Source organism: Streptococcus sp. DAT741 (assembly GCF_009866825.1).
In the GTDB taxonomy this organism is placed as follows: domain Bacteria; phylum Bacillota; class Bacilli; order Lactobacillales; family Streptococcaceae; genus Streptococcus; species Streptococcus ruminantium.
The window spans coordinates 1,325,422-1,383,092 of sequence record NZ_CP019557.1; the positions used below are offsets into that span (position 1 = coordinate 1,325,422).

The 57,671-nt window shown below is 39.5% G+C and carries 52 protein-coding genes, 1 tRNA gene and 2 pseudogenes (2 of these 55 only partly in view); 16 read left to right on the top strand and 39 right to left on the bottom strand.

All coding sequences use genetic code 11. From position 1 onward, the window contains the following. Positions 1-684, top strand: the 3' portion of a protein-coding gene (gene gatD, locus BZG42_RS06255; RefSeq protein WP_120171886.1) for a lipid II isoglutaminyl synthase subunit GatD. The gene continues 102 nt to the left of window position 1, outside the view; the window shows 684 of its 786 coding nt (coding positions 103-786); its start codon lies off the left edge, out of view; it ends in the stop codon at positions 682-684. A gap of 427 nt (positions 685-1,111) precedes the next feature. After that, entirely contained in the window at positions 1,112-3,745 is a 2,634-nt protein-coding gene (locus BZG42_RS06260; RefSeq protein WP_155995962.1) for a pneumococcal-type histidine triad protein, read from the top strand. A 169-nt stretch (positions 3,746-3,914) separates the two neighbouring features. Here BZG42_RS06260 and BZG42_RS06265 read toward each other — a convergent pair whose 3' ends face one another. The 10 genes from BZG42_RS06265 to trpX form a co-directional block, all read right to left on the bottom strand. After that, positions 3,915-4,763: a putative RNA methyltransferase gene (locus tag BZG42_RS06265; RefSeq protein WP_155963266.1), complete on the bottom strand. Its 849-nt coding sequence runs from the start codon at positions 4,761-4,763 to the stop codon at positions 3,915-3,917. Positions 4,764-4,786: 23 nt separating this feature from the next. Further along, positions 4,787-5,092, bottom strand: coding sequence for a hypothetical protein (locus BZG42_RS06270; RefSeq protein ID WP_120171889.1), 306 nt, complete (start codon positions 5,090-5,092; stop codon positions 4,787-4,789). A 4-nt stretch (positions 5,093-5,096) separates the two neighbouring features. Then, the gene (locus BZG42_RS06275; protein WP_155995964.1) at positions 5,097-6,986 is read right to left on the bottom strand and encodes an ABC-F family ATP-binding cassette domain-containing protein; all 1,890 of its coding nucleotides are present in this window, start codon (positions 6,984-6,986) and stop codon (positions 5,097-5,099) included. A gap of 100 nt (positions 6,987-7,086) precedes the next feature. Continuing rightward, complete coding sequence (locus BZG42_RS06280; RefSeq protein WP_024531926.1) at positions 7,087-7,443, bottom strand: hypothetical protein; 357 nt, start codon at positions 7,441-7,443, stop codon at positions 7,087-7,089. 160 nt (positions 7,444-7,603) lie between these two features. Next, on the bottom strand, positions 7,604-8,380 hold the full coding sequence (locus tag BZG42_RS06285; RefSeq protein WP_155964823.1) for an alpha/beta hydrolase: 777 nt from the start codon (positions 8,378-8,380) through the stop codon (positions 7,604-7,606). A 106-nt stretch (positions 8,381-8,486) separates the two neighbouring features. Then, complete coding sequence (locus BZG42_RS06290) at positions 8,487-10,148, bottom strand: ribonuclease J (RefSeq protein ID WP_155995966.1); 1,662 nt, start codon at positions 10,146-10,148, stop codon at positions 8,487-8,489. 233 nt (positions 10,149-10,381) lie between these two features. Further along, a complete protein-coding gene (locus BZG42_RS06295) occupies positions 10,382-10,864 on the bottom strand; it encodes a prolyl-tRNA synthetase associated domain-containing protein (RefSeq protein ID WP_024531923.1) in 483 nt (160 codons plus the stop codon). A 91-nt stretch (positions 10,865-10,955) separates the two neighbouring features. Then, positions 10,956-11,714 (bottom strand): ABC transporter ATP-binding protein, encoded by a 759-nt coding sequence (locus tag BZG42_RS06300; protein WP_155963269.1) that lies wholly within the window; start codon positions 11,712-11,714, stop codon positions 10,956-10,958. Beyond that, positions 11,711-12,577, bottom strand: a complete 867-nt coding sequence (locus BZG42_RS06305) for an ABC transporter permease (protein WP_155995968.1) — start codon at positions 12,575-12,577, stop codon at positions 11,711-11,713. Before BZG42_RS06305 ends, BZG42_RS06300 begins: the two co-directional genes overlap by 4 nt. A 13-nt stretch (positions 12,578-12,590) precedes the next feature. Further along, a complete protein-coding gene (trpX, locus tag BZG42_RS06310) occupies positions 12,591-13,589 on the bottom strand; it encodes a tryptophan ABC transporter substrate-binding protein (protein WP_165437313.1) in 999 nt (332 codons plus the stop codon). A gap of 710 nt (positions 13,590-14,299) precedes the next feature. Between trpX and BZG42_RS06315 the strand changes: the two genes are divergently transcribed. Next, entirely contained in the window at positions 14,300-15,958 is a 1,659-nt protein-coding gene (locus BZG42_RS06315) for an Rqc2 family fibronectin-binding protein (RefSeq protein ID WP_155995972.1), read from the top strand. Positions 15,959-16,119: 161 nt separating this feature from the next. On the opposite strand, the gene budA is transcribed toward BZG42_RS06315, so the two are convergent. The 3 genes from budA to BZG42_RS06330 are packed head-to-tail and all read right to left on the bottom strand — an operon-like array spanning position 16,120 to position 19,225. After that, on the bottom strand, positions 16,120-16,836 hold the full coding sequence (budA, locus tag BZG42_RS06320; RefSeq protein WP_155972495.1) for an acetolactate decarboxylase: 717 nt from the start codon (positions 16,834-16,836) through the stop codon (positions 16,120-16,122). 3 nt (positions 16,837-16,839) lie between these two features. Beyond that, positions 16,840-18,069, bottom strand: a complete 1,230-nt coding sequence (locus tag BZG42_RS06325) for a tetratricopeptide repeat protein (RefSeq protein ID WP_155963273.1) — start codon at positions 18,067-18,069, stop codon at positions 16,840-16,842. Further along, on the bottom strand, positions 18,059-19,225 hold the full coding sequence (locus BZG42_RS06330; protein ID WP_120171898.1) for an AI-2E family transporter: 1,167 nt from the start codon (positions 19,223-19,225) through the stop codon (positions 18,059-18,061). Before BZG42_RS06330 ends, BZG42_RS06325 begins: the two co-directional genes overlap by 11 nt. Before the next feature lie 733 nt (positions 19,226-19,958). On the opposite strand from BZG42_RS06330, the gene BZG42_RS06335 reads away from it, so the two are divergent. Together BZG42_RS06335 and BZG42_RS06340 are read left to right on the top strand one after the other, a co-directional pair. Beyond that, positions 19,959-20,963, top strand: a complete 1,005-nt coding sequence (locus BZG42_RS06335) for a lactonase family protein (protein ID WP_120171899.1) — start codon at positions 19,959-19,961, stop codon at positions 20,961-20,963. A 63-nt stretch (positions 20,964-21,026) separates the two neighbouring features. Beyond that, on the top strand, positions 21,027-21,212 hold the full coding sequence (locus BZG42_RS06340; RefSeq protein WP_024531915.1) for a hypothetical protein: 186 nt from the start codon (positions 21,027-21,029) through the stop codon (positions 21,210-21,212). A 127-nt stretch (positions 21,213-21,339) separates the two neighbouring features. Here the strand turns inward: BZG42_RS06340 and BZG42_RS06345 are convergent, their stop codons facing one another. The 3 genes and pseudogenes from BZG42_RS06345 to eno all read right to left on the bottom strand — a co-directional run bounded on the left by BZG42_RS06345 (position 21,340) and on the right by eno (position 23,803). Continuing rightward, entirely contained in the window at positions 21,340-22,005 is a 666-nt protein-coding gene (locus BZG42_RS06345; RefSeq protein WP_024531914.1) for an HAD family hydrolase, read from the bottom strand. Position 22,006: 1 nt separating this feature from the next. Further along, positions 22,007-22,341: pseudogene (locus BZG42_RS10115) on the bottom strand (TfoX/Sxy family protein). A 154-nt stretch (positions 22,342-22,495) separates the two neighbouring features. Continuing rightward, complete coding sequence (gene eno, locus BZG42_RS06355; RefSeq protein ID WP_002935704.1) at positions 22,496-23,803, bottom strand: surface-displayed alpha-enolase; 1,308 nt, start codon at positions 23,801-23,803, stop codon at positions 22,496-22,498. A gap of 150 nt (positions 23,804-23,953) precedes the next feature. On the opposite strand from eno, the gene BZG42_RS06360 reads away from it, so the two are divergent. Next, positions 23,954-24,403, top strand: coding sequence for a DUF1694 domain-containing protein (locus tag BZG42_RS06360; protein ID WP_024531912.1), 450 nt, complete (start codon positions 23,954-23,956; stop codon positions 24,401-24,403). A gap of 41 nt (positions 24,404-24,444) precedes the next feature. Here the strand turns inward: BZG42_RS06360 and BZG42_RS06365 are convergent, their stop codons facing one another. After that, positions 24,445-25,566, bottom strand: a complete 1,122-nt coding sequence (locus BZG42_RS06365; RefSeq protein WP_120171901.1) for a glycerate kinase family protein — start codon at positions 25,564-25,566, stop codon at positions 24,445-24,447. A gap of 374 nt (positions 25,567-25,940) precedes the next feature. Here BZG42_RS06365 and BZG42_RS06370 point away from each other — a divergent pair, with 374 nt between their 5' ends. Beyond that, complete coding sequence (locus BZG42_RS06370) at positions 25,941-26,585, top strand: HAD family hydrolase (protein ID WP_024532659.1); 645 nt, start codon at positions 25,941-25,943, stop codon at positions 26,583-26,585. Positions 26,586-26,676: 91 nt separating this feature from the next. On the opposite strand, the gene serB is transcribed toward BZG42_RS06370, so the two are convergent. From serB to BZG42_RS06410, 8 genes are all read right to left on the bottom strand, one after another. Next, a complete protein-coding gene (gene serB, locus BZG42_RS06375) occupies positions 26,677-27,333 on the bottom strand; it encodes a phosphoserine phosphatase SerB (RefSeq protein WP_120171902.1) in 657 nt (218 codons plus the stop codon). A gap of 498 nt (positions 27,334-27,831) precedes the next feature. Beyond that, positions 27,832-29,556: a septation ring formation regulator EzrA gene (ezrA, locus tag BZG42_RS06380; protein WP_024532657.1), complete on the bottom strand. Its 1,725-nt coding sequence runs from the start codon at positions 29,554-29,556 to the stop codon at positions 27,832-27,834. A gap of 88 nt (positions 29,557-29,644) precedes the next feature. After that, complete coding sequence (gyrB, locus tag BZG42_RS06385) at positions 29,645-31,597, bottom strand: DNA topoisomerase (ATP-hydrolyzing) subunit B (protein ID WP_024532656.1); 1,953 nt, start codon at positions 31,595-31,597, stop codon at positions 29,645-29,647. 541 nt (positions 31,598-32,138) lie between these two features. Further along, the gene (locus BZG42_RS06390) at positions 32,139-32,684 is read right to left on the bottom strand and encodes a DJ-1 family glyoxalase III (RefSeq protein WP_120171904.1); all 546 of its coding nucleotides are present in this window, start codon (positions 32,682-32,684) and stop codon (positions 32,139-32,141) included. A gap of 13 nt (positions 32,685-32,697) precedes the next feature. Next, positions 32,698-33,927: an FtsW/RodA/SpoVE family cell cycle protein gene (locus BZG42_RS06395; protein ID WP_079276145.1), complete on the bottom strand. Its 1,230-nt coding sequence runs from the start codon at positions 33,925-33,927 to the stop codon at positions 32,698-32,700. Positions 33,928-34,204: 277 nt separating this feature from the next. Beyond that, positions 34,205-34,447, bottom strand: coding sequence for a type B 50S ribosomal protein L31 (locus BZG42_RS06400; RefSeq protein ID WP_024532653.1), 243 nt, complete (start codon positions 34,445-34,447; stop codon positions 34,205-34,207). A 123-nt stretch (positions 34,448-34,570) separates the two neighbouring features. After that, on the bottom strand, positions 34,571-35,599 hold the full coding sequence (locus tag BZG42_RS06405; protein ID WP_155995974.1) for an FAD:protein FMN transferase: 1,029 nt from the start codon (positions 35,597-35,599) through the stop codon (positions 34,571-34,573). Beyond that, a complete protein-coding gene (locus BZG42_RS06410; protein ID WP_024532651.1) occupies positions 35,586-36,530 on the bottom strand; it encodes a DHH family phosphoesterase in 945 nt (314 codons plus the stop codon). The genes BZG42_RS06405 and BZG42_RS06410 overlap by 14 nt, the downstream gene beginning before the upstream one ends. A gap of 94 nt (positions 36,531-36,624) precedes the next feature. On the opposite strand from BZG42_RS06410, the gene BZG42_RS06415 reads away from it, so the two are divergent. The 4 genes from BZG42_RS06415 to BZG42_RS06430 all read left to right on the top strand — a co-directional run bounded on the left by BZG42_RS06415 (position 36,625) and on the right by BZG42_RS06430 (position 39,252). Then, positions 36,625-37,086, top strand: a complete 462-nt coding sequence (locus tag BZG42_RS06415) for a flavodoxin (RefSeq protein WP_024532650.1) — start codon at positions 36,625-36,627, stop codon at positions 37,084-37,086. A gap of 362 nt (positions 37,087-37,448) precedes the next feature. Then, positions 37,449-37,718 carry a 30S ribosomal protein S14 gene (gene rpsN, locus BZG42_RS06420; RefSeq protein WP_155995976.1) on the top strand — a complete coding sequence of 90 codons (270 nt, stop codon included), beginning with the start codon at positions 37,449-37,451 and terminating at the stop codon, positions 37,716-37,718. 81 nt (positions 37,719-37,799) lie between these two features. Beyond that, positions 37,800-38,078 (top strand): chorismate mutase, encoded by a 279-nt coding sequence (locus tag BZG42_RS06425; protein ID WP_024532648.1) that lies wholly within the window; start codon positions 37,800-37,802, stop codon positions 38,076-38,078. After that, positions 38,068-39,252: a chloride channel protein gene (locus BZG42_RS06430; RefSeq protein WP_155995978.1), complete on the top strand. Its 1,185-nt coding sequence runs from the start codon at positions 38,068-38,070 to the stop codon at positions 39,250-39,252. The genes BZG42_RS06425 and BZG42_RS06430 overlap by 11 nt, the downstream gene beginning before the upstream one ends. A gap of 205 nt (positions 39,253-39,457) precedes the next feature. Here the strand turns inward: BZG42_RS06430 and BZG42_RS06435 are convergent, their stop codons facing one another. The 14 genes and pseudogenes from BZG42_RS06435 to BZG42_RS06500 all read right to left on the bottom strand — a co-directional run bounded on the left by BZG42_RS06435 (position 39,458) and on the right by BZG42_RS06500 (position 52,496). Beyond that, positions 39,458-40,135, bottom strand: a complete 678-nt coding sequence (locus tag BZG42_RS06435) for a hypothetical protein (protein WP_024532646.1) — start codon at positions 40,133-40,135, stop codon at positions 39,458-39,460. Positions 40,136-40,543: 408 nt separating this feature from the next. Next, a tRNA-Arg gene (locus BZG42_RS06440) sits at positions 40,544-40,615 on the bottom strand. 55 nt (positions 40,616-40,670) lie between these two features. Beyond that, positions 40,671-41,345, bottom strand: a complete 675-nt coding sequence (locus tag BZG42_RS06445) for a hydrolase (protein ID WP_024532644.1) — start codon at positions 41,343-41,345, stop codon at positions 40,671-40,673. Between the two features lie 351 nt (positions 41,346-41,696). After that, positions 41,697-42,044: a 50S ribosomal protein L19 gene (gene rplS, locus BZG42_RS06450; RefSeq protein ID WP_011921928.1), complete on the bottom strand. Its 348-nt coding sequence runs from the start codon at positions 42,042-42,044 to the stop codon at positions 41,697-41,699. Positions 42,045-42,202: 158 nt separating this feature from the next. Continuing rightward, positions 42,203-44,236, bottom strand: a complete 2,034-nt coding sequence (locus BZG42_RS06455) for a surface-anchored 5'-nucleotidase (protein WP_155995980.1) — start codon at positions 44,234-44,236, stop codon at positions 42,203-42,205. 263 nt (positions 44,237-44,499) lie between these two features. Further along, entirely contained in the window at positions 44,500-44,664 is a 165-nt protein-coding gene (locus BZG42_RS06460) for a transposon-encoded TnpW family protein (RefSeq protein ID WP_006627244.1), read from the bottom strand. 126 nt (positions 44,665-44,790) lie between these two features. Continuing rightward, positions 44,791-45,414, bottom strand: coding sequence for a helix-turn-helix domain-containing protein (locus BZG42_RS06465; RefSeq protein ID WP_155995982.1), 624 nt, complete (start codon positions 45,412-45,414; stop codon positions 44,791-44,793). A gap of 245 nt (positions 45,415-45,659) precedes the next feature. Beyond that, a pseudogene (locus BZG42_RS10255) lies at positions 45,660-45,850 on the bottom strand (recombinase family protein); the annotation flags it as partial. 191 nt (positions 45,851-46,041) lie between these two features. Then, the gene (gene sodA, locus BZG42_RS06475) at positions 46,042-46,653 is read right to left on the bottom strand and encodes a superoxide dismutase SodA (protein WP_024532641.1); all 612 of its coding nucleotides are present in this window, start codon (positions 46,651-46,653) and stop codon (positions 46,042-46,044) included. A 96-nt stretch (positions 46,654-46,749) separates the two neighbouring features. After that, positions 46,750-47,781, bottom strand: coding sequence for a DNA polymerase III subunit delta (gene holA / locus BZG42_RS06480; protein WP_120172488.1), 1,032 nt, complete (start codon positions 47,779-47,781; stop codon positions 46,750-46,752). 255 nt (positions 47,782-48,036) lie between these two features. Continuing rightward, entirely contained in the window at positions 48,037-48,648 is a 612-nt protein-coding gene (locus tag BZG42_RS06485; protein ID WP_155995984.1) for a hypothetical protein, read from the bottom strand. 145 nt (positions 48,649-48,793) lie between these two features. Further along, the gene (locus BZG42_RS06490) at positions 48,794-51,028 is read right to left on the bottom strand and encodes a DNA internalization-related competence protein ComEC/Rec2 (protein WP_155995986.1); all 2,235 of its coding nucleotides are present in this window, start codon (positions 51,026-51,028) and stop codon (positions 48,794-48,796) included. Continuing rightward, on the bottom strand, positions 51,012-51,668 hold the full coding sequence (locus tag BZG42_RS06495) for a helix-hairpin-helix domain-containing protein (protein WP_024532637.1): 657 nt from the start codon (positions 51,666-51,668) through the stop codon (positions 51,012-51,014). Before BZG42_RS06495 ends, BZG42_RS06490 begins: the two co-directional genes overlap by 17 nt. An 84-nt stretch (positions 51,669-51,752) precedes the next feature. Next, on the bottom strand, positions 51,753-52,496 hold the full coding sequence (locus tag BZG42_RS06500; RefSeq protein ID WP_024532636.1) for a lysophospholipid acyltransferase family protein: 744 nt from the start codon (positions 52,494-52,496) through the stop codon (positions 51,753-51,755). 189 nt (positions 52,497-52,685) lie between these two features. Here BZG42_RS06500 and BZG42_RS06505 point away from each other — a divergent pair, with 189 nt between their 5' ends. From BZG42_RS06505 to BZG42_RS06525, 5 genes are all read left to right on the top strand, one after another. Then, complete coding sequence (locus tag BZG42_RS06505; RefSeq protein ID WP_155995988.1) at positions 52,686-54,131, top strand: UDP-N-acetylmuramoyl-L-alanyl-D-glutamate--L-lysine ligase; 1,446 nt, start codon at positions 52,686-52,688, stop codon at positions 54,129-54,131. 358 nt (positions 54,132-54,489) lie between these two features. Then, the gene (locus tag BZG42_RS06510; protein WP_155995990.1) at positions 54,490-55,278 is read left to right on the top strand and encodes an ABC transporter ATP-binding protein; all 789 of its coding nucleotides are present in this window, start codon (positions 54,490-54,492) and stop codon (positions 55,276-55,278) included. Between the two features lie 9 nt (positions 55,279-55,287). Next, positions 55,288-56,217, top strand: coding sequence for an ABC transporter substrate-binding protein (locus BZG42_RS06515; protein WP_120171917.1), 930 nt, complete (start codon positions 55,288-55,290; stop codon positions 56,215-56,217). 14 nt (positions 56,218-56,231) lie between these two features. Continuing rightward, positions 56,232-57,257 carry a FecCD family ABC transporter permease gene (locus tag BZG42_RS06520; protein ID WP_155995992.1) on the top strand — a complete coding sequence of 342 codons (1,026 nt, stop codon included), beginning with the start codon at positions 56,232-56,234 and terminating at the stop codon, positions 57,255-57,257. Continuing rightward, positions 57,254-57,671, top strand: partial view of a FecCD family ABC transporter permease gene (locus tag BZG42_RS06525; RefSeq protein WP_155995994.1) — the beginning only. The gene runs 593 nt beyond the window's last position; the window shows 418 of its 1,011 coding nt (coding positions 1-418); it begins with the start codon at positions 57,254-57,256; the stop codon falls past the right edge of the window. The genes BZG42_RS06520 and BZG42_RS06525 overlap by 4 nt, the downstream gene beginning before the upstream one ends.

Genomic DNA, 57,671 nt, shown 5'->3' on the forward strand with positions numbered 1-57,671 from the left:
AATATCCTTATGCTCAAATATGTAGCAGAAAAGCTAGGAGCTCGTGTTCAGGTTGACATCGTCTCTCTGAAAGATGGCTTTGATAAAGAATTCTATGATATTGTCTTTTTCGGTGGTGGTCAAGACTATGAGCAATCTGTTCTAGCCAAGGATTTACCAACCAAGAAAGAAAGTCTAGCAGATTTCATCGAAAACGAAGGCGTTATGTTAGCTATCTGCGGTGGTTTCCAATTACTCGGACAATACTATATCGAGGCTAGTGGACGTAAAATTGAGGGCTTGGGAATTTTGGGACACTACACTCTCAATCAGACTAATAATCGCTATATTGGCGACATCAAAATCCATAATGATGAATTTGATGAAACCTACTATGGATTTGAAAACCATCAAGGGCGCACTTTTCTAGCGGATGACCAAAAACCACTGGGTAGGGTTATCTATGGAAATGGTAATAATAAGGAAGATGGCGGCGAAGGAATGCACTACAAAAACACCTTTGGCAGCTATTTTCACGGTCCCATACTCTCACGTAATGCCAATCTAGCTTATCGCTTGGTCACAACAGCCCTTCGGAAAAAATACGGACAAGCTATTCCACTTGCAAACTACGTAGACATTCTCAGTAAAGAAGTTGCAGAAGAATATAGCGATGTGAAGAGCAAGGCAGAGTTTGAGAGATGAGGTTTCAGGAAAAACAAACTCATGCTTTGCGCAAATTAAACAGTTCTTGTAGATCTTTTCAATCTGTCATTTGACAACTAGAGATGACCAAGCACCACAACTAGTTTCCGAAACATGGATCATCTATCTTTTAAGATTGTTACTTGATGAGGAAACATTCCCAAAAACGTCTAAAGTTTAAACTTTGGACGTTTTTTCAATAAATACTTGCACAGTAAACCAGATTGATTCTACACCTACCTACTAACACCATACCTATGCCTTGCACTACGACAAGCTCACCCCATTTGACAACTCAGAAAAATAAAGAACAGTTAGAAGGAACACCTTCTGTTAAAAATTTGATACACAGTTACTCATATGGCTTGCAGGAATATCTAAAATGATATATAATTAACTAGTTAAGTATAATATCAAGGAGTAAAGAATGACAAAAAAGACTAGACTCTTGGCCTTAGCAGGAACAGGAATTGTTTTAGCAGGAGGTCTATATTTTGCCGTACACCAATCACCTAAACAATCTATGGGAAAAACAGATAAAATTGAGCAAAAAATAAAAGAACCACGCTCTACATCTGTAAAAAAAGAAACAGATACTCGCAAAAAAGTTGCAGGAATCGATTTTCCAACCGATGATGGCTTCCTCTTAGAAAATGAATCACAAATCCAAGCTAGAACAGATACAGGAATTGTGGTCGCTCATGGTGGACACTCGCATTTTCTTTTTTATTCAGATTTGAAAGGGACAAAATGGTCTTACCTAATTCCTCAGGAAGCTAGAATGGTCTCACCTACTAGTCCGCTAGACTCAAGTGCTGCGCATCAAGGAACATCTTCGGCTCAAGGACATCACTATGTGTTCAATCCGGCAGATATTGTCGCTGAAGATGCCAACGGATATACAGTAAGACATGGTGACCATTATCATTATATTTTGAAATCAAGTTTATCAACGGATCTCAGAGCCAGTGCTCATCAACAGTTTCAGCGCTTGCAAAATCAAGCAGGACCTAGTACAGAACGTACAGAAGCAGGTATAGCAGGAATTCATTTTCCAACCAGCGATGGCTTTCTCTTTGATGGAACTGGTATTGTCGGCAGAACAACTTATGGTTTGCGTGTCTCTCACGGAGAACACACTCATCTAGTCACTTATGACAGCTTAAAAGGGACGACTTGGGAAAATCTTATCCCTTCACCATCACCACAGATTGATGAAAAACCGCTACCATCAGTCCCTAAAAATACTGAAAAATCGGTACCTCAGACACGTGATCTATCAGCAGAGATAGCTGCTAAACGAGAACATTTAGCTAAGTCATTGGGAATATCGGTTGAGGCTGTGAAAGTAGATAAAACTGAGGATGGTTCAGTAGTTCTCAATTACCCTCACGGTGATCATAGCCACTCAATAGGTTTATCAGAAATTGACGTGAATAAACCATTTACGAATCCAGATGAGCCGATTAAGCAGATTGAGGGGGAAACCATTGAGGAACGTAAAGAGCGCCTTATCAAAGAATACATGGAGCGTTTTAAAGTTCCTCGCGAAAATATTACCGTTGATGGTAATTATATGTCTGTTAAGCATGGAGATCATGCACATATCTATAAGATTGATCCTAATTTACCAGACGACCCTGAGCGTGATGTAAAAACAGAAACAACGAATCTTGAAGTTGAAGAACAATTAGTTCATGGACCTTTTTATACAGAAGGACTTATGGAGAATTTAACACGCAATGGTGTCTATCAAAAATACAAGCCAAGCGGTATTAAAAATATTAAAAACTTTATCTTATTAACATTTAGCACAAATAGCGAATATGGTGACTTAGTCGTTAATGGTAAAAAGAATAAAAGAGTTTACTACTTGATCCGTAAGGACTTAAATTGGGAAGACTTACACATTCAACGTCCAGACGCTGTCAAACATGAAGGCAGTACCTTTAAAGGGTGGAATGCTGAACTGCCATCGCGTGGAAAAATGCCTAGAGAGCACCAGTACTTCCACGTAAAATTTACTAAAGTAAAAGAAAAACCAACCAAGAATATCTATACTCCAGCTGATGATGTATCTAATATTGATTTATCCAACTATGTTTCTGTCAAATATACTACAATATTTAATGGCCGACTTAAATTAAACGATCGCATCCAAGGAGGATTTACCTATTTCGTAAAATCAGATTTGACTTGGAAACAAGCTAAGGAACAAGGATTGATTGCTCCGGAACCTGTCCCAAATAATGGGTATGAATTTATTGAATTTAGAAATGTTATTACCGGTGGAAAAGGGGAGAATGACCCCGTTAGCTTAACAATTAGCTTGGCTGCCTTTGGTTCAACAGCACCTCATTTAGGACCTTATATTGCAGCTAATCCCGAAAATCCAACAGATATAAATGACCCAAGCAGACATCCTAACTATTATTGGCATGATCCCAAGCACTATGTCGCAGTTGCCTTTAAAGCCACAGAGGGTGGGCAATTGCAAACACGTCTAGGAACCAGTAAAACAGTTGTCTACCTAGTCAGAAAAGGGTTAACACTGGAACAAGCTGGGATTTTTCCACCTGTTTTAAAACCAGAAAACGGCTATAGAAGAGACTATAGCAAACCTATTATTCCAGATTCTGCATGGGATACTCCTGCCTTAGCAGATACCACCTATAATATTGATTTTGATAAGAAAAATAGTCCTCAGAAAGAGCCAAACCACATAGAGGCACCGAAAGAGTCAGGACCTTCTGTTTCTAAAGATTCAAACAAGCCTGATAAAACAGGGGACAAACAAGATGCCGTAGTTCATCCAAACAACCAATCCAATGGAGAAACTACTATTCCTGACATAGCCAAAAGTGAGTCTGAAACACCGTCTCCTTCATCACCACAGGATCAACATACCCCTAATACTTCTCATACAGTTGATAATTCTGCCCAGAATGGACATAAAGATATTTCTCGGACAATCAATGATCTTGTAAAGGAGGAACCTAAGTCTGATACTTCTCATACAATTGATGGCTCTATTTCTGATTGGTTGAAAGCATTCGTATAGAATAAACAATCTATTATCAGAGTTTTATTTTCAATCAGTGTAACTGCTTAATAAAGAGGCAGCCAGAAAAGCTGGGCTGAAGGTTTATTTACTACAATCTTATCATTCAAGAAAAACATTACCCAAAAACGTCCAAAGTTTAACCAGCTTTGGACGTTTTTCAATATACCTAGTTATTAGAACTCAATGTCTCTATTTTTCCCACTAAGAGCAAGCCTTCAATGGTAATTTCCTTCAACTGGCTGAGATCTAGCTGGGACTGATCCACCTGAAAAAAGAGTGGCGTCATATCTGCCAACACTTGAGCATGGGCTTGACTGATTGGCAACGTGCGACTGACTAAAATCTCCTCAATCTGCCCCATGTATGACTTGAAATGATCCACAATCTCACGGTTGTCATAAGACTCCTTGCGTAACTGTTTTTGGGCTAAATGGCGAAGCTCCTTGAGATGGTTTGGACCCGGAACCAGTTTGAAAACAGTTCCACCTTCTTTGAGCACTCTGGTAAATTCCTGATAATTGGCGGGAGAAAAAATATCCAAAATCCCATCAATAGTCTTATCTTGTATAGGTAACTTGGTCAAATCCCCGACAAACCATTTGACTGCCTTTGTACTATCTGTGCGTGCTGCCAACAAGACGGAATCCTTAGAAATATCAAAAGCAAGAATATCCAAGTTCATTTTCTGAGCCAACTTACGAGAATAAAATCCTTCCCCACAGCCGATGTCTAAGACTGATTGTAAGCGCAACTCAGCTATTTTCCCTTCAAGAACCTGATAGAGATGATCATAATATCCTTGTTCCAAAAAAGATTGGCGGTTTTCAAAGCTAGATTTATGATAATTAGCAGACTGTTTAACCTGAGGTGCTAGGTTGACATACCCCTGTTTGGCAATATCAAAGGTATGTCGATTTGAACAGCGTAGGCTATTTTGATCAAGACCAAGAACCTGCCTACAGTATGGGCAGGCAAAAAATTGATCGCTATTTGTAAAACGTTGGTGTTTCGTCATAGAGTTCCACTTTCATTTGCATCTTATCCGAAATAAACATCAAGAATAAATTCTGAGTTTATTGTATCAACATTTTCTAAGTCAATCTCATACCCATAGGACCATTTAGAAATAGCTTTATTTGCACTTTCTATCCAAAATAATTTATCAAAATCAGCATCAATGCCGAACAGAACTTTTCTGTAAGTCTCTTTTCTGTCAAAGCAAACTAATTTGCACTTAACAGCAGTCGGGTTTTCTTCAGCATACCGAGCCAATTTTTGACGAATAACCTTACTGATACTATCCCAGCGTAATTTAGGATCCGGCTCTTTACTGTTAATTATCATACATCTACTCCACTAGGACTGCCCATTCTTCCATAAGATTTTCTTGTTGATGAGTCAGTTGGTCGATTTCCTTTTGGTAATCGGTCAACTGACCAAGGTCATTGGTTTCTAACATAGCTTGATTGAGCTCATTCAAGCGGTTTTCGATGGCATCAATTTCCGTCTCGATTTGTTCTACACGGCGTACCAATTTACGTTGTTCTTTCTGATTTTCCTTTTGAGCTTGGTAGTCCATAGCTCCGACAGATTGGCTAGTCGTTTCTATCTGTACAGACTGATTTTCTGCTTCTAGCTCTGCCTTTTTCTCCAGGTAATAATCATAGTCGCCCAAGTAGAGCATAGAGCCTGTTTCTGAAATCTCCAAGACTTTGGTGGCAATGCGGTTGATAAAATAACGATCATGGCTGACAAAGAGTAGTGTACCATCGAACTCAATGAGGGCATTCTCCAAGGCTTCTTTACTGTCGATGTCTAAATGGTTCGTTGGTTCATCCAGAACGAGAAAATTATTATTTTCCATAGAAAGTTTGGCAAGGAGTAACCGAGCTTTTTCACCACCAGAAAGCATGGAAACCGACTTTTGGACATCATCCCCTGAAAAGAGGAAAGCACCAAGACGATTACGAATATCCACTTCCGGCAAGGTCGGAAAGGCTGACCAAAGCTCTTCGAGGATCGTGTTAGATGGCGTTAGAGCAGCCTGTGTTTGGTCATAGTAGCCCAACTCAACATTAGCACCAAGCTTAGCATCTCCTTTTATGAACGGAATGGATCCCACAATAGATTTGAGTAAGGTTGTTTTACCTATACCATTTGGCCCAACAATAGCAATGGCATCTAGTTTGCGTTGATCAATAGAGATTGGTTGGGAAAGGACAACTCCATCATAGCCCACTGCTGCCTCCTCAACTGTCAAGACAATGTTACCCGAAGGCTTATCCGATTGAAAGGTCATGGTAGCAGATTTCCTGCCTAGCATTGGCTTATCCAAGCGATCCATCTTTTCCAACTGCTTGCGTCTGGCTTGGGCACGCTTGGTAGTTGAAGCACGGACGATATTTTTTTGGACAAAATCTTCTAGCTTTGCAATCTCCTTTTGCTGCTTTTCGTAGTTTTGTAGCTCTGTCTGTAATTTTTGTTCTTTTAATTCGACAAACTGTGAGTAATTGCCCACATAACGATCTAAAGAATGGTTCGTTAAATCAAGAGTAATCGTTGCTACTTTATCCAAAAAATAGCGGTCATGGCTAACAATGATCATTGCTCCCTTATAGTGAAGCAAATAATTTTCTAGCCAAGCAATGGTTTCAATATCCAGATGGTTGGTCGGCTCATCCAATACCAAGAGTTCCGGACTCTCCAAGAGCATTTTCGCCAAAGCTAACCGAGTGTTTTGACCACCAGACAACTCAGAAATTTTCATGTTCCACATGGCTTGGTCGAACTTGAATCCATTCAAAATAGCACGAATATCAGCCTCATAGTTGAAACCGCCAGCCAGACGAAATTCCTCAGACAAGCTATCGTAAGTCTTCATGAGCTGGTCTAAGTCACTATCAGATAGGCTCCCCATTTGTTCTTCCATGTCACGCAGGCGTTTTTCAATCATCCGCACATCATCAAAAACGTGGAGCATCTCATCATAGATTGTATTTTCCGACTCAAAGCGACTATCCTGTGCCAGATATGAAAGAGAAAGATCACGCTTGGTCGAAATCTCACCACTAGTCGCTGCTTCTTCTCCCACAAGAATTTTCAATAGGGTAGACTTTCCCGCACCATTTTTACCAACAAGAGCAATCCGGTCCCTTTCATCCACTTGAATATTGATATTATTAAATAAAACTTCACCCGCAAAGGAGCGTTCGATCTTGTTTCCACTTAGAATAATCATAGAGATATTGTACCATAATTTTGTGAGGTATTGGTATTCCTTTTTCAATTCACAAAAAAACAGTAACTTTTTAGCTACTGTCTTCATCCATTTTGTCTCATCAACTTAAACCGCTAAGCAGCTCCTTGTTTTGCCAAAGTAAATAGAGACCCCCTCCTATGATAATCAGCATGAGGATAAACTTTATTACACCTTTGACAAAGCGGATAAGCACCAATAAAATCATTGATACAATCAACCAGCCCCAAGCTGAAGAATGTAAGAGTGATTCCATTCCAGCAAGACTGCTACCTGCTAAGAAACGGATAGGAGATGGAATTTTTTCTAACCAGTCCGCTGAAACACCAAGTTGGTCTATAATAGACTGGCCACTTGTTTTGAGCCAAGTAAAAATTCCTGCATTGTAGACGAAAAGCAGAACCTGCTCAGGATAACGTTTAATCAAATTAAGAATCATTTAATGGTGTAATTCCCTTCTGTAATAATCATAAAAGATAAGGCAGGCCTTGGCAACATATAGACAATCGAAATAGAGCGTAGAATATTTGCCTTACACTAATATCTCTACAATAGAAATAAATGTCAGTATAGGCCCATTTGAACTCTTCCTTAAAGTTCTAGGATAACCTTTCTTCCAGTTCAAAGTCAATAGGTAACCAGGCTAAAACTTTCTCTATCTGCTGGTTCCAGTAGTACCATTCATGTTTACCAGGTCCGATACTTGCTTCAATATGCAAGCCCAGATCTTTCAACTGACGAACGGCTTTTTCATGACCTTCAAAAAGAAAGTCTTCCTCTCCACACCAGGCATAAAATTTTGTCTTTTTGTCTGATTGCTTGGCAATTTCCAGCAGATTATTCGGATTTTTGATATCTGAAATATCACCAAATACACCACTCCAGTAATTGAAACTACCGAGTTCTTCTGCCGCTGGATTATCAAAATCAAAATACAGAGCACCAGAAAAGGAGGCTGCGTAAGAAAAACGATTGGTAGACATGGCTATCTTGAAAGCTCCATAGCCTCCCATAGATAGACCGGCAATAAAATTTTTCTCTCGCTTATCCGACATATTAGGGAAGAAACGCTTGAGGATTTGCGGTAGTTCTACTGCAATAGCATCAAAGTAGTCCATTCCGTAGGTCGTGTTGGTATACCAGCCCTTGTCCGTATTTACCATAACGACAATAAGATTGGTATAGCGCACCAACCGCTCAATGGTCGAACGATTGAGCCAGGAATCATGATTGCCACCCATCCCATGCAAAAGATAGAGGACTGGAATATCTGTATCATCAGGATTTTCCACCCGATTGCGATCCGGGTAGAGAACATTGACCTGTCTGGACATGTCTAGTACCTCTGAATGATACTCAAGTTTCATAATAGCCATGATCAATTCTCCTATTCTAAAGAGCCCGAGTTTCCTCTGGCTCTTATACAATTTTGTACCTATAGTCGATAAAAACTAAGTGCTTTTCAAAGAAAATAGAACTTTTTTACTTAACTTCCATAATCACTGGTAGGATGGCAGGGCGACGTTTAGTTTGGTCAAAAAGGAACTTCAAGAGACTATCACGAACAGCACTCTTTAACTCTGTCCAATCAAAACTATCCTTCGTAAAATAATTTTCTACCGTTGCATTAACTAATTCTGAAGCTTCTCGCAGAATGTCCTTACTCTTTTTGACGTAGACAAAACCACGTGTATTGACCTTGGCTTTAGAAATAATTTTCTTTTCACGGCGGTTAACGGTAATGGCAACAATGAAAATACCGTCTTCAGAGAGGATTTTCCGGTCACGAAGGACAATATTTCCAACATCACCCATGGCATTTCCATCAATCATGACATCACCAGCAGGAACCGCTCCGCTATGGACAAAATCACCCGCTTCAAAGGACATAACATCACCACGTTTAACAATGATAATATTCTCTGGGAACATGCCAATCTCTAGTGCAGCCTTGGCATGAGCATCAAGTTGACGGTACTCTCCCTGAACCGGGAAGAGATACTTAGGTTTCATAATGTTGAGCATCAATTGCAAATCACGCGCATTTCCATGTCCAGATACATGGAGGTTTTTGGTAATAGATTTGACCGTTCCGCCAGCCTTGTAAATCAGGTTTTCCACACGAGCAACTACTGCTTCTTTTGAAATACTTGGTGTTGTAACAATGTAGACTAAATCACCATCTTTGATTTCAACATAGCGGTGCCTACCAATAGCCATCTTACGTAAACCATTCAATGGTTCACCCATGCGACCTGTTTCTAGAATAATCAGTTCATGTTCTTCATACTTGCCCATATCCTTAGGCTTAACTAAGAGATGTTCACTAACGAGACGAAGTTTTTTCAACTGAATAGCTGTACGAACAATGTTTTCTACGTCATATCCCGTCAAAACAACACGACGCCCAGTTGCCTCAGCCGCATCAAAAATCTGTTGGATGCGAACAATATTGCTGGCTACAGCTGCAACAATCACACGACCATCACAGTCTGCAATGGTATTAAGAATTTCTTCGCCTGCTTCGTGCATGCTAGCTAATTGAATACTGCTGTCTGCATTGGCTGAGTCGGATAAGAGGGCTAGAACTCCTTCATTTCCGATTTCAGCTAAACGACCAAAATCGGTTCGATAAAACTCGTCTGCTGCTTGGTCAAACTTGAAATCTCCTGTATAGACGATATTTCCTTCGTTAGTTTTGACAACAATTCCTAAACTCTCTGGAATAGAGTGAGTCGTTTGGAAGAAGGAAACGACTGAATCACCGAAATCAATTTCTGTCTCTGCATTGATAATATGAAAATCGTTAAATTTCTTTGTTGCATTGTTACTTTTGACCAACAATTTAGCCAATTCAATAGTCAAATGTGAACCAAATACTGGAACCTTCACTTTTTCCAAAAGATAAGGAAGTGCTCCGATGGCATCTGCGTGTCCATGTGTCAGAAAGACTCCTGCCACACGATGTTTATTTTCTTCCAGATAGTCAAAATTTGGGACAACTACATCGACACCCAATTGTTCATTTTCAGGATACTTTGCTCCGGCATCTAGAATAAAAATATGTTCATTCACCTCGGCAATATAGAGGTTTTTTCCATTCTCACGTACACCACCGAGGGCCATGATTTTTATGGTAGTCATGTTTACTCCTTTGTGGACATCTTACAGATGTCTCATTATTTTTTTACTAACGGTCCTTGGAAGGTCTCCCAAGTCGAATTACAGTCTGCTAAATAGCTATCACTATCATTATACATTTTTTCAGGAAAATTTACAAAAAACTCTGCTGAAAATCAACAGAGTTTCCCCTTATCTCTAACCGTAATCTTTCTTCAGACAGGAACTTCCTCACTTTCACACCAGTATCATCATCCTCATAGTTCAATGATATGGGCTGTAAAACCGATTTCTTCTACGAATCGTAATACATCTTCTGTCTTTATAAAAATAGTCTTAGTATTGACATTAGGATGGAAGGTCAAGATAGGATCCGATAGAATTTCCTTATCAAAATAAACTTGAATATCTCTTTCAGGATTATTCAGCAAACCAAATACAGATACAACGCCAACAGGCAGCTGCATTTTTTCCATCAGGCTATCGCTTGATGCCATCCGAATACGATTAGCTCCAACCAACTCACGAAACAAGTCCATATCCAACTGTTTTTGGTCATCCATAATCAGTAAATAATAGGCTGTTTTCTTCTTATTTGTCAGAAACATGGACTTAGTACGGACTCCTTCTAGTCCTTCAATATAACGATCCGCATCTTGCGTTGTCAGAGCTGCAGGATGCTCTACGATTTCATAATTCATTCCCAGTTGTGCTAACCGTTCAAAAACAAGATTTTCCATAATGAGGCTCCATCTAGATGTTAGTTAAATTATACCTTATTTCGCGATAAAACCAAAGGATAATGTAAAAAGTCTGGATTATCCCAGACCTTTAATCAAATAATTTATAATAATCTTCCAGTTTCATTTGAGATTTCTCTTCTGTGGTCTGATCTTGAATAATCCGGCCATTCTTCATGACAATCAGACGATTCCCATGAGCAAGGGCATCTTCCATTCGATGGGTTACCATGAGGGCAGTCATCTCTTTGTTTTCAATCCACTCACTAGTTAATTGCATTAGCGACTGACTAGTCTTAGGGTCCAAAGCTGCTGTATGCTCATCTAGTAACAAGAGGTCTGGTTGCTTCAAACTAGCCATTAAAAGACTAAGTGCCTGACGCTGCCCCCCAGATAGAAGACCCGCTGGCGTATCCAAGTGTTTCTCAAGACCATTTCCCACTTTTGGCAGGAGTTGCTCAAACTCTTCTATATGCTGGGACAATCTGCGTGGAATCAAGTTCCGCCCTTCTCCACGATGTTTGGCAATGAGCAGATTTTCAGCCACTGTCATTCGCGGTGCTGTTCCCATTTTTGGATCTTGAAAGACACGTGCTAGGTATTTGGCACGCTTTTCTGCTGACCAGTTGGTTACATCCTCACCTAAGATATGCACTGTGCCACTAGTCAAAGCTAAAGTTCCTGCAATAACATTAAAAAGGGTTGATTTACCAGCTCCATTTCCACCCAAAATAGTGATAAAATCACCTTGGTAAATGGTTAAATTAACATTGTCTAAAATGACCCGTTCCTCATCAAAACCACTGGTCACCACCTTGGTAGCATTTTTTAATTCAACAATTGCTCTCATTGTGATAAGTTTGCTCCCTTCATGATTTTTTTCTTGAACTCAGGTACCATAAGACAGACCGCCAAAATCATGGCTGAGAAGATACGGAGATAGCTAGTATTGATGCCCAGGGAAATCACCAGCAGAATCAGAAACTGATAAAAAATGGCACCTACCACGATAGCTAAAAACCTCTCTAGCATAGTCAGATTTCCATAAATAACTTCTCCTATAATCAGACTAGCCATCCCTACCACGATAACCCCAATACCACGAGAGACATCCGCGTAACCCTCTTGCTGTGCAATCAAAGCTCCAGCAAGAGCAATGATACCGTTTGACAGGATAAGCCCCATTAATTCCATTCGACTGGTGTTGATACCAAAACTACGAGCCATCTCTGGGTTATCTCCTGTAGCGATAAATGCCTGCCCAAGTTGAGTATATAGGAAGAACATCAGACTAGTAATCACAAAAACTATACTTGATAATCCTAGGAGCAATTCATTGACCTGGTTAGAGAAGGGGAGAAGATTTTGGAGTCTACCAGCATGGAGCAAACCTAAATTTGCCCGCCCCATAATGAAGAGAATGACGGAATGACAAGAAGACATAACCAAGATTCCAGCCAAGAGAGTCGGAATTTTACCCTTAGTATATAATAAGCCTGTGACCAAACCAGCCAAGCAACCAGCCATCACTGCTGCCAGCGTTGCCAAGATAGGATGTACTCCTTGAGTTAGCAGAGTAACAGCCACAGCTCCTCCTAAAGGAAAAGACCCCTCTGTCGTCATATCGGGGAAATTCAAAATCCGAAAGGTGATAAATATTCCCAAACCGAGTATGCCCCACAAGAGGGCCTGTGATATAGTTGATACAATCATATTTTTCCTTTTCTTATTCGATAACTTTACTTGCCTTATTGAGGACATCTTTGGACAAGACAATGCCCAACTCTTTTGCAGCTTTCTGGTTCACTACAACACTTCCTTGATGAAAAATCTGAACAGGGGTATGGGCTGGATTAGCACCATCCAATACCTTAGCAGCCATCTTACCAGTTGCCACGCCCAGATCATATTGGTCAAGTGTTACAGAAGCAATACCTCCACCTGCCACCATATCTTCTACACTAGTGAAAATAGGAGTTTTTGACTTATTGGCAACAGAGACTACTGTCGAAAAGGCAGAAGCCACTGTATTGTCAACCGGTGTGAAGAGTACATCTGCCTTTCCACTTGCCACTTCGACTGTTGAAGCTATTTCATTACTAGAGGCTACAGCGTATTCCAGGACTGTATAACCTGCCTTTTCAGCAGCTTTCTTAAACTCTGCCACTTGAATTTTGGAATTATCCTCGTTGGAGGAATAAAGAACACCGATTGTTTTAGCATCTGGTGTGATTTGTCTGATAAGAGAAACAGTATCTGCTACTGGGGTTTGATCAGAAACACCGGTGATATTACCCGCAGGATTTTTCAAATCTGTCACCAAATTGGCACCAATTGGATCTGTCACAGCTCCCATGATAATCGGTAATTCCTTTGTAGCATTCGCCAATCCCTGAGCTGCAGGTGTCGCAATACCAATCAATAGCTGGTTGTCATTTGCCACTAACTTTTTGCTCATAGTCTGAACTTGTGACTGATCCCCTTCAGCATTCATAAAGTCAATGACAAGATTATCCGCTGTTGCATAGCCTCCATCTTTCAGACCAGCCTTAATTCCTTTATAAATTTCATCAAGGGAATCATGGGTCACAAACTGGAGGACCCCAATTTTCACTTTTTCAGTTGTTGCTGCCTGTCTACTCCTTTCTTGTTGTGTCATAAAGAGGGCAGCAATTACCATTGCCGTTAAGGCAAGTATCGTAGTCAATAATTTTTTATTTTTTATCATAATCTTATCTCCTTTTAGCACTAATCATTCATGTCACCAAATCACTATTCCACCATCGCCATCGTTTCATCAGCATTACCTCATTCTATTACTAAGTTATTGTCAAATTTAGATTACTTTTAGGGGAAAAATGAAGAGTGGGGCTATCATAGCACAACATAAAAGTAACTGAATAAGACAATGAAAAAACCTCGCAGGAAAATATCCTGCGAGGGCGTCAATGACACGGTGCCACCTCACTTATGGGAATTTGTCTAAAATCCTCCCATATCTCTTCTCCTCTAACAAGGAGTCGCACTGTAAGGTGTGCAAACCGAACTGTCATTGTTTTCAGTTCATTTTCGTTGATTGTTTTAACCTATGACTGCACTAGCTCTCTTGCTATACCACTAGTATATTAGCTACATCAACCCATCTTATCCTAGGTTGAAGATTCTGGCACAAAACAATCTCATCAGCCCATTTCATAAAACTCCGCCACCTGTTCACAGCTACCACAGGCTCCCTGAAGACTTCTGCCTTACTACTTCTTCTGATTACGTTTGATTATACGGTATCCGAAAATCTTTGTCAAGACTTTTGATTAAATTTTCTGAAAACTTTTTTTACAAATGAACCTTAACTCATGGACTATTACCCAAATCTATAAATCTGTAAAATATGATATACTAGACAGAGCTAGATTTCAGGAGAGAAAGAGGGAAAGCATGTCTTTTGACGGATTTTTTTTACATCATATAACAAAGGAACTCAAAGCTAATTTGGAAGGTGGGCGGATTCAGAAAATCAATCAGCCTTTTGAACAGGAAATTGTTCTCGCTATTCGTAGCAACCGCCAAAGTCACAAATTGCTTCTATCTGCCCATCCCATGTTCGGAAGGGTACAGTTGACCCAGACCGAGTTTTCCAATCCAAAAGTGCCAAATACCTTCACGATGATTCTGCGAAAGTATTTACAGGGAGCTGTTATCGAAGAAATTCGTCAGTTGGAAAATGACCGTATTTTGGAGTTTTCTGTGTCCAATAAAGATGAGATTGGCGATCATATTCAAGCAACTTTAATTGTCGAAATCATGGGCAAACATAGCAATATTATTCTAGTTGATAAATCAGAACATCGGATTATTGAAGCGATTAAGCATGTTGGTTTTTCACAAAATTCTTACCGAACACTTTTACCGGGTTCAACCTATATTTACCCACCGAAAACCAATTCACTCAATCCTTACACAGTGTCTGACGAAAAACTATTTGAAATTTTGTCTACTCAAGAGCTCAGTGCCAAGCATCTCCAACAACTTTTTCAAGGACTAGGACGAGATACAGCAGACGAGTTAGCTGGCCATCTGACTAGCAATCGTCTAAAGAACTTCCGAGCCTTCTTTAACCAGCCAACACAAGCGAGTCTGACAGATAAATCCTATGCTGCTCTGCCATTTGCCAATAGTCCTGAAAATGAACCAGCTTTTAAAAGTCTAGGAGATCTGCTAGACTTCTATTACCAAGATAAGGCCGAACGTGATCGCGTTTCCCAGCAGGCCAATGAATTGATTAAGCGAGTGACTAGTGAGCTTGAAAAAAATCGTAAAAAGTTAGTGAAACAGGAACAAGAGTTGAGGGATACCGAAACAGCGGAATTGGTACGGCAAAAAGGAGAGCTGTTAACAACCTATCTTCATCAGGTTCCTAATAACCAAGCGAGTGTAATCTTAGACAATTACTATACAGGTGAGGAACTTGAAATTGAATTGAATGTAGCCTTAACACCTAGCCAGAATGCCCAGCGTTATTTTAAGAAATACCAGAAACTCAAAGAAGCTGTCAAACATCTGACTTCCTTGATTGAGGAAACCAAGGCAACCATCACCTATCTGGAGTCTGTGGATACTATGCTAGAGCAAGCAAATTTGTCAGAGATTGATGAAATTCGTGAGGAGCTAATTGAGACAGGCTACCTCAAACGCCGTCACCGTGAAAAAATTCATAGACGCCAGAAACCAGAACGCTACTTGGCAACGGATGGAAAAACTATTATTCTAGTTGGAAAAAATAATTTACAAAATGATGAGTTGACCTTCAAAATAGCTAAAAAAGGGGAACTTTGGTTCCACGCTAAAGATATTCCTGGTAGCCATGTGATTATTACAGGGAATTTGGATCCTAGTGATGAGGTTAAGACCGATGCAGCAGAACTTGCAGCCTACTTCTCCAAAGCTAGACATTCTAATCTTGTCCAAGTTGATATGATTGAAGCCAAGAAACTTCACAAACCAACTGGCGGGAAACCGGGCTTTGTGACCTATCGTGGACAAAAAACGCTCCGTGTCACTCCAACAGCAGACAAAATAAAATCCATGAAAGTCTGATTCATGGATTTTTTTACTTGTTCATTAAGAATGTCATTCGATTGATTAACTGTTGGAGGTTCTTCTTGATAAAAGCTAAAGCATACATATCTTGATTTACTTGACTAGTTTGACCGCCTGTTTCAGTCATTTTTTACTTCAAATTTTCACAGTTTTCTGAACTACTCAGCCCTATCTATATCCTTTTTGACTTCCTCAGCATCAACTGTTGCAAAGAGGTACTGGCGGTCTTGGACAGGAAAGCGTTGATCTAGTTGATCTACCGGTCCGATTTCGACATTCCCTTCAGCGATAACGTAGTCTATCACATGGCCCCCAAACGTTCGATCATCCGAAATAAAATGCAAATGGTAACCGGCTACACTAATACCATGGAAGATTTCTGGTGTCCAAATTCCAACAATCGTCCCCGAAATATTCTCTACGGTATATTCTGGTTGTCGGCTAGCGACTTCTGCAAATCGAACTTCTGAAGTTGATTTGGGAATCATGCGCACATGCATCTGTGAAAACGTTCCCCTTATTTTGAGAGAACGGAAAAGATTTTCCCCATCATAGTAAGACTCTATACGCTGATGCAACTCATCACTGGTCATCTCAAAGCGTTGCCTAAAAATAACTTCTGCCTCATGAAAAATAACAGCTGCATAAGGAATCTTTCTATCCGCAGGAACTTCCACTACTTCTGCTCTGTTGCCTTCGCTTTTTGCTTGATAGGCTTTTCCATCCAAAATGATCAACTCACCATCAATGGAATCCAAAGTTCCTAGTCCCAAGTCTCCATGTTCTAGCAGTTCACCAACTGTCAAAGAACCAGTATACAAACCCGCCATCAAAGCTCCTAATGTATTGTATTGAAATAATCGCTTTACCTGCATGCTCTACCCTTGATTTAAAAACTCTTGCATCGCCAAATCATCTGGAACCAATTGGATATAGCGACTAGCCTGCATTCTCGCCTCTTCCAATCGACCAAGTTGACGTAAAACTTCCACATAATCAGCCAAAAATTCTGGGTTATCTGCCAAGTCCACAACCAATTCATCATAAAGAGCGAGGGCACGCTCACTTTCTTCCAAAGCCTGATAAGCTTTAGCCACATTCCAACGAGCTAAAACATTGTCCAAATCCTCACTAAACAGAGCTACAACCTCTTCAAATCTTCCTTGTTCAAGGTAGAGATTCGTCAAACGCAAAAGCAATTCATTGTTATCATCTACTAGTTCTTTCGCTTTGAGCAAGTAATTTTCAGCAGCTTCTTTATCATGTAACTCATAAGCATATTGTGAAGCCTGAAGCAAGAGATTGGCATCAAAACCATTCCTAGATAGCCCCTTTTCTGTCATCTCCAAAGCTTCTTCCAACTTATGCTCTGCATGTAAAGACTGAGCATAGACATACTCGTACCCCTCAAAATCAGGATTGATTGTATCAAGCTGTTTAAAATAGAGATTGGCCTTTTGATACTCTTCTTTTTCAAATAGCAGAGCAGCCAACTCAAAAAGCGTCTGATCATCATATTCCAACTCAACAGCTTTTTCCAAAAATTCAATCGCTGCCTCAAATTTTCCCAGACTAGCATAAGCAAGCCCAATTCGCTGGTAGGTCGAAATCCCCGTCAGTTCATAAATTTCACGATTATCCAGTTGAGCGTAGTAAGAAATAGCTTCCTTGAAATACTCTAATTCCATATCCAATTCAGCCAAACCAAATAGAATAATGGGTTCGTCCGATATTCGACTTGCCTCCAACATCTTCTCACGCGCCACATCTGCCAAGCCTTCTGCCTGATACAAGTCTGCCTTGACCAATAAAGCTTCTACATAAACCAAACTCTCTTCTGGAATCTCTTCCAAATAACCAAAAGCCTCTTCTACCAACCCATCTTCAAAAGCAATCTGGGCTAAGTTGATTGCCACCTCCGGAAATTCATCCTTGATTTGAGTATAGATTTGACCTGCCTGAGGAAAAAAACCAATACCTTGCAGATAAGCAGCTAAAGATAAGAGTGTCCCTGGATCATCCTCAATCAAGGCTCGGTTAAAATACTTATTAGCCTTTCCCAGATCCTGCTGTTCCAGACAAACCATCATTTTTTCACTATTGTTCATTCACAACCTCATCTTTTTCATTTTCATACAAATCACTATGCGTTTTATACCATTCAAATATTGCCTTAACCAACACCTTGATAGATGCATAGATTGGGATACCTAGCAGCACTCCCAAGATACCAGATATTTGACCCGCAGTTAGTAAAACAAACAAGATGGTAATCGGATGAATGTTGAGTGAGTTACCGATAATCAGCGGAGTCACGAAGCGTCCTTCAATCGTTTGCTCAATCATAAAGACTACTAAAACCTTGATAAGCATGATCGGTCCGGCAATCAAGCCTAAAATCACTGCTGGAATCATAGCCAAGAAAGAGCCCATAAAAGGAATAAGATTTAAAAAGCCTGCCAATACCCCTAAAGTGACCGGATAACTCAGTCCGATAACAGAAAACATCAAAGAAAACATTAGTGCTACAATAATGGCCACAGTCACCTGACCACGGACATAATTAGAGAGCTGCCCATTCACATCTGTTAAAACAGTTCCAATCGGTTCTCTCCACTTGGTTGGCAAATACTGTGTGATATAGTTGTTCAACTCTTTCCCATCCCTCAATAGATAGAAAAGAATGAACGGCATAATCATAATCGCAACAATAATCTGTGAAGTTGTTGAAATAATATTACTAGCCCAGTTAACTGCACTTGAAGAGAATTTCTGAACATGAGTCACAATTTGATCATTTACCTTATTGACCATCTCTAGAGCAGTTGGCCTAAACTGCTCAAAACGATCATCTTGAAGAAGACTAGTTACCTCGCCTTCAATTCTCTGAATATTTGAGGGCAAACTTCTCGCAAAAGAAGTCACCTGTTCTTGGATACTTGGAATAGCCACAGCCAATCCCCAAACAATTAAAAGACTAATTAAAACAAAAAGAATGGAAATACCGACCGTACGAGGGATTTTATGCTTTTCCATCCAATCCACCATTGGATTCAGCAGATAATATAGTAATCCTGTCAAAATCATAGGCAAGAGTATAATTTCTAAAAAACTTCCCACAGGTTTTAACAAAAAACTAATCTTACTAAAAACAAATATGGTAAGAAAGGCTAGCAACATCACCAATAAAAACGTGACCGCCTGACTGTTTAAGAACAAACGGAAAAACCAAGTCCAGCCAAATTTTTGATTCTTATCGTCCATCTAACATACTCCTCTTCTTTTTATCTATTGTAACATGATTCAACATAAAACTATCTCAAAACATCTGTTTGAATTTTCAGATTTTTATTGACATTAAGCAATACACTATACCATTTAATAACTAATAGTCTATCATATCATTTACGTAAAAATAAACAGGTAATAATGAGATTAAAATATACTTTCATCATAACAACTTTACTTTTTTTCTATTGCTCTAACACCATCTTACTCATGCCAAAACTGGTAAAAACCAGCACACAGTTTCCACCAATTTGCTTGGATGAATCTAAGACATAACGACTGACCATAACCACGATTCATATCTCCATTATCTATCACCTAGAAGCAATGAAACCTAATCGTACACCCCTTCTGAAAGACTTCCACCCCAAAGAATAGAACGATAACCAGATGGTCACTACTGTGCCTATTGTTCAGGCTAAATTGGTGATACTTACTAAAATAAATCTACTCCTATCACATATTCTTACTCTTTTAAATAAATTATAACGAACTTCTCCATCCAAACAACTACATGATAATGGTGAGAGGTGTATTTTAGTTTTTTATTTTAAATAGTCGCAATTTTACTCCTCTGACTGAGTTAGGGTACTATATTGATGATTGCTGATTCTACTTAAAATTTATCTTATAATCATCATTTTATCTAAATATTCTTGGAGCAGATTATGGTATAATATTTTGTGACAAAAAATTAACGAGGTACGCTATGACAATCTATTTCGGTACATATACAAAACGAGAATCCAAAGGAATTTACAAAGCACAATTTGACTCTGAAAAAGGAAAATTAAGCCACTTAGAATTAGTTGCTGAAGAACCAAATCCTACCTATCTCTCCTTTGATAAATCAGGGTACCTTTACTCTGTTGGAGCAGAAAATGGTCTAGGAGGCATCGCTGCTTTCAGGACTGACTTTACTCCACTCAACCATGTGGTATCCGAGGGCGCTCCACACTGCTATGTTGCTGTGGATGAAGAACGCAACTTAGTCTACGCCTCCAACTACCATAAGGGACAAGTCCTAGTGTACAAACAACTGACAGACGGATCACTAGAACTAGCCGACCTTGTACAACACCAAGGTTCTGGACCGCATGAAAATCAAGTCTCCGCCCATGTTCATTTTTCTAATTTGACACCGGATAAATTCTTAGTAACCTGCGATTTGGGCTGTGACCAAGTGGTTACTTATAGGGTATCGGATCAGGGAGAACTCGAAAAATTAGCTACTTACCAAGCCACTTCAGGTAGTGGCCCACGCCATATTGTTTTTCATCCCGTAGCCAAAATTGCCTACCTAATCTGCGAACTTAATTCTACTATTGAAGTTCTTATCTATGACGGTTGGGGACAATTCGAGCTGATGCAAACTATTTCCACTCTCCCTAAAGAGCATACTGGCTTCAATGGCACTGCTGCTATTCGTATCACAAGAGACGGAAAATTTGTCTACGGTTCTAATCGTGGGAATGATTCTATTGCAGTTTACAAAACACTCGGCGATGCCAGCTTAGAACTAGTAGAAATTGTCCCAACAGGCGGAACAACCCCACGGGATTTCACCCTCAGCCCTGATGAAAAACATGTAATTGTTGTCCATCAAGATTCTGACAATGCGACTGTTTTTGCAAGGGACTCAAAGACTGGACAATTAACTGAGCTTTCTCACGACTTCTATGTTCCTGAGGCTGTTTGTGTTACATTCTCATAAGATAAACTCCTTGTAAAATCAATTAAATTTTGGTTTAATAACTTTATAGGAGGTGATTCCAACATGAATCCAGTAGAACTTTTTAACAAGGTCAAAGAACTAGTTGAAAACAAAGACTTTGACGGTGCAAAACAATTTATCGAAGAAAACAAAGACCAACTCGGAGAATACCTAGAACAAGCTAAAAACTTGTTATCTGGCTCTGAGGGTGTGAACGGTCTTTTGGACAAGGTTAAAGGCTTGTTCTAACAATATCAAAAACTAGGCTGAACAATCAGTCTAGTTTTCTTTTTTCCGTACCACTAGAAATTATTCTTACTCTGTTAAAAACTTTTACGCAGATTTGTTCCACCTATATCTACTATATAACATTCCTTTACAAGGAACAGTTCATTTCAAACGATTGTCGCTGACTATCAATCATAGCGACCAGTTCTAGAAGCGAGTCAATCTGCCAATCACTTTTCCACTTCCCATCCTCTACTCCCAATCTCCCCAGTCCAGTCATCACTCGAACTGCTCGCATTCCAAGAGATTTTGCAGGCAAAATATCATTATCATATCGATCGCCGACATAAATGGTTTTATCTGCCGAAGTAGCTGCCTTTTCCAAAGCAAGTTTGAAAATAGTCGGATCTGGCTTAGTGAACCCAATCTCTTCAGACAAGATAATTAACTGAAAGTAGGATAGCACTCCCCAGTCCTCCAGTAAGGCCCTGACTCCACCAGATTGATTCGCAATAATCCCCAACTGATAGTTACTAGATAGCTTTTCAAGAACTTCTTTTACTACCGGATAGAGTCTGACCCCCTCATTTGTCCACAAAGGACGTTTTTCATTTGGAGCAAAATAGTTCCACGTCTCCTTAATCGGGTCTCCTCCACCACGAGCAAACTCCTCCATTTTCTTACAATAAAAATTGAAAGAACCATCTCTTCCAAGAAACTGCAACCTTTTCACACACTCTTTCACGTAATGACTATACGCTTCCTCTTCGTCTAAAAGAGTTGAGCCTAAATCAAAGAATATCCACTCCATCATATCACTCCGCACTTTCTACCTTTTTTCTTCTCCTCGGTGTCAATACTTCAGCAATCATCATTTGAAAAAGACCTGTCAAGAAAATCTCATCATCTACATCATCTACTAAAACATAGGTTTGACTCCCTGATATGGAACTTCTAAATTTGGATTGGAAACATATGACAGCACCGATGAAACAACTTTAACCAGTAAACGATTATCATATAATCCACCAATGACTTTCCCTTGATAATAAAGAATATATTCCCCCATCATGGCGCGATAACGAATACCTCCTAAAATTGATAACCGTTCTAAAATAAACTCTAGGTACTCTTTACCAGCCCTCCCAATCAATTGGATACACCTCTTTCAGATTCTTCTCGGATAGATAAATTTCCCCTTGACCCATCCTTATTCACTTACAGTATATCACTTTGACTTAATTGTTACTAAACCAAACAAAAACTCCCTAGAAAACTAGAGAGTTTTAAAATTGCTATACAGCTTATTTTTTCAAGTTGTAGAATGAGTTCAAGCCTTTGTAGACTGCAACTTCACCCAATTGATCTTCGATACGAAGCAATTGGTTGTATTTAGCAATACGGTCTGTACGTGACAATGAACCTGTCTTTATTTGACCAGCATTAGTTGCAACTGCAATGTCAGCAATTGTTGAATCTTCTGTTTCACCTGAACGGTGGGACACAACCGCAGTGTAACCAGCTTCTTTAGCCATTTCGATAGCTTCAAATGTTTCAGTAAGGGTACCGATTTGGTTAACCTTGATAAGAATGGAGTTAGCAGCACCTTCCTTGATACCACGTGCAAGGTAGTCAGTATTTGTTACAAAGAAGTCATCACCAACCAATTGAACGCGTTTACCAAGACGCTCAGTAAGAGCTTTCCAGCCATCCCAGTCGTTCTCATCCATACCATCCTCAATCGTGATGATTGGGTATTTGTTAACCAACTCTTCAAGGTAGTCAATTTGCTCTGCAGACGTACGAACAGCAGCTCCTTCACCTTCAAATTTAGTGTAGTCATAAACTTTGCGTTCTTTGTCATAGAACTCAGATGACGCACAGTCAAAACCAATCATAATACCATTTTCACCAGCTTCATAACCAGCTGCTTCAATAGCTTCGATAATTGTTTCAACACCGTCCTCAGTTCCTTCAAACTTAGGAGCGAAACCACCCTCGTCACCAACTGCAGTTACCAAACCACGAGCTTTCAAGATTTTTTTCAAAGCGTGGAATACTTCAGCACCCCAACGAAGACCTTCTTTAAATGAAGGAGCACCAACTGGCAAAATCATAAATTCTTGGAAAGCAATTGGAGCATCAGAGTGAGAACCACCGTTGATGATGTTCATCATTGGAGTTGGTAATACTTTGGTATTGAATCCGCCTAGGTAAGTGTAAAGTGGCACTTCAAGGTAGTCAGCAGCTGCACGCGCAACAGCAATAGAAACACCAAGAATAGCATTTGCACCCAATTTACCTTTGTTAGGAGTACCGTCAAGAGCAATCATAGCGCGGTCGATAGCTTGTTGATCACGAACGTCAAAACCAATGATAGCATCAGCAATCACGTTATTCACGTTGTCAACAGCTTTTTGAGTACCAAGACCGAGGTAACGAGACTTGTCACCATCGCGAAGCTCAACTGCTTCGTGCTCACCAGTAGAAGCTCCTGATGGAACCATACCACGTCCGAAAGCACCTGATTCAGTATAAACTTCGACTTCAAGTGTAGGGTTACCGCGTGAGTCAAGGACTTCACGAGCGTAAACATCAGTAATAATTGACATTATATTACTCTCCTTTGAGTTTAAAATAGTTACACTGTTATCATACCTTAAAACAGGGGATTTTTCAAGAAAAAATAGGTTATTTTTACTGAAAGAGCTGATGTAAACGCCTTCCTTTGCAAACTGAATCTGATATGGTATACTAAAATTATGAACGATTTACATACTACTATTCTGCAAAAAGCCTCTGGAGAAACCCGTTTCAATCCCGATGAACAACGACTTTATATGGGAACCTATCGGGAACGGGTGGTGCTACTTATCTCGTTTGAGGAGATACAAAAACAACAATTCATTCACAACTTTGATAGCATCTGCCAACAACTATCTAGCAGTCATATTCCTCTATTTTTAAAGCTGTCCCCGTCTCTATCTGATCGCTTACAAGTTTCATTCATGAAAATGGCTCAGACTCACACAATTACTACATCCATCATTGATGAAAAAATAGGACAATCGCCCTATGCTCTTGTTTTTCACACGGACCATGCTATAGATAAAGAAAAAATCACTTTAGAAGACGTATTTCCAAAACTTATTACTGAAGAGGAAAAAAAGAAAGAGGAAAAGCCTTCCTTCTGGAAAAAATTATTTGGGTAAGCAATGCTTCCCTTTTTTTAATTGTATTGGTTGAAAACTTCTTAATTCATTTTTCCACCTAGTTGAAGAGTTCTCGCCACTTGTTCCGCTGTTCGTACTAAATTTTTTTCTGCTTTTCGGAGCGTGTCTTCTAAACCTCCAACTTCAGCGATAATCGGGAAAGCTGCACAGATATTTTCAATGGGAAAATCCGGTAAATCTCCTTTAAGACTACCACAAATCGCGATCACTGGAATACCTACAGGTGTTCGTCGAGCAACTCCCATAGGAGTTTTCCCTCCCAAACTCTGTGCATCCATCCTCCCCTCTCCTACAATAACTAAATTTGCCTGAACGACCCGCTCATCAAATCGTAGCTGATCCAAAACAAAGTCAATACCATTTTGAATGCTGGCTCTAGCAAATTGTACCAAGCCTGCCGCCATACCCCCTCCTGCACCAGCTCCAGCCAAATCAAGAATAGTAGGATTCACAAGTTGATAGAAGGATCTCATTTCCTCATCCACCTGCCCAAATTCAGATACTGCCAATCCTTTTTGAGCTGCAAAAACATGCGTAGCTCCTTTAGGACCACAAAGAGGAGTATCCACATCCACCACCAAGTCAATACTGACTTGAGATAGGTCAGATACAATAGCTTCTGCAGAAAAACTAGCAATCTTTCCTAAGTTGGCCCCAATAGCCTCTACAATCTGTCCATTCGCATCATAAAAATTTACTCCTAAACCTGCTGCCATCCCAATCCCACCATCATGACTAGCAGAGCCACCTATGCCGATAAAAACATGTCTCGCACCTTCTCTAACCACATGTAAAATCAATTCACCAACGCCATGAGTCCTAATTTGAAGAGGATGTCTCTTTTCCTTTGGAATACTTGCAAGACCAACAATTTCAGCCATTTCAAAGACTGCAATATCATCCTTCGTTGCATAGGAAACAGAAACTTTTTCACCAAAAGGTCCTGTAACTTCTGTCTGTTTTCGTTTAAGTTGTAGGGCTTCTACCAGACTATCAACCGTTCCTTCGCCACCATCACCCAGTGGGAGTAAATCATAACTCGCTTGAGGATAAACTTTAGAAAAACCTGAATGAATAGCCTGAGCGACCTGCGAAGCAGAAAGAGATTCCTTGAATGAATCTGGAGCAATTAAAACATGCATGACTGAGAAACCTCCTTTACTTTATATTATTAGTATAGCACTACTGCCATAGCCTTTCAAGAAATCTTTTAGTCGGTATTCACTGAAAATCAAATAGTTTCAACCATCTATTAAAATAACGAGGGAAAGAAAATAGCTAAAACTTCTGAAAGGGACTCTTGTGGATAAAAAAGATAAATGAACTCTTCCCGCCAAACCAAGACATAAGGAAATAAGATAAAAACCGAAAATCCATTTACCGAAGTTAAAATGAAGCTTATATCAATACTATTTTCTACTAAACTATACAAGATTCTTCAGTTATCATACCTAGTTTTACAAAAACTGAATTTGATTTTCAAAGAGTATGGTATACTAAAGGAAAGGAGATCGATATGTATCAGACTATTTTATTTGACCTAGATGGAACATTGACAGACTCTGGTCAAGGAATTTTAAACTCAGTTGCCTACGCACTTGAAAAGATGGGGATAGAAGAACCGAATCCAGCCAATCTACAACGTTTTATCGGTCCACCTTTATATGAATCATTTTCACGATTCTATCAACTGAATCAAGAAGAGACACAAGCTGCAGTAGATGCCTTTCGTATCTATTTCAAAGAAAAAGGAATGTTTGAAAACCAGCTTTATCCAGGTATCATTTCTCTCCTAGAAAAACTGAAAACGAATGGGAAAACACTTGTGATCGCCACTTCAAAGCCAGAAGTTTTTGCTAAACAAATCTTGGAACATTTTGGAATTGCTCACTATTTTGAAGTGATTGCTGGAGCGAGTTTGGATAGCAGCCGTATCAGCAAAACGGATGTTATTGCCTATGCCTTAAAACAGATAAACTCTATCTCCCTTCCAGCTATTATGATTGGCGATAGGGAGCACGATATTGAGGGAGCATCTGCCAATAATTTGCCTGCCATCGGTGTTCTCTATGGCTACGGAACGAAGCAAGAATTTGAAACTGCTGGTGCCAGTCATATTGTTCAAAGTGTGAAAGAGTTAGAGAAGTTTCTTTTAGCTTAATACCAAAAGGCTCGAAATAAATCGGGCCTTTTTATACTCTATCACTATTTTATCTAGTAAACTACACTGCCTCTATTGTTCCTGGCAGTTTTTACTTGCTTTGGGAAGCCACTTCATCAATTATCTCAATCAATTTGTATAAATTCTTCTCTGTAATTCGGTAGGGAGCTTCCTTCTCAACAACTGATTTGGCACAAAAAGCAATTCCAATACCCGCTTCTTGAATCATCGGTAAGTCATTTGCCCCATCTCCCATAGCAATTGTATCCTTCATTTCCAGACTATTTTCCATAGCCCAAGCCCTCAACTTAGCCTTTTTTACATCCTTTGTCACAATTTCACCAAGTACTTGACCTGTAAGAACTCCATCCACAATCTCAAGTGTATTGGCCTCTACATAGTCCAAATTAAGACGCTCCGCTAACCTATCTACCGTTTGATGAAATCCACCTGACACCACTGCTACTTTATATCCACGTCTGTGTAGCTCTGCCACCAGCTCCTCTGCACCAGGTGTAAAATGAATGCGATCAAAAATAGTAGCAAGAACCGTTTCTGGCAAACCTTTAAGAAGGGCGACCCGCTCTCTTAAAGCTTCTACAAAATCCAATTCTCCTCTCATGGCTCGCTCAGTAATCTCCGCCACCTGCGATCCTACGCCAGCTTCTTCTCCTAATAGATCAATTCCTTCTTCCATGATCAAGGTGCTGTCTACATCCATGACCACTAATCCTTTAATTTTCTTCATTTATCACCTCAATCACTTTGAGCTGCTCCTAAGAGCAAACCCAGTTCTAACCTGCTTGCTTACGGACGTTAGAGTAAACACAACCAACTCCAGCACAATAACCAATCCAACGTAACTATCTAATGATTCTCCTATATATCAGAGATGTATCCGTTCCCTAGCCAATCATTCAAAACATTTCCCACCTTAATGCCTATTTTGTTCTATCTTACCAGATTTCTGAAAAATTACAAGAACTAGTAATACTTTCACCAATATTTTCAAGTCTCTCTTTCCACGCTTCATAATAAGCACAATGATATTGGAATAATCTACTGAAACAAAACATATGTAATCTCTATAAAAGGATTATTTTCTTTTAGATGCTATCCCCATTAAGCACTCGCAGCATGCAAACAGAAAACCATAATCATTATCACTGCTAAAAATGTTTCATATCTTCCAAAAAGAAAAGACTGCTATCACTTTGTAAATGCGTGATTAGACAGTCTTTTACTGTTAATAGCGGATAGCCTCTCGAGTTTTCTCATACGAACGTACAAAGCGCTCTGTTACACCCGGCTCAACCGTCTCCAAAGCAAATGAAATTTCTTCAAAAGCTGCTTGATAGTCAAATTCTTTTTCAAAGATTGACAGCGAGCGGTTGAAGGCTTTTTGTACACTTTCATCAAATGAACGGTAACGGTTAGAATACTGTAAAAGCTGCTCTGTCAAAGTAGCGTTCTGCACGATTAAGTATGCTAACTCCTCTAATTGATTCATATCATAGGTTGCATTTTCCAACAGACGATTGACGACTTCTGTGTTGATCCGCTTATAATCCAGTTCAGCAATTAAGGTTTCTACATGATCGCTGGTTCTGAAAAAGCTAGTCAAGAACTCTGCCGGAATCCCTGGAAGATTGCGCTTTTCCATGTAACGCTTAAGGGTATGAAGCTTATTGATATAAAGAGTAGCCTTTTTGCGTGCTGTACTTTCTGATACTTCTTGCGATTTGAGATAGTCAGCCAATACTAGCTGCTCTTCTTCAATTTCTTTCAAACTAGCTAGGGAATGTTCCAGACGTTCTTCCAAAATAGAGTAAGCTACTTGTGGATTCTCAAGATCTTCTACGCTTTCTGCCACAACAATTTCAATTGTTTCCAAGCGTTTTTTCAACTGCTCAATCCGTGAAAGTTTACTGTCAGCTAGAAGGTACAAAGCATTCAAACGCTGACTTTCCTCATCCAAAAGTTGTGTGTTTTGCACAGCATGTTCCAAAAATTTCGGCAAGTTTTTGCTAATCCTAACAACTGCCTTATTGGCATCAATTTCTCGATTAAAAATACGATACAGATGGTCAATTTTCGCTTGGATGGCTTCATTTTCAGCCTCTGCAGCATCCAAATCAAAAGAAACAATCAGGGCTGTATTTTCACGGATCGATACGCGAATATTTTGGAATTGCGACTCAATATTTGCTTCTGTAAATAAGTAATTTTGCTCAACTAATTTGCGATAACCAGATTCCAAATCTTCTAACTGTTCTGGGAAGTTTTTGGTTACTTTTTCAATCAAATCTGGGATACGATCCATAATTTGATTCAAGGCAATCATGTGCTCTTCTGTCTTGTCAAGAATCTCAGCAGCTTCTATAGGGTCACCTGATGAATTAAGCATCACAAACTCAGAGAACTCGACTTCAATATTTTTCAACTGTTTTTCAAGCTCTGGCAATGTCTCGCCATAACTCTCAGAATTTTCACGAACGGCTGCTTGCAAGTTATCAAATAAGTTTAAAGCATGTTTGACACGACCAGAGTTTTTTTCCTCTTGTTCCCTCAGCTCAATTAGACCGCGACGGATAGAAGAAATATCTTCCTCAATCAAATCAATTTGGCTTTCAATGCTATCAATAGCGTTTTTAGCACTAACAAAACGAAAAGAATTATTGTAGCTCTCTGCTTCAAAAATATGGTTTTCAATATCAGCAAACGAATTGAGCGATAAATCCACCCACTTTTGATTCCACTCACGGAATGAAACCTGACTCTGACCAATCAAATGAAGAGCCTTAACAGTCTCAACTTCTTCATTAACTGGGAGGTTAAATAGATCTTCCTTGCGTTCCTCCAATGCAACCAAGAGGTTGTCATTGCGTTTGCGAATAATCAAGCAAGCTACATAGGCAATGATTAGAATAATAACAATCGAAACGATTAAGATGATTGTTCCTGTAGGCATGTAAATCTCCTTAGCTCATAATAATTACTAGAAAATATCGCTTAATTATACCATAAATCTCTAGTATATGCACTTGTTTTTTTCGTTTTTAGACATCTAATGTTGAATAAACAGCATTTTCCTCAATAAACTCTCGCCGAGGCTCAACTCTGTCCCCCATCAACATGTCAAAAATCTTATCTGCTTCCGCAGCATCATCAACAGAAACACGTGCCATAAGACGATTTTCTGGATTCATCGTTGTTTCCCACAACTGATGATCATCCATTTCTCCCAAACCTTTGTAACGCTGAATAGTTGGCTTGGAACGTCCTGTACTATGTCTCGCTAAGGCATCTTGCAATTCTTGTTCTTGATTAACACTAGGCTGGATGTACTCTTTTATTTCACTTCCAACTTTGATTCCATAAATTGGTGGTTGCGCAATATAGACATAGCCAGCCTCTACCACTGGACGCATATAGCGGTAAAACAAGGTCAAAAGGAGAGTTCGGATATGGGCGCCATCCACATCGGCATCAGTCATGATAACCAGTTTCTGATAACGGGCTTTGCTGACATCAAAATCAGCTCCAAATCCAGTTCCCATCGCTGTAAACAAGCTGCGAATTTCTTCATTGGCCAGAATCTTATCCATGCTAGCCTTTTCTACGTTTAAAATCTTACCACGGATTGGCAATATAGCTTGAAACTCACGATCACGACCGGACTTAGCAGAACCACCAGCCGAATCTCCCTCAACGATAAAGAGTTCTGTTTTTGTCGCATCATTTGAGGAACAATCAGCCAATTTCCCAGGAAGATTGGAAATTTCAAGACCAGATTTCTTACGAGTCACTTCACGCGCCCGTTTAGCTGCTATGCGAGCCTTACTTGCCAAAATCCCTTTTTCAACGATTCGACGAGCAACCTGCGGATTTTCCAAAAGAAACTCTGTAAAAGCTTCTGAGAAGAGGCGATTGGTAATCTTGACAACCTCACTATTACCCAACTTCGTCTTGGTCTGTCCCTCAAACTGTGGTCCAGGATGCTTCACGGAGATGACAGCTGTCAAGCCCTCACGTACATCTTCGCCAGTCAGATTGTCCTCGTTCTCTTTGAGAATTTTACTTTTCTTTGCATAATCATTGATGACACGCGTAAGTGCTGTTCGGAATCCCTGCTCGTGAGTCCCCCCTTCATGGGTGTGGATGTTATTTGCAAAACTGACCACATTTTCATGGTAGCTAGTCGTATATTGTATGGCGACTTCTACCGTAATATCATCCATTTCACCTTCGGTGTAAATAGGCATTTCAAAAATAACATCTTTGTTTTCATTGAGATACTCAACATAGGAAGCAATCCCCCCCTCATAGTGGTATTCCTTAGTTTGTTCAAGTCCTTCACGCTTATCTGTAATAGAAAGATTCAAACCACGGTTGAGGAAAGCCAACTCCTGAATACGTTTATTCAACTTAGCAAAGTCAAACTCAGTTGTTTCATTGAAAATTTCTGGATCTGGTGTAAAATGCACAGTCGTACCAGAACGATCCGTTTCTCCCACCACTTTCAAATCTGCAACGACCTCACCACGATGATACTCTTGAAAATAAACCTGACCATTTTTATAGACATGAACATCCAACTGTGTTGAAAGAGCATTTACTACGGAAGAACCTACGCCGTGCAAGCCACCAGAGACCTTATAGCCGCCTCCGCCAAATTTCCCACCAGCATGGAGAACGGTGAAGACTGTTTCCACAGCAGGACGACCTGTTTTTTCCTGAATATCAACAGGGATTCCACGACCATTATCAATTACTGTAATCGAGTTGTCCGGTTCGATATAGACTTCAATCTTATCTGCAAATCCAGCTAAGGCCTCATCTATGGAGTTATCAACAATTTCCCAAACCAGATGATGAAGCCCCTCTTTGGAAGTGGAACCAATATACATTCCCGGACGCATCCGAACTGCTTCCAACCCTTCCAAAACCTGAATCTGACTGGCATCATATTCCTGAGCCTTATCTTGTAAATCTTTGATTTCTTCTGTCATTTCTTTTCCTTATTTTCTATAATGATTACCCGTTTAAAAATAAAAGTCTACAAAATAATCTAGCAAGACAAAAAATAATCATCGTCAAGCAAGTAACAACGGGTACACTTTCTATTTGAAATAGGTAAAAATCATTCTGATGAACACCTCTCATTATACCATATTTTCTGATATTTTGATAGAAAAAAAGGGGCTGAAAAAACACCCCTATTAAATAGAAACACTTTTATATTATTATTTTCAACTGTTATAGCCTAGGGAACTCCTAGGATTCAAGAGAAAGTCATTGGAATATGCCTGACAAAGTACAACACAGGTTTGAAGTGGGATAGGCTAATCAATTCTGAATCCCTTTTGTTGCACTGCTATATATGGGGCAGCTTCTATTTCAAATCTTCTCTCAGATGACAGGATTTGTATGATTGGTACTCATCCAGATACACCTTATTCAAGGCGACTAGAACAATCATCACTATTTTGCCTAGTTTGGTTTTACTACCGCTAGAAAGAGAAAACTTTTTAAAGCGCTTCAAAACATGATTTATTTTTCAATCTTATAGACCATTGTCTGCGCAAGCTCTGTGCCATCACCACCAAACAAATCAACCAATTTATATGCAAAATCCAAACTTGTACCTGCACCACGACTAGTAATGATAGGTCCATCAACTACTACATTTTCTGCTAAATGAATGCCTGATTGAATATCTGCTTCTTTCCCAGGAAAACAAGTATAGCAACGACTGTCTAGTAGACCTGCTTTATCTAAAACAATCGGAGCTGCACAAATAGCTGCAATAGACTTGCCCATTTCAACTGCCCGCTTCAATGCTGAAATCAAACGATCATCATCTCTTAGATTTACCGATCCTGGCATTCCTCCAGGTAAAACAATCAAATCAAAGGGAGACAATTCACCACTAAACATTTGATCCGTTTGAACGCGAATTCCATGTGATCCCTCCACTTCCTGACTATTCAGACCAAGTATTTGACAATCAAAACCAGCACGCCGGAAAACATCAACAGGTGCCAAAGCTTCAATTTCTTCAAAGCCATTAGCCAAAATAACTGCCACTTTCACCATATAAACCTACTTTCTAACGTCTTAATGTAATATTTCTATTCTTACGTGATTTGTTGGACTCTTTCTCACTGGCTAGACGTGATTGATAGCCCATTGATAAGACCAAACCAACACCGATTAGATTGGCCACCATTGATGATCCTCCCTGAGAGATAAAAGGCAATGGAATCCCTGTCAAAGGAAGTAAACCAGTTGCAGCACCAATATTTTCAAAGACATGGAAAAGAATCATCATGATGTATCCTGTCGATATATAGGTATAGTAACGGTTGTTTGATTGCAATGTTACTCGCAACATACGGTAGATAAAAAGTAAATACAAACCGATTAGGACTGTTCCACCAATAAAACCAAAATCCTCGCCAATAACTGTAAAGATCATATCACTTTCACGGACAGGAATTAGTAGATTGGTTTTATTGAAACCAAGGCCCTTCAATCCACCACTACCAATAGCAATCAAGCTCTGAGCCTGTTGGTAGGTAGTTGTTTGAGCATTTTTAAATGGATCCAACCAAGCCGAAATACGGTTGATTTTGTATGTGTCTATGCCTATATTGTATAAGAAAGTCGTCCCACCAGGAGAAATGAAAATAAGCATAAAAGTGACAAATAATACAAACAAGGTCAAGGCTGTAGGTAATAAAATTTTCCAAGAAACCCCTGATAAAAGAAGCATGCCACTGAAAATAGCAGCAAACACCAAGGATGTTCCAAGGTCTTTTTGCATAGCCAAAAGTAGTAAAATCGGAACCGTCAGTAAAATCATATAGCCAATGAGTATAAAGTCCTCACGAATTTTCCGTATCGGATAGTGTTTATGGAAGGTAACAATAACTCTAGCCAACATGACAATATAAGCTATTTTCATAAACTCTGAAGGCTGAAAAAGAGTCATATTCCCAATAGTCACCCAGTTTTTTGCCCCTGTTGAAGCCACCAACTCAGGATTGTAGAAAAATAATGGTAAAGCCATTAGAATAAGCCCCAGAACATATAAAAAGGGGGTAACTTGCCAAAGAAATTTAGTAGAAAAGAACATAACTAAAAAGGCTGCGATCATCCCCATCCCTATCCATGCAACTTGCTGTCCCACCATTTGTAAAACATTTGCGGGATAATCCTGACTAACTGCAATATAGAGCGAGATAATCCCCACAACTAATAGAAAAAAGACTGGTAAAATGAGCGAGTAATCTATTCGACTATCAATCGTCCCTCTATATTTCATGAAACACCTCATACTTTCACTTCAAATTCTTACTTACCCTATTGTAGCAAAAATATTCACTCATTGAAACTAAAAATCAACCTCATTCTTGTAAAAAGAATCTTAAAAAAATTGCTCAATAGAGAAGAAAACACTGATTTTTTTCTTTTTTCTCACTCTTGTTTTACTCTACAATTCATTCTCTCATCCCTTCTTGTTTCGTTCTAAAGAATAAAGAAAAAATAGTCTCTGAATATTGAATATACTTTTTAATTTACAAACTAAAAAAACAACCCCGAGAGGTTGTTTCTTACTTGAGACCGTATTTTTTGTTGAAACGATCCACACGTCCATCTGCTTGGGTGAACTTTTGACGTCCTGTGTAGAATGGGTGTGAGTCTGATGAAATTTCCACACGAACCAATGGATATGTTTCACCTTCAAATTCTACTGTTTCGCTAGTTTTCTTAGTCGAACCGCTAAGGAACTTGTAGCCAGTAGTAGTGTCCATGAAGACAACAGTGCGATATTCTGGATGGATATCTTTTTTCATTTATAAAAAATTCCTTTCTGCCATGGTCTCTTTCTGAGCCATAGATTATAACCACTTAAGTCTACCAAAATTTTTGCCTTCTGGCAAGTCTTTTTACCTATTTTTTCAACATTCTATAAGAGTTCAAAGAACAGAGGCTCCCGAAACGATGTCGGATGTAACTCTCATTCCAAAACTCCCCTCTGATGGACTAGCCAAACCATCCAAAACCCTCTCTAAACCTATTTCAACCCTGTCAACCAAGCTCGGTGTCAACAAAATACGTCCTTCAGTATCTATTAACACTGCTTCTACCTCTGGTAGTTGACAAACCATCTCAAAGATCTCTGGTATCGCCTGTCCAAACAAGCGAGTTGTCCAAATTTCACCATCTACCGATCGCTTAGAGATGATTGTGAGACTAGCAAGATTCGTTTCAATGGGGTACCCCGTCTCAGAACTTAAAATATGATGATAGTTTTTTCCATTGACCGTAAGGGTTCTTTCGTAGACACCTGAGGTAACAACCGATTCTTGACTTATTTTGAGAACTAGGGCATTTTCACCACGCACTTTCTGTGGATCTTGAATACCGATTCGCCAGTAACCATCTGGATTGTGTGGAGCTTGACCAAAAGTTAGGACATTGCCACCTAGGTTAATCAAGCCTGCGGCCACATCCATTCTTTTCAAGAATTCAACAATCCTATCCGCTACATAGCCTTTTGCTAAAGCACCTAAATCAATAGCCATACCTTTCTTTGGCAGATATACCATCTGTTCTTCATCATCCAATTCAATGTCAGCTGGATCGATTAGTTTGAGTTTTTCATTGATGATTTCTTGATGAGGAATATTAGCATCACCAAATCCAATCCGCCAAGCCTGAACAAGCGGTCCAATTGTTATATTGAGAAAGCTATCTTCAGCCAAACTATGTTTTTTGCCCAACTTTATCAGTTCGTATAAATCTTGCGTAACTGGAACTGCTTGAACCCCAGCATTGAGATTGACCTCCATCAATTCGGAAGTCAAATCATTGGCTGAAAAGCGGTCCTTGTATAGATAGAGCAACTCCTCCACCTGATCTAAGATTGTTTCTGCTTGCTCATGCCAAATCTTGGTTTCAATCATGGTTCCCATCAAGCGAATGATTCTACTACTTGCTTGCATTTTTCACTACCTGTTGGATTTCTTGGTAAATTTGTTCATTTTCAGAAAGAGAATAAGAGTTAGCACCACTCGCTAGTGGATGACCACCGCCATCGTGGCGTTTTGCAATCTCATTGATAGGAGTATACTTACTGCGGAGACGAACCCTATAGCTGCCATCAGCTTGCTCTACAAAAACACCCCATGCCTGAACCGCTCCAATACGCCCCGGTGCGCCAACAATGAAAGAGGTATCCGCATCAGTCACACCGTACCGCTCAAGAATTGCGCGCGTCAATATAATGCGAGCAGCTCCGCATCCATCTACCTCTAAATGATCATAGACGTACCCTGTCAGCTTAGCAATTTTAAAGTCAATGGTATCCATCTGACGAGATAGGTGCGCAAAATCAAAATCTTCTTGGAGCAAACGAGCAACCATTTCAAAGGTATGTGAGCTAGTCGCTGGGTAGAGAAAACGGCCTGTATCGCCTACGATTCCAGCATAGAGCAAACGAGCAATCTCTCCATCCAAAACTAACTGACTTTGGATAGCGAACTCTGTAATCATTTCACTACAAGAACTAGCTGCTGTATTGACCCAAAGTAAGTCGCCATATGGTTCTTCATTGGGATGATGGTCAATTTTTATCAAAAAGGCACCCTGCGCATAGCGCGCATCATCAATACGAGCAGTGTTTGCTGTGTCTGTCACAATGACCAACGCACCCTGATAATCTTTGTCCGCTACTGCATCCATCTCTGCCATCCAAGAAAGATTGGGTTCTTCAAATCCTGTCACCTTAATAGTCTTTGTCGGAAAATTCTTCTGTAATAATTTTTGCAAGCCAACCTGACTACCAATCGCATCCGGATCTGGTCGCTGATGACGATGAATAATGATGGTGTCGTATTCTTGAATTTTTTCAATAATGTTACTGTAAATAGTCATAGCAACTCCTTTTCATCATTTTAGCATAAACTTCCCCTTTTGAAAATGATAGGAGTGTGATATAATGAGGTGACTATATAATTTGGAGGAAATTATGGCACTAGCAAAAATAGTTTACGCTAGTATGACTGGTAACACAGAAGAAATTGCCGACATCGTTGCCAGTAAACTAGAAGAGTTAGGCTTAGAAGTACAAGTTCATGAATGTACAACCATTGAAACCGAAGAAATTTTGGATGCAAACCTCATTGTTGTAGCTAGTTATACTTATTCTTATGGTGGAGATGGGGAACTTCCAGATGAGATTGTTGACTTCTATACTGACCTAGCCAATTTAGATTTGACTGGAAAAATCTACGGTGTCTGCGGTTCTGGTGATACTTTCTACGATGATTTCTGTAGTGCAGTTGATGATTTCGATGTTATGCTAGGTTCACGCGGTGCAATCAAGGGTGCTGAGAATGTTAAAGTTGACCTCGCTGCTGAAGAAGAAGATATTATCAATTTAGAAAACTTTGCAACGGACTTAGTCGCAAAATTGGATACACTTACTTAATTAACGGATCAAACCTTAATGGTTTGATCTGTTTTCACATTCCTTGTATGATTTTTCCCTCTACTACAAGATTGAAAAGGGCAATCTTATAGCAAACCATTTTCTAGTTCTACTTCGACTTATTTCATATCATTTTAACTCACCTTGCTTGTACCTTTATCAGACTATCCCCATATTGGTTTGAAGCAAACTATGCTTCTCTCATCTCCAATAATCTAGGTCTGAACTATTGATCAAAAATAAATAGGGTAGCTGTAAAATAAAAGATTGAAAAAATATAACTCACCAGTAAGTTTTTTACTTGCAATTTTTTTATTTCTGATATACAATTAACTAGTTAACTATTTGTAAAGGAGAAGATAATGGCTAAAAAATCAAAAATAGCTCGCTATCATAAACAGTTGGAATTGATCGAGCGCTATGCTGAATTACGAAGAACACTCAAAGAAAATGGGGACTATGAAGCTCTAAGAAAGCTTCCTCGTGATTCTAATCCTAACCGATTAAAACACCGCGACCTCACCGATGGCCGTCCACACGCCTACATGCGCAAATTCGGTGTCAGTCGGATTACATTCCGTAAGCTCGCTCATCTTGGTCAGCTTCCAGGAATTAAAAAAGCAAGTTGGTAAATTTCCTCAAACAAGGCTAGTCTTCAGCCTTGTTTTTTGCTATACTAAAAACCAACCAAAACAATTTATAGGAGAATAGACATGGAATTGGAAATCATTCGTTCACAAATCAATCAACTAGATCAAGAACTTGTCACCCTATTGGAAAAGCGTATGGAATTGGTAGAACAAGTCACAGCTTATAAGCGGGCGACAGGAAAACCAGTTCTTGATAGCAGTCGCGAAACAAGTGTCTTAGAACGTGTAGGAAATTTGGTAAAAAAAGACGCATATCGCTCTACCATTCAAGCAACCTTTAGAGACATCATGGCTCAGTCCAGAGCTTATCAATCTTCACAGTTAATGAGCCATGAGCAATAGAGGAAGGTTTCAGGTTCAACTATTTGTCCTGTCTCTGACGAGTGGAATAATAGCAGGTTTGGTGACAACTCTCTTTGGAAATATCCTGTTAGGTATAGGAGAGCTACGCTCTAAATTCTTTCTCTGCTTGATACCATTTTTAGCGTTGGCTGGATTAGCCCTCGTTTTTGCTTATCAAAACTGGGGAAAATCTGTCCGATCAGGCATGGATCTAGTTTTTAAGGCAGGACAAGGACAAGACACACATATATCTCCAGTCTTGATTCCATTGATTATGCTAACAACGTGGATCAGTCACCTTTTTGGAGCCTCTGTTGGACGTGAAGGGGTAGCTGTTCAGTTGGGAGTTGCCCTTTCTCATTGGCTAGGAACCAATTGGTTCAAATCCATTTCTAAAGATTTAATAGTTAAAATAGGTATGGCAGCTGGTTTTGCTGGACTTTTTCAAACACCCTTGGCTGCTAGTTTTTTCGCTATTGAAGTCTTAGTCGTCGGGAGTTTTTCATGGACAAGCCTACCCTATTGCTTGCTAGCAGCCTTCACAGCCTCTACCACTTCTCATCTGCTTGGATTAGAAAAATTTAGTCATATCATCACAACTCCAAACTTTCAAATTGCAGACAGCTTCAAATTCCTATTGTTATCCCTTTGTTTTGGCATTATCGGCAATCTTTTTGCTTGGATTCTTGAGCGGGCAAAGACTCGTATAAATATTTGGTTGTCCGATCCTTATAAAAGAGTATTCTACATGGGATTATTGTTAACTGCCCTACTGTTTATTTTCCACCAAGGCCGTTATTCTGGTCTAGGAACCAATTTAATTGAGTTTAGTTTAGAAGGAGAGCAAATCTTTACCTACGACTGGTTTCTCAAGCTCATTCTCACCTGTCTCTGTTTGGTAGCCGGTTTTCAAGGTGGTGAAGTAACTCCACTCTTTGCTATTGGCGCTAGTTCTGGTGCTGTCTTAGCAGGAATACTTGGTCTTCCAATAGAACTTGTTGCAGCCCTTGGGTATTGCACTGTATTCTCCTCGGCTACCAATACTCTACTAGCACCTATCCTGATTGGATATGAAGTATTTGGTATTAGTCTGGTACCTTACGCTGTTCCTGTTCTTTATCTAGCCTATTTTATCAACCGCAAAGAAAGTATCTATCGACAACAGTTGCGATAAGTCGAGATATACTCGTAAGAAACCACAAAAAGCCTGTATTTTCAGGCTTTTCGAGTATTTATCATCATAGTATTTATCCTGTGGAACACTCTGCTCATTCTTTTTTCGATCCAATCAATGTTTATCTCTTCTAATTGCTTGAAACGCATTGACATATTTTTTAGTAACAATACAAAAAAGAGCCCTCAGACTCTTTGAAACACTATTATTTTGATTCTTTAATGAATGTAAACTGCTGATCCATTACCAAAGACTCAGCCTTTTTTACATACTTACTAAAATCACCCGAATCAATGCCTAACTTCCAAAGTTTATTGGCCTTTTCATTGATTGAAGTAGTTTTAATTGAATTAAAGACTGGATCTACAACTCCTTTTAAAATTGGAACCGTCAAGATTCCAGTCTCGGTATTGTATTCTCCATCAATCTCCTTTGCTGCTGCTGTAAATGTGTCCGCAATCTGTTGCTTGATGGCACTGTCCGAAGGTTTTTCTTTATCAATGAGTTGCTTGGCTTCATCTGGTAGAGCATCATATGTCAGACCTTGCTTTTGTAACTCACTCTCTATTGTATTATCCACAACTTTAACAAGCGAATTTTTAAATAATTCAGTGTCTACTTGATAGCTGAGTTTTATACTAGCATTCCCATCATTTACTTCCAAAGACATATCCATGGTTTTTATTAACTGGTCTGGACGGATCCCCAATTCCTTAATTCCAGCAATATCTTCTTCATTGGCATTTGCTATAAGCAAATTCTTTATATTTTCTGTTCTCCAGTTACCGTCTATCGAACGGCTATCTATAAAAACACCAAAACCTACAAGGGCTATTCCAATGAATAGAACAAGCCCCACAACAATCTTTAAAATCTTTTTCATTTTATACCTCCATAGGTCATTGTAACACATTTTAAGTTTTTTTCATACACTAAAATTCAGAAAAAACAATAATACATATATGCCATTCTATACCACCCAAAATTTCAAAAAAGTCTGGAACTTGATGGAATTTTTTGGGGGAAAGAAGTTTGGACAGGCAAGTAAAGAAAGATTGATACACAGAGGATCAGAGCATAGAATGACCCTTGAAAATTTACTCATTTTGAGACATTCTACAATGATGCAATTTTTCATTAAAATCTTAGCAACCTTATTATGTCAAATGCTTCTGTTTTTCGCTTTTGAATGCAAAGAAAAAAGATTGAAGAATTTGTCTAAAATGAACTTTTCTTCAATCTAAACTCCTTGAAAACATTGGTGTTTCAAGGGTTTCTGTATTATTCCTAATCTCCCCTGCAGGAATCGAACCTGCAACTAATTCTTAGGAGGAATTTGTTATATCCATTTAACTAAGGGAAGTCTGCTTCTCTGCCTTCTATTTTAACTCAGAAAACGGTAGAATGCAAGAGTAGGATCAATCTTTTACATACTGACGGTATTTTTCCATCTTCCCTTTAAACAGTTCCCCATTACTTGGAGCTGTGTAGGAAACTGCATTAGCACCAGCCTCAATAACCCGACGAATAGATTCTTCCGTTGGTCCACCTGTGGCAATAATGGGAAAATCTGGAAAATCTTCTCGAATTTTCTTCACAACATTGGGGGTCTCTAGACCACAAGAAATATTTAAAATATCCACTCCAGCCTTGATACGCGATACTAAGTCAGATTTTTCAGAAACAACTGTGTAAATAATAGGAATATCCACAACCTTATTGATTTCCTCAATTGTTTGAACATCTGTTGGACCATTGACAACAACTGCGTAAGCTCCCTCCGATTCAGAAAATAAACTCATATTGGCCGAACGTTTTCCAGTAGTCAAACCTCCACCGACACCTGCCAGCACTGGAACAGAGGCAACTAGCATTATACTCTTGATAATTGTAGGACTGGGTGTAAATGGGTAAACTGCTAGGATGGCATCTGCATTATGATTAGCAATGATTGATACATCTGTTGTAAACAAGACCGAACGAATCCGACGGCCATAAATCCGAATACCACTGCATTCTTTAATAACTTCAGGCATTTGAACAATATCTTGTCGCAAATCCGATAAAACCGATGGAATGAATTGTTGGCTCATGCACAGCCTCCTTTATGCTGAATATACTACAGTATAACATATTGTTTAACGGAAAACTATCTTTACATTTGTAGTATCTATGCTTATTTTTTATCTGCTCTAGAATGACTTCTATGTTGGGGATAATAAAACAGCCATCTAATCCGAATTGAGCCTGACCTATGAACTGCTCAAAAACTCTCTACACCTTGACTGCGCGGAGAGCCAATACCATCTGAATCAGTCTAGAACCAAGACCTGTGTAACTTATGAAGTCAAAATAACCTAAAAGCCCAGAAAAAAGATAACCTGCCTTGACATCGGGCAGGTTATCTTTTTTCTGGCCGCTTTTGACGACCTTTGTATCCTATCTTAGCGACGGATTTCTTTGATACGCGCAGCTTTACCTTGCAATGCACGTAAGTAGTACAATTTAGCACGACGTACTTTACCGTAACGTACTACTTCAATCTTATCAACACGTGGAGTGTGAATTGGGAATGTACGCTCGACACCTACACCACCAGAGATTTTACGTACAGTGTACATTTCTGAGATACCTTGACCTTTGCGAGAGATAACTACACCCTCGAAAATCTGGATACGCTCACGGTTACCTTCGACAACCTTAGCATGAACACGCACAGTGTCACCAGGACGGAATGAAGGGATGTCAGTACGAAGTTGACCTTCTGTCAAACTTTGGATCAATGGATTCATGTTTTTCTCCTATCTTTGTCAATCATAGGTGCTTTTAAACCCAGCGGATAAACTGTATTTTTGTGCGTCCATTACACACGAGATATATTATACCTCAAGTATCCACTCTGTGTAAAGTACTTTGGTGCTTTTTTCTTTTTATTTTGTCTAAAGAAAAGCTATTGGTTCTCTTTGCGTCTCACTGATACTGCCATACCAAGTGACACCAAGCCACCTAGACTGATAAGGAAGGAGGTCAACTCTGCCTGACCTGTTTTTGGAAGAGCTTGTTTTCCTGTTGCTTTTTTAGCCATTTTTTGATCTGTCTTGGCAGTTATTCCTCCAGTTTGGTTCTTATCTCCTTGCGACTTGCTCTTATCATCCATCTTTTCTTCATTTGAGATGTTCGCCTTTGATGAATTGTCTTGATTCGTAGAGCTACTGCTATCTGGTTTTTCACCTACTTTTGGATCTTCCACATACTGTTTTACAAAAGTTTTTCTACCCATGATTGCAGCACTTATACTCTGCCCTGCATTTTTCAAATCATTCAAATATTCGATAAAGACTTCTGTATCTGGGTTAATTGCACCAATCAGTTTTGCATCTTTGAAGATAGAAAAACCATCACCGCCTCCTAGAAGAAAGTCGTTGATAACAACTGTGTAAGTCTTTGCTGGGTCAATCTCTGTGCCATCCTCTTTAAAAGCCTTAGCAACCTTATAAGGATTGTCTGCTGTTGGGTTATCTGCCACAGTGTAAATATATTTGAGACCTGATAATTGCAAGAAGTACTTTTCACCTTCATCATATTGCTGGTTCAAGGCTGTATAAATCTGCTCTCCAGTCATTTGGACGATTTGTAGGATATTACCAAACGGTTGAACAGCCTGAGCTGCTCCCCACGTAACAGAACCATCGGCTTGAACCTTCAAATCAGCACGGATACCACCATCATTCGTCATTGCAAAATCAACATCATAACCTGATTTTTTAGCAATGGCTAACTGAGCTGTTGTTACTAAATTTCCCACAGCACTTTCTTTAAATTCATTAACTTCGCGTGAAATATCTGTTGCTTGGCTGGCAGTTCCAATCTTTTGTTCTGTAACCTGTTTAACGATTACATTAGCCTCATCCACAATAGCCTGAATTTCTGGATTTGGTGCTTTTTTCCCTGGAGCTACTGCAACAACTTTTGCAGTTGGAACAGCTTTGAAATCAGCAATGTCTGTATCATAAATCGCACGTACATCTGCATAGGCCTTACCTTGTGAGGTTGCCTGAACAATCAAGGTCTTTCCAGTCGTACCATTGGTATGTACATGGTTGTGCCCTGCAAAAACAACATCGACAGAGTTTTCAGGATAAATCCGATTTAATTTTTCAATCATATCTGCTGATTCACCAGCAGCTACACCATCCTTACTCGTAGCTGGAACATGGGCCAACACTACAATGGCCTTTACTCCTTCTTTATCTGTCAATTCTCGTGCATATTTTGCAATGGTCTCTGCCTCGTCCAGGAATGTATACTGTTCATAATTCTTCTTCAGAACAAGATTTGGGATTTCCGTTGTTACTACACCAATAAAACCGATTTTAGCTTCCTTATCATTTATAGGGACAGTTTTAATAGCGTATGGTTTCCAACCATAAGGAATTTCACCTGTTTTCTTATCGACAACATTAGCAATAACCATTTCTTGGGTCGCCGCTTCACGTTTGTAGTTGTCAACAATCGGGTTAAACTTACCAGGTTCTGGTGCCTGACCTGTCATGATACGATTATATTCCTCAAGGCCTTCGTCAAACTCATGATTACCGAGTGTACCGTAGTCAATCTTCATTTTGTTCAATACTTTAACAGTCGGTTCATCCTGCAAGAGTGCTGAGTTAGACGGACTTGCTCCAACCATATCACCAGCTTGAACACGAATAGATTCTGCAGGCATTTGTTTTTCAGCGGTCTCAGCTTTAAATTCTGTTTCAGCATCATCCATATAGGTACCTAAAAGCGCTGCTGTGCCCGCATTGCGAACTGTTTCACCCTCAAGGCGTGCTGTTCCTGTCGTATCAAGCGCACCATGGAAGTCATTTACACCTATCAATTGGACAGCTAGTTCGTCTGCTAAAGCAGTTTGTGTCGCCATCATACTAAAGCCAGCCACAAGAGCCAAAATACTGCTCTTTAATCTAATATTCTTTTTCATAAGAAAAGTAATACTCCTTTTGTTTTTCGTCGTATTGACACAATCTATAATAATCCTTTTCTTATTATTTTTCAATATAAAATCAGTCGTTTAGGACAAAAACACAAAAAACATTCGTCTTTCACTCGTTTTACATGATGTTACAGAAAACATTTCATACATTTTCTCTTTTATTGCGAAGGTTTTGCTCAAATCCATCTTCCCAATTACAGAGCCATTTGGGAAGATTTGTCAAGGACATAAACAAAATTTCTTTGACAAATTTATATCTTCTCTGTTTCTCTTTTGATTAACTTTAGTATTTTATCCTTGTATGTTTCCCCTGTACCTTGCTTAAAATGTAGGTTTACAGTATATTTTGTCTTTCCAATATCCATTATTAACTGTTTATGTTGTGGTTCTTTTATTACTCTTTTTTCTTCTTCCATAAGTCCTCCTTTCCGTTTTTAGAAAAAGAAAAAAACAGTAAACCGATTTGATGATTTACTGTTTCGTAAGTTGCTGTGTTATCGTTTCTATTTAATTATTTCATTTCGTCAAACTGGGATTTGTCATCAAACCAGCACTCCCGTTGTTCGTCTTTTCAACACAATAAAGCTTATGGCACAAATACTAATATACACTATAGCAAACAATACAACATGAGCAATGCCGATAGGGTATGGAGCAATCCACCCTTGTTTGAAAAGTGCGATAGAAATTGCACCCGTAACCATAGAAAAAGGCATGAACAAGAACCCGCTGAGATTAAGCCAGTTAACAGCAAAAGCCGGCCTTGCTGCAGAGAGTGACCGCCCGATAAAGTATCCAGCAATTCCAACGGCCTGAATAATCATTGAACCCCATATGGTATCTATGGTTTGCGTTTCATGCCAGCCTGAAAAAGCACTAAATAATCCAATCGCAACAAATGCTGTTGATGCGATATATAGTATCTTGCTTGTTAGCTCAGAGCTTTTCTGCTCTTTATCTGCAACTGGTTCAATTCCTTTTAGAATGTAATCGGTTGTAACTCCGAAGTAATCGCTCATGGTAATTATTTTTTCCAAATCCGGCAAGCTTTGTTCGTTTTCCCATTTTGAAACCGCCTGCCGAGATACTCCAACCTTGTCTGCAAGTTCTTCCTGTGAGATTCCGTTTGTTTTTCTCAAATACTCTATTCTGTCTGCCATGTTCATAACGCACACTCCTTTCTTTTATGGTTTAGTTATATCAAATCAATCGGTTGCATGGCTACCAAGCCGCCTTGGAAATATGTCAACCAACAGTTGCAATGCTGTTTTTTTGTTAAGTCAATATAAATAACCTATCCTACAAAATCTAATTTGTTTCACTCAATATTGTTATTATACCATTTTTCTATATCAGCTCTCTGTAGTACTTGACAATTGCCTATGAAATTAAAATATACATCAACTTGTTGTTTTCTATCTTTTCCCTTTCTTCGTTTCTTGGTTTTGTAATCAAGGCATACTATTCTACCAAGTGCAGTGTATCTCATATATCCTCTTTTTTCTAAGATATAACCTGCTGTGGTCAGTATCAAAAAATACGGATCTTCTATACCTTTTTCTTGGAGCTGTAGTTATTTTCGGGATAATGTATTTCTGCATATTTCGCTAGCTACTTGAAGCAACTTAAAAACTCTTCCTTATCAGGAAGAGATGATACTGTTCATATAACAACTATTGACTTTATTCCCAACTCTCGTCAATTGAAAGAATTAGTTTCTTCGGGAACTTAGGTCTCACGGACTTTCTTAACTAAAAGTCCTCTCACAGAAATACCGTGATATGATAAAAAGATTACTTACCAGTTGCTACTTGATAAAGTTGACCAACTTTGTTCCAATTGATAATTTCAAAGAAGGCCTTAATATAGTTTGGACGAACATTACGATAGTTGAGATAGTATGCATGTTCCCAAACATCAAGCGCTAAAATCGGTTTTAAACCTTGCATGATTGGTGTGTCTTGATTAGCTGTCGAGATGACTTCCAACTTGCCTTCGCTGTTAACAACCAAGAAAGCCCAACCTGAACCGAAACGCGTCGTAGCAGCCGTTGTGAATGCTTCTTTGAAAGCATCAAATGAACCAAATGTTTCATCAATATCTGCTGCCAATTCTGCTGGAATTTCTGTTTTTTCCGGTGAAAGCAATTCCCAGAACAAGGCATGATTGAGGTGGCCGCCACCATTGTTAATCAAGGCTTGACGAATATCTACAGGCAGAGCATTAACATCTGAAAGGAGGGCTTCTAGGTCTTCACCAATTTCAGGATGTTTTTCAAGCGCTGCGTTGGCATTTGCCACATAAGTTGCATGGTGCTTGCCATGGTGCAAGGACATTGTTTCCGCATCAATATACGGCTCCAAAGCATCGTATGCATAGGGTAGGTTTGGTAAACTGATTGCCATAATCTCATTCTCCTATTAAAATTGATAAGTCCATTTTACTCCAACATGGAATCCTTTTCAATTTATTTGTCCGAAACCATCTATACTAGTGTCCTTCTAGGTTGTAGCAATCTTTAGTAAGGCTAAATCAAACAGGTATTCCTTATCAAACTGACCTGTCTTCATTTGGAAATCTGTCTCAATCAAAAGTTTGATAGCTTTTTTTAAAAAGCCAATTGATAAGTGACGAGAGTCACGTAGAGCATATTTTACCTGAAATGGATTGACCTTTCGTCCCATAATCTCGGATAATTCTGCCACAATCTGCTGTTCTCCACGTCCTTGTGCCTGCAAGATTTGAACCTGTAAATAGGTGCGAAACTGTGTCAACATAATAGCGATGAGTTTGATTTCTTCCTCCCCTTGTAAACGCAAATCACGTACTAAATTGCGTGCTTGATCCATTTTTGATTGCAGTACAAGCTGGGTTAGATCAAAAATATTATCCTGCAAAGTCTTAGGAATCGCTGCATCAATATCGGCTAGAAAAATAGGTTCTTGCCCCTTATAAGACTGTAAAAAAGCTAGGTTCTTACTGACTTCTGCAAAATCAAAATTGGATTTTCCCAAGAGATAGTGAAAAACATCCGCATCCATCTGCAAGCCTATACGACAAACTTCTTTCTGGAAATAATGTTTTAAATCAGCCTCTTTCAAAGGATTGGCTTCTAAAATCAAACCATCTCGCTTTAGAAGTTTGACTAGACGGCGCTTGCTGTCCAACTTTCCTGGTGCTAAAATGACCAGACGAGTTGTCTCAACAGGATTTTCCAAATAGGCCTCAAACTGCTTAAGCTCATCATCTGTCAAATAGCGTTTTTTATCTGTTGTCATATCAGAAAAGTAGTCCAGAATAACTACTTTTTCATCTGAGAAGAAAGGAAGAGAAACCAAATCCAAGTCCACTTGACGATACTCTGCCTCTGACATATCAAAGTAAGCAAAGCCTAAATCTGCTGTACTAAAGTCAATTTGTCTTAGCAAAAGTTCCTTTGCAATTTGATACTGTCCGACATCTTCACCACATAAAACGGTCAACAACCCCAAATTTTCTCTTTTTACCTGTTCAATCTGTCCAATTACTGTCATGCTGTCCTCTGTTTCTTCTTCCATTGTATCATAAAAAGATGGATGACTCAAAATGTGATAATGCCTCAAAATCTTGCAAACAGCATAGAGTCCAGTAGGATAAAGTCTATTGAATAATCACCATCTCTTTTATTAGACCTTTATCAACATTGTCCAATTCTTAGGAAATCATACCTTTGTCACTTGCTCATGAGCTATTTAGAACCTATCGACTTTGGGCATTTCAATGGTACAGAAAGATTGCCACTGATACACTCAGTTACTCCACCAACTCTTCAAATTCCACCAAGTATCCTGAAAGGAGTCTCTAACTGTATCTATCCATGTTTTATTATTTTCCTCTTCAATAGAACGTTTAAACAAGCCTTCAGCATATTCCTTTTCCTTTGTTTCTTGTTCTTTTTGGAGATGCTCAGTTTGTTTCTTTTCACTTTCGTATACTAGCTTACCAAAATAAAAATTCCCATCATCTGCAAAGCTCAGCGTAACAATATCTTCTTCTGTTAGCGATTTTTCCAGTTGAACTGTGTAATTCCCGCTGCCATCTGCGCGATTCCCGCTAACCTTCCATTCTCTATCTTGACAATCCGAATAAATTTTTTTATCCGTATACGTACACTTTAACTTAAACTCTTTATCTGCGACCTTTATTTTTTCTCCATTAACACTTGTATATACATAACCATGTGGCTCCAATTTTACCTGAATAGAATTGGAACCTACATTAAAAGGAACCACCGTAACTCCTGGTACACTCTGCTGTCCTTTAGTTTTAAATGGTACTGTATCGGCCTTGATACCGGTAAATGATAAAGAACCAATAACGCAAACACCTACAGTAATCAATATTTTCTTAAATTTAATCATGCCTCTTCCCTCAGAATATCTAAACTAGATTAGCATATACCAATTCCATTAAAAATTCAACAAAAAACTCCATTGAATAGACACGCGCATATTATAAAAACTAGAGTTGCTGATGGAGTATGGCTATCTCACATACCATTTTCACTCATCTCACCGTTTCAATTGACCAACTTCGCCAACCTCTAAAGCGAATAGCTCCTTGCCGGTCTGTCCGATAGATTTGCATATTCTTCTGTTCAAAACGCTCCAAGGTTTCTTGATGGGGATGCTTGTAGCGATTTTTCTCGCCAGCCGAGATTAAGGCAATCTTAGCTCCAATATGGTCTAAAAATTCAGGATAAGAAGAACCTTTTGAACCATGGTGTCCGGCTTTTAGAACATCAACTGACAATTTGGGATAGGTTTTTATCAGCTCTAATTCCCCCTCCTCCAGATCACCCGTAAACAGAAAATTGATTCCAAGGAGCCGTCCATAGAGGACAATAGAATCATTGTTGCTACCATCACCCGATCGGCTCGGATAGAGCACTTCCAAATAGGAATCAACGATCGGTAGGCGATCACCCACCTGCACCACATGAACAGGTACATTGATTTTTTTCAAGGTGGTTACAAAGCTAGGGACTGTCAAACTACCTGAAGACACATAGATTTTTCCGATCTTAAAATTCTTAGCTACTTCCAGAACATCGCCCACATGGTCAGTATCGGTGTGCGTCAACACCAGACTGTCAATCTTGTCCACACCTCGACTATGTAGATAAGGAATCAAGGTCCTCTCTGCATTAGCCTGACGGGATCGCGCCTTCCAGCCTTCCTTAACCGTAAAATCCACCCGTCCACCAACGTCAATTAGAACCGTACGCCCCTGCATATCTCGCAAAAAGATACTATCTCCCTGTCCGATATCTACCACAGTTACTTCATTTTCTAATGGATGTTTTGTAATGAAAAATAGCAGAGTAAGGAGCAAACTCAGTCCTAACAGCCATTTTTTCTGTCTATGAAAATCGTAAAGCATGAAAAATCCCAGTAACAAGACTAACAAGATGAAGTCAGACGGTTTCCCTAGTATCAAAGGTCGAAAACCCAAATCCGATACCCAAATAATCATTTTCTCCATCAAAACAAAGAAAGAATTGACCCAAGTAATCTTGACCAAAGGAGATAAAATAAAAATTACAGATAGACTCGGTAAAAGCAATACATCAAAAACAAAGGAAAAGAAGAAGGTTAGTAGAATAGATAGAGGCTGAAAAGCGAAAAAATAGGTCATCAGAATTGGCAGAATCCCCAGAGAAATACTCAGACTTTCCACTACAACCTTTTTGATTTGCTTCAAATCCTCAAAATCAAAGACTGTCAACAAAAAAGCATAGGTAAATGTCAAGACACCTCCAACTGTCAGGAGAAAACGAGGCTGCACCAAGAAACAAATAAAGAGTGTTGCAGCAAAATTATCCAGCTTCCGAAGCCCCAGGTTGCTCAAAATTTTCTGAATCAAAGACCGGACGACTGATACAGAAAAGCCTGTCAAACCAGCATAGACCAAAGAAAAGGGGACTTGTAATTGATCAACTGTCTCCTTTGTCAAGCCTAAACGCAGTAAAATCCAGCGAAACTTATCAATGAAAAAACCTACCTGCATTCCTGATAGAGCAAAGAGATGGATAATCCCCAGACTGGAGTAAAGGGCGCTCATCTGATCAAAGTCACTGTCCAACTCTCCAAAAAGCAACCCTGTCATGTAATGGCTCATGGGGGAAGGAAAATTAGATTTGATGAAAACCAAGGCTTTTCTCCGCCAAATTGACAACCAATCCATAGGGTTCCAAGAGTGAATAGGTACAATCTTATTGATAGTCGTTATGGTGAGGATTCGATAGATTCCCTGTGTTTTTAAATAGGCTTGATAATCAAAACCATTGAAATTCCGCTGACCTGATGGGAGACTCGTCTCTGCCTTCACCTCCACCTGAACAAGAGCTGTTAGCTTTTGGAAATACTCCTGTTCTTTCTGACTAGTTAGCTTATAGAAACCTTGATAAATCTGACCATCAGTCCTAGCACGGAAAGATAACTGATCGCCATTGATATTTATAGTATCCGGCACAATCTCTACAGCAGTCACTTGCTTTGAAACAGCCTGCTCTTCCTGTTTCCATTTGAGCTTTTGGCAGCCGAAGAATAGACCGCATAAGACTAGAAGCGGCAGCATTTTAAAAAAAGTAAGTTTCCCCTGACGCCGCCAATAGATTACCAATAATAATATCAGAAGGCTCATTGTCAACATCGAAAAACGGTGAACCGTAAAGTAGGTCACGACCGCCAAAATGGCTAGATGTATAGGCTGACAGGGGAGCTTATCCAACCGTAACATAGGAGCGGATACTTTCTAGGGTCTTGTCACCAATGCCAGAAACATTGCTGAGATCGTCCACCGACTTGAAGGAACCATTGGCTTCACGATAAGCAATAATATCCGCTGCTCGCTTAGCACCGATGCCTGAAATGGTCTGTAAGTCCGCCACCGTAGCTGTATTCAGATTAACTAGACCAGATTTATTTCCCTCTTGAGACAGGGCTGAGCTAGTTGAAGAATTGGGAACTACCGAAATATTCTCACCCTGACTAGCCACATAGACGACTGTTTCATCAGTCAGCTTTTGTGCTAGATTGATAGATTTTTGATCTGCTTGACTAGTGAAACCGCCCGCTGCGGCAATAGCATCATTGATACGGGCACCAGTCTCTAAGGTGTAAAGACCGGGATTTATCACTGCACCCTTGACATCCACCACTAGTTTGCTGTTTTTCTCGCTAGCTTCTGTCGAGGTCTCTTCTATCACTTCTTGACTGGAGCTGATTTGTTCTGTCTGTGAAAACTTGGTCAATCCTGTCTGGTCAACTGGCTGAGCTGACTGTCTAAAAAGAAGAAAACTCGCCACCACCACTACTGCTATCACAGGCAGACCAACTTGCCACTTGTATTCTTTAATGCATTCAATAACTTTTTCCATAAAATTACCTCCACTTAAATCATTCGGAAAAAGAAATGAAAAAACCCGCATTTTGCGAGTTCTGTGCAATAACATATCTTTCTCTCACTTATCCAACTGTGTGCTTGGTTGCCAGAAAAAGCTTGCAAGATAGCTAAAAGCATAGGTCAACCCCAAGATAAGTGCCACCAGCAAAAGGACTGGAAGTCGGTAAATGTATGTAAAGATAGTTGGTCTTTTCTTTGTCTGGAAAGATGCTGCAAGTTCCTCTATGCGCTTGAACTCCGTTTCAATCCGACGGGTTACTTCTGCTGTGCCTTCATCATCCATCCGCCTAATATCGGACACATCAATCGGATTCCCAAAAGCCACATCAATCCGCTCGCCAGCAAGTAACCCCTTAATTGTCATCGGACCAACATAGGTAGCAGGCATAAGCTTAACCTTAGCAGATTTCGCAATAACAGCCACTCCCCCCTTGAGTTCGGATGAATGACGACTACCTGATGGAAACATCACTAAGGAACGATCGCTCTTTTTTAGCATATTCACAGGATACTTGATAGCTGCCATACCGGGATTATCACGATCAATCGGAAAGGCTCCACATTTGCTAATCCACCAGCCAAAACCACGGTCCTTAAATAACTCTTTTTTAGCCATGAAAATAAATTGCTTGGGTGCTGCAGCATAGCCTAGAAAAACCGGATCCCAAAAAGTTTTATGAGGAGCAATTAGAATATAGTTTTCCTCTTGTGGCAAAATTTTGTCCCTATCATGATAATGAATGTTACCATTGATTGCCCAAAGTAAAAAAGTTAATAAGGTTCTTAGATACGAATAAAACATTTTCTTCTCCTTTTCAGTTCTTTCCATTATAGCATAAATAGGGTAAGTTCGACATTTCTAAGATGACATGCAAAAGGAAAAAACAGACTCACCATTTTTTTATTCATGGATATTACTAATGTGGAGTACCCCCATCATCTTTCTGTGTATTTACTTGTCAAATACCTTTGATAGGTTTACAATAGAGGCATGATTAAAATTGAACGTGTATTGGACATTTTGAAAACAGATGGCAATTTTCGCCATGTTAGCTATAATCAGGAAGCTTTCAAAATATGGAAAGGGATTTCATTTAATGCCCTTAGCTATGACAGTCGAACGGTCACCTCAGATACCCTTTTCTTTGCTAAGGGTTTGTCCTTCAAAAAAGAATTTTTGGAAGGAGCTATTGCGGCTGGTTTAACCTTTTATGTGTCTGAAATTGACTACGAAGTAGGTATTCCTGCTATTCTAGTAGGGGACATCAAGCAGGCAATGAGTCTGGTGGCGATGGACTTCTATGAAAACCCTCAGAACCAGCTCAAACTTTTAGCATTCACTGGTACTAAAGGAAAAACGACCGCAGCTTATTTTGCCTTCAATATCCTCAAACAACATCACAAGCCTGCTATGCTTTCGACCATGAACACCACTCTGGACGGCGTGAACTTTTTCAAATCGACATTGACCACTCCGGAAAGTCTAGATCTCTTTGCCATGATGGCAGAAGCCGTAAAAAATGGCATGACCCATCTGATTATGGAGGTATCCAGTCAGGCTTATCTCGTGAAGCGAGTCTATGGTCTAACCTTTGATGTCGGGGTCTTTCTCAACATCAGCCCTGACCATATCGGGCCGATTGAGCACCCAACCTTTGAGGACTACTTTTACCATAAGCGGCTTTTAATGGACAATAGTAAAGCAGTCGTTGTAAATGCCGGCATGGATCATTTTGAGGTCGTAAAAGACCAAGTCTCTTCTAAAGACCATGATGTTTATGGACCCGCTTCTGCAAATGAAATCATTCAATCTGCTGGCTTTGACTTCACTGCTACTGGCAAATTAGCAGGCCATTATGATATACAACTCATTGGTAGATTCAACCAAGAAAATGCCATCGCAGCTGGACTAGCTTGCCTACGACTGGGAGCCAATCTCAAAGATATTCACACAGGGATTGCTCAAACAAGTGTACCGGGTCGCATGGAGGTCCTAACTCAGAAAAATGGAGCCAAGGTTTTCGTGGATTATGCCCATAACGGTGATAGTGTGAAGAAATTGATTGATGTCGTCTTAGAACATCAAACAGGCAAAGTCATCTTGATACTAGGTGCACCTGGAAACAAGGGAGAAAGTCGTCGAAAAGATTTTGGGCTCTTGCTCAATGATTATCCACAAGTAGATAGTATATTAACAGCAGACGATCCCAACAGAGAAGATCCCGCAGTTATTGCTGAACAAATTCGTTCTTACATGACACGGCCAAGCAGCTTTATCCTAGATCGCGAAGAAGCTATTCGCTTTGCTATGACTCAAACCGTATCTCCGCAGGATGCAGTTATCATCGCTGGAAAAGGGGCAGATGCCTACCAAATCGTTAACGACAAGCGTGAAGAATATGCTGGTGACTTAGAAATTGCTAAAAAATATTTATAATTCCTTAACCATTGTTTCAAAGAACAATGGTTTTTTATAATCATTATTATTAAATTAAAATTTTCAGAAAAATCTTTGTCTCACAAAATTTTTATGGTATACTATTGATCGAAACGTATTGAAAATCATAGTCTGCTTATTCTACCAAGCAATAGAAAAGTTTTTTTCAAAAATAGAACGGGAACTTTCGTACCTTAACGCAATCAATTCTATCTGAAAAAAATTATTTCTTCGTATCAATTGTTTATTTCATCCAGAGCCTTACACCTTTGTGTCTAGCCGACTGTGATCAATTTCCTATTTTATACGGATATACGGATTTTTACGCTCTTTGTATCCTTAGAAAGGAGAGAACTTTGTGTCTTCTATTCAAGCTGAAGCTATCCAAGTAGCTTATGACAATCGAACAATCATTGATAGTTTGTCAGCCACTATTCCGACAGGAAAAATAACCACGATTATCGGTGCTAATGGTTGCGGAAAATCAACCTTGCTCAAAGCATTGACAAGGATTCTCCCTGTGAAAAAAGGAGCTGTCTATCTGGATGGGCATGTCATTGCTCAACTTCCTACCAAAGAGGTAGCCAAAAAACTAGCCCTTCTACCTCAAATATTAGAAGCAACAGAAGAAATTTCTGTCTATGAGCTAGTTTCTTACGGTCGTTTTCCTCATCAAAACGGGTTGGGGCATCTTTCTGATCAAGATAGAGAAAAAATCAATTGGGCGATGGAAGTGACCCAAATCACTCCCTATGCCCGACTACCTGTCAATGATTTGTCCGGTGGACAAAGGCAACGGGTTTGGATTGCTATGGCCTTGGCTCAAGATACTGATACTATCTTTCTTGACGAACCCACTACTTATCTAGATCTTAATCATCAGTTGGAAGTGTTGGAACTCCTGAGAGATCTCAATCAAACACGACAGAAAACGATCGTCATGGTTCTCCATGATGTCAATTTATCAGCTCGTTTTTCAGACTATATGATTGCTATGAAAGACGGAACGATTTATCGCCATGGTTCTGTTTCCGATGTTATGACAGCAGATATTCTTGGGGAAATATTTAAGATTGAAGCCCAATTGATACAAGATCCAAAACAACGGTATCCTATTTTACTAACTTATGATTTAAAATACAATTAAGGAGAAAATATGAAAAAGATTTTAACCTATTTTAGTTTGTTTGTAACCCTTATTTTCTTAACAGCCTGCTCGACTGCACAAAACTCAGATAAAGTCGAATTGTCTAGCATGCCAAAGATTGAAGGTATTACCTATCACGGGAATATTCCAAAAAATCCAAAGAAGGTTGTCAATTTTGCCTATTCTTATACAGGCTACCTGTTACAATTAGGAATTGATGTATCAAGTTATAGCTTAGATTTGGAAAAAAATAGTCCTGCCTTTGGTGAACAGCTCAAAAAAGCTGTTCGACTAACTGCTGCGGATACCGAGGCTATTGCTGCACAAAAACCAGATTTAATTCTTGTTTTCTCAGGCAATGAGAACCTGAAGACCTTGAAAGAAATTGCTCCTGTCATTGAAATTACCTATGGAAAGAGTGATTATCTGAAAATGTTGACTGATATAGGTCAAATTTTTGACAAGGAAAAAGAAGCCCAGACTTGGTTGGATCAATGGAATAAAAAGGTAGCCTCTGCCAAGAATGAACTCAGTGGCCTGATTGATCCAAAAACAACCTTTACAGTCATGGATTTCTATGATAAAAATATCTATCTCTATGGCAATAACTTTGGTCGTGGTGGAGAACTCGTTTATAAAGCACTTGGTTTTGCTGCACCTACTAAGGTGCAAGAAGATATTATCAACAAAGATGGTTGGTTTGGCGTGTCGCAAGAAGCCTTACCAAACTATATCGGAGACTATGCTCTTGTCAATGTCAATGATAAGACCAGAGAGGCCGCAGCTTCTCTCAAGGAAAGTGATATTTGGAAGAAACTACCTGCGGTGCAAGCCGGTCATGTCATTGAGATCGATTACAATCTCTTCTACTTCTCAGATCCTATGTCACTTGATATGCAAATAGGGGCATTTGTTACAGCCATCAAAGAAGCGAAGTAAAAAGGAATTGTACAATGAAGCAAGAAGAATATCTTCTTTATCACTCAACAAAGCCAAAGAAAATTTGGCTTGTTTTTTTCATCATTAGCTCACTGTTTCTGGTGGGAGCTTACTGCGGTTTACGGTTTGGTACTGTCTCTTACAGTCACGACCAACTGATGGAGGTTCTCCAAAACCCTATGACTGATTCCAATATCCAAGATGTCATTGTGGAGCTACGAATGCCGAGAATATTGGCTGCCATTTTGGTCGGAGCAGCCATGGCTCAGGCAGGAGCAATGATGCAAGGAATCACTCGCAACGCTATTGCTGATCCTGGTTTGCTGGGAATCAACGCAGGAGCAGGTCTAGCTCTTATCATTGCCTATGCTATCATGGGAAGTCTGCATTATAGCCAGATTTTATTCATTTGCTTATTAGGATCATTCCTAGCAGCTGTCTTAGTTTTTGGTCTCTCTTATCAGGCTCAAAAAGGCTATAATCAGTTGCGTCTAATCCTCTCTGGGGCTATGGTAGCAAGCCTCTTTTCAGCAATTGGACAAGCCATCACCATTTATTTTGATCTGTCTACTGCAGTTATCGGCTGGCAAGCAGGAGGATTGGTTCAAGTCAATTGGAAAATGTTAACAATTATCGCTCCTTTCATCATCTTGGGACTAATTTTAGCTCAGCTTTTTTCCCATCAGTTGACGATTCTTAGCCTCAATGAAACCGTTGCAAAGACTCTGGGACAGCGAACTCTGTTGATAACGTTTGTCTTACTGGGCATTGTGTTGCTACTGTCAGCCGCTGCAGTAGCTCTGGTAGGAGCACTTTCCTTTATTGGTCTTATTATCCCACATTTTATACGGATGTTTACAGGAAAGAACTATCAACTTCTACTACCTTTGACTGCACTTGCAGGAGCTGGCTTTCTTATCTGGGTAGACCTCATCTGCCGCTCTATCAACCCTCCTGTTGAAACTCCCATCAGCGCTGTTATTAGTATCATCGGTCTACCTTGCTTTCTATGGTTAATCCGAAAGGGGAAACACTTATGATGAGAAAAAAATATCTTCTAAGAGCTTTCTCTCTCCTTATAGCCCTACTTCTGGTCGGCTGCCTAGTTTCTCTGTCTATCGGCTATGCCAATTCATCTTTTTCAGATATTTTAGATGCAATAACTGGACGAGCAAATTCTTCTACTTTACTTATTATTAGCCGGATTCGCTTTCCTCGCATTTTAGCTTCCATAATTGGCGGTTCTTCTTTAGCCTTGGCTGGCTTGCTCCTGCAAACCCTAACTCGTAATCCTCTAGCAGATTCAGGTATTTTGGGTATCAATACCGGAGCTGGGTTAGTTGTAGCTATTCTGGTGGGTATGTCTTCAAAAATAAGTCCTATCTTTCTAGCCTTTACTCCTTTATTTGCCATGTTTGGTGGTGGGTTAACTATTTTTCTAGTCTACTGGATTG

Coding starts and splice junctions, on each gene's coding strand:
- BZG42_RS06265 (WP_155963266.1), bottom strand. CDS start 4,763: ATGACGAAACACCAACGTTTTACAAATAGCGATCAATTTTTTGCCTGC.
- BZG42_RS06345 (WP_024531914.1), bottom strand. CDS start 22,005: ATGATGGAGTGGATATTCTTTGATTTAGGCTCAACTCTTTTAGACGAA.
- BZG42_RS06405 (WP_155995974.1), bottom strand. CDS start 35,599: ATGCAAGCAAGTAGTAGAATCATTCGCTTGATGGGAACCATGATTGAA.
- BZG42_RS06390 (WP_120171904.1), bottom strand. CDS start 32,684: ATGGTGAAAGTGGCAGTTATTTTGGCTAATGGCTTTGAAGAAATTGAA.
- serB (WP_120171902.1), bottom strand. CDS start 27,333: ATGAAGAAAATTAAAGGATTAGTGGTCATGGATGTAGACAGCACCTTG.
- BZG42_RS06460 (WP_006627244.1), bottom strand. CDS start 44,664: ATGGAAGAAGAAAAAAGAGTAATAAAAGAACCACAACATAAACAGTTA.
- BZG42_RS06495 (WP_024532637.1), bottom strand. CDS start 51,668: ATGGAAAAAGTTATTGAATGCATTAAAGAATACAAGTGGCAAGTTGGT.
- BZG42_RS06325 (WP_155963273.1), bottom strand. CDS start 18,069: ATGAACAATAGTGAAAAAATGATGGTTTGTCTGGAACAGCAGGATCTG.
- BZG42_RS06415 (WP_024532650.1), top strand. CDS start 36,625: ATGGCACTAGCAAAAATAGTTTACGCTAGTATGACTGGTAACACAGAA.
- BZG42_RS06275 (WP_155995964.1), bottom strand. CDS start 6,986: ATGATTATTCTAAGTGGAAACAAGATCGAACGCTCCTTTGCGGGTGAA.
- ezrA (WP_024532657.1), bottom strand. CDS start 29,556: ATGCCTACAGGAACAATCATCTTAATCGTTTCGATTGTTATTATTCTA.
- BZG42_RS06260 (WP_155995962.1), top strand. CDS start 1,112: ATGACAAAAAAGACTAGACTCTTGGCCTTAGCAGGAACAGGAATTGTT.
- BZG42_RS06410 (WP_024532651.1), bottom strand. CDS start 36,530: ATGACTATTTACAGTAACATTATTGAAAAAATTCAAGAATACGACACC.
- BZG42_RS06520 (WP_155995992.1), top strand. CDS start 56,232: ATGAAGCAAGAAGAATATCTTCTTTATCACTCAACAAAGCCAAAGAAA.
- BZG42_RS06485 (WP_155995984.1), bottom strand. CDS start 48,648: ATGATTAAATTTAAGAAAATATTGATTACTGTAGGTGTTTGCGTTATT.
- BZG42_RS06435 (WP_024532646.1), bottom strand. CDS start 40,135: ATGAAAAAGATTTTAAAGATTGTTGTGGGGCTTGTTCTATTCATTGGA.
- BZG42_RS06490 (WP_155995986.1), bottom strand. CDS start 51,028: ATGTTACGGTTGGATAAGCTCCCCTGTCAGCCTATACATCTAGCCATT.
- BZG42_RS06280 (WP_024531926.1), bottom strand. CDS start 7,443: ATGATTCTTAATTTGATTAAACGTTATCCTGAGCAGGTTCTGCTTTTC.
- sodA (WP_024532641.1), bottom strand. CDS start 46,653: ATGGCAATCAGTTTACCAAACCTACCCTATGCATACGATGCTTTGGAG.
- BZG42_RS06500 (WP_024532636.1), bottom strand. CDS start 52,496: ATGTTTTATTCGTATCTAAGAACCTTATTAACTTTTTTACTTTGGGCA.
- rpsN (WP_155995976.1), top strand. CDS start 37,449: ATGGCTAAAAAATCAAAAATAGCTCGCTATCATAAACAGTTGGAATTG.
- BZG42_RS06360 (WP_024531912.1), top strand. CDS start 23,954: ATGAACGATTTACATACTACTATTCTGCAAAAAGCCTCTGGAGAAACC.
- BZG42_RS06455 (WP_155995980.1), bottom strand. CDS start 44,236: ATGAAAAAGAATATTAGATTAAAGAGCAGTATTTTGGCTCTTGTGGCT.
- BZG42_RS06330 (WP_120171898.1), bottom strand. CDS start 19,225: ATGGACGATAAGAATCAAAAATTTGGCTGGACTTGGTTTTTCCGTTTG.
- BZG42_RS06505 (WP_155995988.1), top strand. CDS start 52,686: ATGATTAAAATTGAACGTGTATTGGACATTTTGAAAACAGATGGCAAT.
- BZG42_RS06425 (WP_024532648.1), top strand. CDS start 37,800: ATGGAATTGGAAATCATTCGTTCACAAATCAATCAACTAGATCAAGAA.
- eno (WP_002935704.1), bottom strand. CDS start 23,803: ATGTCAATTATTACTGATGTTTACGCTCGTGAAGTCCTTGACTCACGC.
- BZG42_RS06465 (WP_155995982.1), bottom strand. CDS start 45,414: ATGAACATGGCAGACAGAATAGAGTATTTGAGAAAAACAAACGGAATC.
- BZG42_RS06370 (WP_024532659.1), top strand. CDS start 25,941: ATGTATCAGACTATTTTATTTGACCTAGATGGAACATTGACAGACTCT.
- holA (WP_120172488.1), bottom strand. CDS start 47,781: ATGACAGTAATTGGACAGATTGAACAGGTAAAAAGAGAAAATTTGGGG.
- BZG42_RS06335 (WP_120171899.1), top strand. CDS start 19,959: ATGACAATCTATTTCGGTACATATACAAAACGAGAATCCAAAGGAATT.
- BZG42_RS06430 (WP_155995978.1), top strand. CDS start 38,068: ATGAGCAATAGAGGAAGGTTTCAGGTTCAACTATTTGTCCTGTCTCTG.
- BZG42_RS06365 (WP_120171901.1), bottom strand. CDS start 25,566: ATGCATGTTTTAATTGCTCCAGATTCATTCAAGGAATCTCTTTCTGCT.
- BZG42_RS06295 (WP_024531923.1), bottom strand. CDS start 10,864: ATGGAAAATCTTGTTTTTGAACGGTTAGCACAACTGGGAATGAATTAT.
- BZG42_RS06395 (WP_079276145.1), bottom strand. CDS start 33,927: ATGAGGTGTTTCATGAAATATAGAGGGACGATTGATAGTCGAATAGAT.
- BZG42_RS06270 (WP_120171889.1), bottom strand. CDS start 5,092: ATGATAATTAACAGTAAAGAGCCGGATCCTAAATTACGCTGGGATAGT.
- budA (WP_155972495.1), bottom strand. CDS start 16,836: ATGCAGGTAAAGCGATTATTTCAATACAATACATTAGGAGCTTTGATG.
- BZG42_RS06400 (WP_024532653.1), bottom strand. CDS start 34,447: ATGAAAAAAGATATCCATCCAGAATATCGCACTGTTGTCTTCATGGAC.
- BZG42_RS06340 (WP_024531915.1), top strand. CDS start 21,027: ATGAATCCAGTAGAACTTTTTAACAAGGTCAAAGAACTAGTTGAAAAC.
- rplS (WP_011921928.1), bottom strand. CDS start 42,044: ATGAATCCATTGATCCAAAGTTTGACAGAAGGTCAACTTCGTACTGAC.
- BZG42_RS06300 (WP_155963269.1), bottom strand. CDS start 11,714: ATGAGAGCAATTGTTGAATTAAAAAATGCTACCAAGGTGGTGACCAGT.
- BZG42_RS06445 (WP_024532644.1), bottom strand. CDS start 41,345: ATGAGCCAACAATTCATTCCATCGGTTTTATCGGATTTGCGACAAGAT.
- gyrB (WP_024532656.1), bottom strand. CDS start 31,597: ATGACAGAAGAAATCAAAGATTTACAAGATAAGGCTCAGGAATATGAT.
- BZG42_RS06285 (WP_155964823.1), bottom strand. CDS start 8,380: ATGGCTATTATGAAACTTGAGTATCATTCAGAGGTACTAGACATGTCC.
- BZG42_RS06315 (WP_155995972.1), top strand. CDS start 14,300: ATGTCTTTTGACGGATTTTTTTTACATCATATAACAAAGGAACTCAAA.
- BZG42_RS06290 (WP_155995966.1), bottom strand. CDS start 10,148: ATGACTACCATAAAAATCATGGCCCTCGGTGGTGTACGTGAGAATGGA.
- BZG42_RS06305 (WP_155995968.1), bottom strand. CDS start 12,577: ATGATTGTATCAACTATATCACAGGCCCTCTTGTGGGGCATACTCGGT.
- BZG42_RS06515 (WP_120171917.1), top strand. CDS start 55,288: ATGAAAAAGATTTTAACCTATTTTAGTTTGTTTGTAACCCTTATTTTC.